The organism is Massilia aquatica (assembly GCF_011682045.1).
Lineage (GTDB): Bacteria > Pseudomonadota > Gammaproteobacteria > Burkholderiales > Burkholderiaceae_D > Telluria_A > Telluria_A aquatica.
In genome coordinates this window covers 1-56456 of record NZ_VVIW01000002.1, presented here as the reverse complement: position 1 = coordinate 56456, position 56456 = coordinate 1, and the positions used below count along the sequence as shown (strand labels likewise).

General features: G+C 64.2%; 54 protein-coding genes and 1 pseudogene (1 of these 55 running past the window's edge). 25 read left to right on the top strand and 30 right to left on the bottom strand.

Annotation, left to right across the window (positions count from 1 at the left end; genetic code table 11):
• The 3 genes from ppk1 to F1609_RS35005 all read left to right on the top strand — a co-directional run.
• Positions 1–2044: the 3' portion of a polyphosphate kinase 1 gene (gene ppk1, locus F1609_RS03280; protein ID WP_167074687.1), read on the top strand. Its footprint begins 62 nt before the window's first position; 2044 of the gene's 2106 nt are visible here — the last part of the coding sequence; the start codon falls outside the window, past its left edge; its stop codon occupies positions 2042–2044.
• A 12-nt stretch (positions 2045–2056) separates the two neighbouring features.
• Positions 2057–2524, top strand: a complete 468-nt coding sequence (gene sixA / locus F1609_RS03275; protein ID WP_167074685.1) for a phosphohistidine phosphatase SixA — start codon at positions 2057–2059, stop codon at positions 2522–2524.
• Positions 2525–2608: 84 nt separating this feature from the next.
• A complete protein-coding gene (locus F1609_RS35005; protein WP_267876767.1) occupies positions 2609–2731 on the top strand; it encodes a hypothetical protein in 123 nt (40 codons plus the stop codon).
• Between the two features lie 135 nt (positions 2732–2866).
• Here the strand turns inward: F1609_RS35005 and F1609_RS03270 are convergent, their stop codons facing one another.
• On the bottom strand, positions 2867–3985 hold the full coding sequence (locus F1609_RS03270) for a polyamine ABC transporter substrate-binding protein (RefSeq protein WP_229421623.1): 1119 nt from the start codon (positions 3983–3985) through the stop codon (positions 2867–2869).
• 210 nt (positions 3986–4195) lie between these two features.
• On the opposite strand from F1609_RS03270, the gene F1609_RS03265 reads away from it, so the two are divergent.
• A complete protein-coding gene (locus F1609_RS03265; protein WP_167074681.1) occupies positions 4196–4894 on the top strand; it encodes a FadR/GntR family transcriptional regulator in 699 nt (232 codons plus the stop codon).
• Positions 4887–5390: a type II secretion system protein gene (locus F1609_RS03260; protein ID WP_167074679.1), complete on the top strand. Its 504-nt coding sequence runs from the start codon at positions 4887–4889 to the stop codon at positions 5388–5390. The genes F1609_RS03265 and F1609_RS03260 overlap by 8 nt, the downstream gene beginning before the upstream one ends.
• A 100-nt stretch (positions 5391–5490) precedes the next feature.
• Here the strand turns inward: F1609_RS03260 and F1609_RS03255 are convergent, their stop codons facing one another.
• From F1609_RS03255 to F1609_RS03210, 11 genes and pseudogenes are all read right to left on the bottom strand, one after another.
• Positions 5491–6303 (bottom strand): pectate lyase, encoded by an 813-nt coding sequence (locus F1609_RS03255; RefSeq protein ID WP_167074677.1) that lies wholly within the window; start codon positions 6301–6303, stop codon positions 5491–5493.
• A gap of 77 nt (positions 6304–6380) precedes the next feature.
• Positions 6381–7436 carry a pectate lyase family protein gene (locus F1609_RS03250; RefSeq protein WP_167074675.1) on the bottom strand — a complete coding sequence of 352 codons (1056 nt, stop codon included), beginning with the start codon at positions 7434–7436 and terminating at the stop codon, positions 6381–6383.
• A 606-nt stretch (positions 7437–8042) separates the two neighbouring features.
• A complete protein-coding gene (locus F1609_RS03245; RefSeq protein WP_167074673.1) occupies positions 8043–8426 on the bottom strand; it encodes a prepilin-type N-terminal cleavage/methylation domain-containing protein in 384 nt (127 codons plus the stop codon).
• On the bottom strand, positions 8401–8874 hold the full coding sequence (locus tag F1609_RS03240; protein ID WP_229421621.1) for a type II secretion system protein: 474 nt from the start codon (positions 8872–8874) through the stop codon (positions 8401–8403). The genes F1609_RS03245 and F1609_RS03240 overlap by 26 nt, the downstream gene beginning before the upstream one ends.
• A 1-nt stretch (position 8875) precedes the next feature.
• Positions 8876–10750 (bottom strand): secretin GspD/PilQ domain-containing protein, encoded by a 1875-nt coding sequence (locus tag F1609_RS34420; RefSeq protein ID WP_229421619.1) that lies wholly within the window; start codon positions 10748–10750, stop codon positions 8876–8878.
• A complete protein-coding gene (locus F1609_RS03235; RefSeq protein ID WP_167074669.1) occupies positions 10747–11226 on the bottom strand; it encodes a hypothetical protein in 480 nt (159 codons plus the stop codon). The genes F1609_RS34420 and F1609_RS03235 overlap by 4 nt, the downstream gene beginning before the upstream one ends.
• Complete coding sequence (locus tag F1609_RS03230; RefSeq protein ID WP_167074667.1) at positions 11226–11735, bottom strand: type II secretion system protein GspM; 510 nt, start codon at positions 11733–11735, stop codon at positions 11226–11228. The genes F1609_RS03235 and F1609_RS03230 overlap by 1 nt, the downstream gene beginning before the upstream one ends.
• A complete protein-coding gene (locus F1609_RS03225; protein ID WP_167074665.1) occupies positions 11732–12301 on the bottom strand; it encodes a hypothetical protein in 570 nt (189 codons plus the stop codon). The genes F1609_RS03230 and F1609_RS03225 overlap by 4 nt, the downstream gene beginning before the upstream one ends.
• Positions 12298–12954 carry a hypothetical protein gene (locus tag F1609_RS03220; RefSeq protein ID WP_167074663.1) on the bottom strand — a complete coding sequence of 219 codons (657 nt, stop codon included), beginning with the start codon at positions 12952–12954 and terminating at the stop codon, positions 12298–12300. The genes F1609_RS03225 and F1609_RS03220 overlap by 4 nt, the downstream gene beginning before the upstream one ends.
• Complete coding sequence (locus tag F1609_RS03215; RefSeq protein ID WP_167074662.1) at positions 12935–14611, bottom strand: GspE/PulE family protein; 1677 nt, start codon at positions 14609–14611, stop codon at positions 12935–12937. Before F1609_RS03215 ends, F1609_RS03220 begins: the two co-directional genes overlap by 20 nt.
• A pseudogene (locus F1609_RS03210) lies at positions 14608–15744 on the bottom strand (type II secretion system F family protein). Before F1609_RS03210 ends, F1609_RS03215 begins: the two are co-directional and overlap by 4 nt.
• Positions 15745–16104: 360 nt before the next feature.
• Here F1609_RS03210 and F1609_RS03205 point away from each other — a divergent pair.
• A complete protein-coding gene (locus F1609_RS03205) occupies positions 16105–16656 on the top strand; it encodes a CPCC family cysteine-rich protein (RefSeq protein WP_167074660.1) in 552 nt (183 codons plus the stop codon).
• A gap of 168 nt (positions 16657–16824) precedes the next feature.
• Positions 16825–17811 (top strand): Rpn family recombination-promoting nuclease/putative transposase, encoded by a 987-nt coding sequence (locus F1609_RS03200; RefSeq protein ID WP_167074658.1) that lies wholly within the window; start codon positions 16825–16827, stop codon positions 17809–17811.
• Between the two features lie 128 nt (positions 17812–17939).
• On the opposite strand, the gene F1609_RS03195 is transcribed toward F1609_RS03200, so the two are convergent.
• The 5 genes from F1609_RS03195 to alr all read right to left on the bottom strand — a co-directional run bounded on the left by F1609_RS03195 (position 17940) and on the right by alr (position 23710).
• Positions 17940–19310 (bottom strand): glutamine synthetase family protein, encoded by a 1371-nt coding sequence (locus tag F1609_RS03195; RefSeq protein WP_167074656.1) that lies wholly within the window; start codon positions 19308–19310, stop codon positions 17940–17942.
• An 11-nt stretch (positions 19311–19321) separates the two neighbouring features.
• Positions 19322–20689, bottom strand: a complete 1368-nt coding sequence (gene fliD, locus F1609_RS03190) for a flagellar filament capping protein FliD (protein WP_167074654.1) — start codon at positions 20687–20689, stop codon at positions 19322–19324.
• Between the two features lie 164 nt (positions 20690–20853).
• Positions 20854–21174, bottom strand: coding sequence for a PilZ domain-containing protein (locus F1609_RS03185; RefSeq protein WP_370661591.1), 321 nt, complete (start codon positions 21172–21174; stop codon positions 20854–20856).
• A 60-nt stretch (positions 21175–21234) separates the two neighbouring features.
• Positions 21235–22611: a DNA repair protein RadA gene (gene radA / locus F1609_RS03180; RefSeq protein ID WP_167074650.1), complete on the bottom strand. Its 1377-nt coding sequence runs from the start codon at positions 22609–22611 to the stop codon at positions 21235–21237.
• Positions 22604–23710 carry an alanine racemase gene (gene alr / locus F1609_RS03175; RefSeq protein WP_167074648.1) on the bottom strand — a complete coding sequence of 369 codons (1107 nt, stop codon included), beginning with the start codon at positions 23708–23710 and terminating at the stop codon, positions 22604–22606. Before alr ends, radA begins: the two co-directional genes overlap by 8 nt.
• A 127-nt stretch (positions 23711–23837) precedes the next feature.
• Here alr and lplT point away from each other — a divergent pair, with 127 nt between their 5' ends.
• Positions 23838–25100 carry a lysophospholipid transporter LplT gene (lplT, locus tag F1609_RS03170; protein ID WP_167074646.1) on the top strand — a complete coding sequence of 421 codons (1263 nt, stop codon included), beginning with the start codon at positions 23838–23840 and terminating at the stop codon, positions 25098–25100.
• On the opposite strand, the gene F1609_RS03165 is transcribed toward lplT, so the two are convergent.
• The 4 genes from F1609_RS03165 to tsaB are packed head-to-tail and all read right to left on the bottom strand — an operon-like array spanning position 25101 to position 28135.
• Positions 25101–26081: a DUF1853 family protein gene (locus tag F1609_RS03165; protein WP_167074644.1), complete on the bottom strand. Its 981-nt coding sequence runs from the start codon at positions 26079–26081 to the stop codon at positions 25101–25103.
• Positions 26065–26955: a uracil-DNA glycosylase gene (locus tag F1609_RS03160; protein WP_167074642.1), complete on the bottom strand. Its 891-nt coding sequence runs from the start codon at positions 26953–26955 to the stop codon at positions 26065–26067. Before F1609_RS03160 ends, F1609_RS03165 begins: the two co-directional genes overlap by 17 nt.
• Complete coding sequence (gene rimI / locus F1609_RS03155; protein ID WP_167074640.1) at positions 26952–27422, bottom strand: ribosomal protein S18-alanine N-acetyltransferase; 471 nt, start codon at positions 27420–27422, stop codon at positions 26952–26954. Before rimI ends, F1609_RS03160 begins: the two co-directional genes overlap by 4 nt.
• Positions 27419–28135, bottom strand: coding sequence for a tRNA (adenosine(37)-N6)-threonylcarbamoyltransferase complex dimerization subunit type 1 TsaB (gene tsaB, locus F1609_RS03150; protein WP_167074638.1), 717 nt, complete (start codon positions 28133–28135; stop codon positions 27419–27421). Before tsaB ends, rimI begins: the two co-directional genes overlap by 4 nt.
• Positions 28136–28200: 65 nt before the next feature.
• Here tsaB and F1609_RS03145 point away from each other — a divergent pair, with 65 nt between their 5' ends.
• The 8 genes from F1609_RS03145 (at position 28201) to F1609_RS03110 (ending at position 34844) form a co-directional block, all read left to right on the top strand.
• A complete protein-coding gene (locus F1609_RS03145; RefSeq protein WP_167074636.1) occupies positions 28201–28623 on the top strand; it encodes a thioredoxin family protein in 423 nt (140 codons plus the stop codon).
• Between the two features lie 103 nt (positions 28624–28726).
• On the top strand, positions 28727–29146 hold the full coding sequence (locus tag F1609_RS03140; RefSeq protein WP_167074634.1) for a hypothetical protein: 420 nt from the start codon (positions 28727–28729) through the stop codon (positions 29144–29146).
• A gap of 258 nt (positions 29147–29404) precedes the next feature.
• Positions 29405–30157: a hypothetical protein gene (locus F1609_RS03135; protein WP_167074632.1), complete on the top strand. Its 753-nt coding sequence runs from the start codon at positions 29405–29407 to the stop codon at positions 30155–30157.
• 4 nt (positions 30158–30161) lie between these two features.
• A complete protein-coding gene (locus F1609_RS03130) occupies positions 30162–31226 on the top strand; it encodes a tetratricopeptide repeat protein (protein ID WP_167074630.1) in 1065 nt (354 codons plus the stop codon).
• A gap of 32 nt (positions 31227–31258) precedes the next feature.
• Positions 31259–32416, top strand: coding sequence for an SEL1-like repeat protein (locus tag F1609_RS03125; protein WP_167074628.1), 1158 nt, complete (start codon positions 31259–31261; stop codon positions 32414–32416).
• Between the two features lie 90 nt (positions 32417–32506).
• On the top strand, positions 32507–33568 hold the full coding sequence (locus F1609_RS03120; protein ID WP_167074626.1) for a hypothetical protein: 1062 nt from the start codon (positions 32507–32509) through the stop codon (positions 33566–33568).
• A 26-nt stretch (positions 33569–33594) separates the two neighbouring features.
• A complete protein-coding gene (locus tag F1609_RS03115; protein ID WP_167074624.1) occupies positions 33595–33864 on the top strand; it encodes a hypothetical protein in 270 nt (89 codons plus the stop codon).
• A 47-nt stretch (positions 33865–33911) separates the two neighbouring features.
• Positions 33912–34844 (top strand): DUF2059 domain-containing protein, encoded by a 933-nt coding sequence (locus F1609_RS03110; protein WP_167074622.1) that lies wholly within the window; start codon positions 33912–33914, stop codon positions 34842–34844.
• Between the two features lie 3 nt (positions 34845–34847).
• Here the strand turns inward: F1609_RS03110 and F1609_RS03105 are convergent, their stop codons facing one another.
• Together F1609_RS03105 and F1609_RS03100 are read right to left on the bottom strand one after the other, a co-directional pair.
• Entirely contained in the window at positions 34848–37142 is a 2295-nt protein-coding gene (locus F1609_RS03105) for a xanthine dehydrogenase family protein molybdopterin-binding subunit (protein WP_167074621.1), read from the bottom strand.
• A 66-nt stretch (positions 37143–37208) separates the two neighbouring features.
• A complete protein-coding gene (locus F1609_RS03100) occupies positions 37209–40337 on the bottom strand; it encodes a bifunctional diguanylate cyclase/phosphodiesterase (protein ID WP_167074619.1) in 3129 nt (1042 codons plus the stop codon).
• A gap of 415 nt (positions 40338–40752) precedes the next feature.
• Here F1609_RS03100 and F1609_RS03095 point away from each other — a divergent pair, with 415 nt between their 5' ends.
• From F1609_RS03095 to F1609_RS03085, 3 genes are all read left to right on the top strand, one after another.
• The gene (locus F1609_RS03095) at positions 40753–41226 is read left to right on the top strand and encodes a hypothetical protein (protein WP_167074617.1); all 474 of its coding nucleotides are present in this window, start codon (positions 40753–40755) and stop codon (positions 41224–41226) included.
• Entirely contained in the window at positions 41223–41429 is a 207-nt protein-coding gene (locus F1609_RS03090; RefSeq protein ID WP_167074615.1) for a hypothetical protein, read from the top strand. The genes F1609_RS03095 and F1609_RS03090 overlap by 4 nt, the downstream gene beginning before the upstream one ends.
• A 217-nt stretch (positions 41430–41646) precedes the next feature.
• Positions 41647–42153, top strand: coding sequence for a DUF1993 domain-containing protein (locus F1609_RS03085; RefSeq protein ID WP_167074613.1), 507 nt, complete (start codon positions 41647–41649; stop codon positions 42151–42153).
• Positions 42154–42217: 64 nt separating this feature from the next.
• On the opposite strand, the gene F1609_RS03080 is transcribed toward F1609_RS03085, so the two are convergent.
• Both F1609_RS03080 and F1609_RS03075 read right to left on the bottom strand, forming a co-directional pair.
• Positions 42218–42430, bottom strand: coding sequence for a DUF1289 domain-containing protein (locus F1609_RS03080; RefSeq protein WP_167074611.1), 213 nt, complete (start codon positions 42428–42430; stop codon positions 42218–42220).
• Entirely contained in the window at positions 42411–42980 is a 570-nt protein-coding gene (locus tag F1609_RS03075; protein WP_167074609.1) for a DUF1415 domain-containing protein, read from the bottom strand. Before F1609_RS03075 ends, F1609_RS03080 begins: the two co-directional genes overlap by 20 nt.
• A gap of 487 nt (positions 42981–43467) precedes the next feature.
• Between F1609_RS03075 and F1609_RS03070 the strand changes: the two genes are divergently transcribed.
• Together F1609_RS03070 and F1609_RS03065 are read left to right on the top strand one after the other, a co-directional pair.
• A complete protein-coding gene (locus tag F1609_RS03070) occupies positions 43468–44835 on the top strand; it encodes a transglycosylase SLT domain-containing protein (protein ID WP_167074607.1) in 1368 nt (455 codons plus the stop codon).
• Positions 44836–45254: 419 nt separating this feature from the next.
• Positions 45255–46658, top strand: a complete 1404-nt coding sequence (locus tag F1609_RS03065; RefSeq protein WP_167074605.1) for a DEAD/DEAH box helicase — start codon at positions 45255–45257, stop codon at positions 46656–46658.
• A gap of 65 nt (positions 46659–46723) precedes the next feature.
• On the opposite strand, the gene senA is transcribed toward F1609_RS03065, so the two are convergent.
• Positions 46724–47932: a selenoneine synthase SenA gene (gene senA, locus F1609_RS03060; RefSeq protein ID WP_187362914.1), complete on the bottom strand. Its 1209-nt coding sequence runs from the start codon at positions 47930–47932 to the stop codon at positions 46724–46726.
• A gap of 38 nt (positions 47933–47970) precedes the next feature.
• Here senA and senB point away from each other — a divergent pair, with 38 nt between their 5' ends.
• From senB to leuA, 4 genes are all read left to right on the top strand, one after another.
• The gene (gene senB, locus F1609_RS03055; protein WP_167074603.1) at positions 47971–48930 is read left to right on the top strand and encodes a selenoneine biosynthesis selenosugar synthase SenB; all 960 of its coding nucleotides are present in this window, start codon (positions 47971–47973) and stop codon (positions 48928–48930) included.
• A gap of 29 nt (positions 48931–48959) precedes the next feature.
• On the top strand, positions 48960–50018 hold the full coding sequence (gene selD / locus F1609_RS03050) for a selenide, water dikinase SelD (protein WP_167074601.1): 1059 nt from the start codon (positions 48960–48962) through the stop codon (positions 50016–50018).
• 360 nt (positions 50019–50378) lie between these two features.
• Positions 50379–50738: a DUF1428 domain-containing protein gene (locus F1609_RS03045; RefSeq protein WP_167075562.1), complete on the top strand. Its 360-nt coding sequence runs from the start codon at positions 50379–50381 to the stop codon at positions 50736–50738.
• Positions 50739–51118: 380 nt separating this feature from the next.
• Positions 51119–52804: a 2-isopropylmalate synthase gene (gene leuA / locus F1609_RS03040; protein WP_167074599.1), complete on the top strand. Its 1686-nt coding sequence runs from the start codon at positions 51119–51121 to the stop codon at positions 52802–52804.
• A 43-nt stretch (positions 52805–52847) separates the two neighbouring features.
• On the opposite strand, the gene F1609_RS03035 is transcribed toward leuA, so the two are convergent.
• The 4 genes from F1609_RS03035 to F1609_RS03020 form a co-directional block, all read right to left on the bottom strand.
• The gene (locus F1609_RS03035) at positions 52848–54080 is read right to left on the bottom strand and encodes an ATP-binding protein (protein ID WP_167074597.1); all 1233 of its coding nucleotides are present in this window, start codon (positions 54078–54080) and stop codon (positions 52848–52850) included.
• Complete coding sequence (locus tag F1609_RS03030) at positions 54080–54973, bottom strand: tetratricopeptide repeat protein (RefSeq protein ID WP_167074595.1); 894 nt, start codon at positions 54971–54973, stop codon at positions 54080–54082. Before F1609_RS03030 ends, F1609_RS03035 begins: the two co-directional genes overlap by 1 nt.
• Positions 54970–55434, bottom strand: a complete 465-nt coding sequence (locus F1609_RS03025) for a hypothetical protein (RefSeq protein ID WP_167074593.1) — start codon at positions 55432–55434, stop codon at positions 54970–54972. Before F1609_RS03025 ends, F1609_RS03030 begins: the two co-directional genes overlap by 4 nt.
• 100 nt (positions 55435–55534) lie before the next feature.
• Positions 55535–56215, bottom strand: coding sequence for a haloacid dehalogenase type II (locus tag F1609_RS03020; RefSeq protein WP_167074591.1), 681 nt, complete (start codon positions 56213–56215; stop codon positions 55535–55537).
• Between the last annotated feature and the right edge of the window lie 241 nt (positions 56216–56456).

Here is a 56456-nt window from a genome sequence, read left to right as displayed (position 1 = left end):
GCAATTGACGTTTAACCGCCGTGTGCTGGCCCAGGCTGAAGATACTTCCCTGCCCCTGCTGGAACGGCTGCGCTACCTTTGTATTGTCAGTAACAACCTGGACGAATTCTTCGAAGTGCGCGTGGCCAGCCTGCTGGCCCAGGGCAACCTGGCGGAAAATCCGGCGCTGGCCGCCAATCTGGCCCGCATCAGTAATGAATGTCACAATCTGGTCAAGGACCAGTACGCGGTACTCAATACCGAAGTGCTGCCGGAACTGAAGAAAAAAGGCGTGCACCTGGTGCGCCACACCGACCGCAACGAGGCGCAGCGCGCCTGGGTCAAGGACTATTTCGAGCGCGAAGTGCGTCCCCTGCTCACCCCGATCGGGCTCGATCCGGCCCATCCGTTTCCGCAGGTGGTTAACAAGAGCCTCAATTTCATCATCTCGCTGACCGGCAAGGACGCTTTCGGACGCGGCACCGGGATTGCCATCGTCAAGGCGCCGCGCGTGCTGCCGCGCGTAATCCGCATCCCCGACGAACTGTCGACCAATGGCGGCATGTCGTTCTGCCTGCTGTCCTCGATCATCCACTCGCATATAGAAGACTTGTTCACCGGGCGCGAAGTGATTGCCTATTCCCAGTTCCGGGTCACGCGCGACAGCGACCTGTGGGTCGACGAGGAAGAAGTCAAGAACCTGCGCCAGGCGCTCAAGGGCGAGTTGCAGGGCCGCCAGTTCGGCACCTCGGTGCGGCTGGAAGTGGCCAAGAATTGCGCGCCGGAACTATCGGAATTCTTGCTGGAACAGTTCGGGCTCGACAAGAGCCGCCTGTACGCGGTCGACGGTCCGGTTAACCTGGTGCGCCTGGCCGAGCTGATCGACCATGTCAAGCAGCCGAGCCTGCGCTTCGAGCCGTTTGTACCGGGCATGCCGCAAAAGACCGCGCACCACGATATTTTCGAGCAGCTGAAAAAGCACGACATCTTGCTGCACCACCCGTTCCAGTCATTCCAGACCGTGGTCGACTTCATCCAGGTGGCCGCGCACGATCCGTCGGTGGTCGCCATCAAGCAGACCATTTACCGCACCGGCATGCACTCGGACCTGATGGAAGCGCTGATGGCCGCCGCCCGCGCCGGCAAGGAAGTCACGGTCATCCTGGAGCTGATGGCGCGCTTCGACGAAGAAGCCAACATCAACTGGGCCGACAAGCTGGAACAGGCCGGGGCCCAGGTGGTGTACGGCGTGGTCGGCCTGAAAACCCACGCCAAGGTGGCGCTGGTGATCCGGCGCGAGGATGCCGACGCCGAGGGCAACCCGGGCGGGCTGCGTTTCTACGCCCACCTCGGCACCGGCAACTACCACCTGACCACCACCCGCCTGTACACCGACTTCGGCCTGTTGACCGCGCACCCCGAGATGGCGCAGGAAGTGAACGAAGTGTTCATCCACCTGACCAGCCTGACCAAGCCGCACAAGCTGACCCATTTGTGGCTGGCGCCGTTCGCGCTGCAGAGCGAAATCATCAAGGCGATCCGCAACGAGGCCAAGATCGCCCGTGCCGGCCGGCCGGGCCGCATCATCGTCAAGATCAACGCGCTGGTGGACGAATCGGTGATCCGCGCGCTGTACGCGGCCTCGCACGACGGCGTGAAGATCGACCTGATCGTGCGCGGCGCCTGCACCCTGAAACCTGGCGTGCCGGGGCTGTCCGAAAACATCAAGGTGCGTTCGATCATCGGGCGCTTTCTGGAGCACAGCCGGATTTACTACTTCCGCAACGACCTGGCGCACGATGTGTACCTGGCCAGCGCCGACTGGATGAGCCGCAACCTGTTCCGCCGCATCGAAGTGGCGTTCCCGATCCTGGACAAGGCGCTGAAACGGCGCGTGATCACGGAAGGATTGAACCCCTACCTGAAAGACAACTCGAACGCATGGGAGCTCGACCCGGGCGGGCATTACCAGCGCCGCAAGGTGCGCGGCAAGCAGGTGGAGTTTTCGGCGCAGCGGCATCTGATGGACTTGTTGGGCACGCACCCGGTCGATACTGGAGAGTGACAGGAGAACGGCATGGATCTGATTTTATGGCGGCACGCCGAAGCGCACGACGCCGACCCGGGCCAGGACGACATGGAGCGCGCGCTCACGCCCAAGGGCCAGAAGCAGGCGCGCCGCATGGCCGACTGGCTCACCTCGCAGCTGCCCGACAGCACCCGCATCCTGGTCAGCCCGGCGCTGCGCACCTTGCAGACGGTCGAACCGCTCAAGCGCAAGTTCAAGATCGTGCATGAGCTGGCGCCGGGCGCCGATCCGGAAGATATATTAATGGCGGCCAACTGGCCGAACGGGCGCGAGCCGGTGCTGGTGGTCGGGCACCAGCCGACCCTGGGCCAGGTGGCCGCGCTGCTGCTGTCGGGGCATCCGCAGGACTGGCAGATCAAGAAGGCCAATGCCTGGTGGCTGGTGCAGCGCGAGGCGCTCGATCCGTACAGCCTGTATTTGAAAGGCGTGATGGCGCCCGACCTGATTGTTAAATAAGTCGCGCGCCGGCCTTGAATTGTGGCATCCACCTGCTAAAGTTTAGGTGTATCAACTAAGGGAGACATCGCTCAACGGCGATTCATGATCATGTTCAGCATGCTCGTCATTGCCATGTTTGGAGGCATGGTTGGCCTGGTGCTGTATGAACTGGTGGAAGAGGTTCACGGCAGCAAGCTCGACCTGCAAGATCGCTATCACGAATAGCACCGGGCCTGATACAGGCCGATAAAAAAAGCGGCAAGGCCCAATGGGCGCTTGCCGCTTTTGCGCTGGTGCCGGCAGCGTCGCACCGATACCGTCGCTCCCGCGCCAAGGCGGCCCTCGGCGGGGGCGATGAAGTTACCGTCCGGTCTTGAACTTGGTGAAGGTGCGCGTCATCACCCGGCGAATATCCTGCGGCACCGCTTCCGGCGGAATCATCTTCTTCAAATCCTCGTCCCCCAGGAACACGCTCTTGTTCTCCGCCACATCCTTGCGCACGAACTTCATGCCGGCCTTGTTCGGATTGGCAAAGAACACCTTATTGGTCAGGCTGGCCTGCACTTCGGGACGCAGAATATAGTTAATCCACAGGTGGGCATTGTTCGGATGCGGCGCGTCGGCCGGAATGGCCATGGTGTCGAACACCAGCGGCGCGCCGTTTTTCGGCACCAGGGCCTCGATCTTGACGCCCTTTTTCGCATCGATGGCGCGCTGGCGGGCGATATTGATGTCCCCGGCCCAGCCGAACACCACGCAAATGGCGCCGTTGGCCATGTCGTTGATATACCCGGAAGAACTGAACAGGGTCACGCTCGGGCGCACCGCCTGCAGCATGGTGCCCGCCGCCGCGTAATCGGCCGCGTTCTTCGAGTAGGCTGGCTTACCCATGTAATGCAGCGCCGCCGGGAACACCTCGGACGGCGAATCGAGGAACGACACGCCGCACGACTTGAGCTTGGACGTGTAGACGGGATTGAAAATCAGTTCCCACACATTGGCCGGCATCGGCGTCGTGCCCAGCGCGGCCTTGACCTTGTCGACATTGATGCCGACCGTGGTGTAACCCCACATCCAGTCCACCAGATGTTCATTGTTCGGGTCCAGGGTGGCCAGCTTGGCCTGGATGCCCGGATCGAGGTTGGCCAGGTTCGGCAGCCTGGATTTATCGAGTTTGCGCAGCAGCCTGGCGTCGATCTGCTGGCGTGCCCACGGCGCGGTCGGCACCACGATGTCGTAGCCCGATTTACCGGCCACCAGCTTGGCGTTCAGGACTTCGTTACTGTCGAAGACATCGTAGCGCACCGTGATGCCGGTCTCTTTGGTGAAGTTCTTGATCGTGTCGTCGGCGATGTAGTCGGACCAGTTATAGATGTTGAGGACTTTTTCCTCGCTCTGCTGGGCCTGGGCCGGAACGCCCGACCACAGAACCGCCGCCAGCGCGGCCAGACCCAGGCCGAGCCGTCGTTTCGCGTGCATGTGCCGATTGACTGCCACCATTGATGCCTCCGAATATAGATGTAAGCAAGATTAAGCCCCGCGCGGGGTGCGTCTCCGGAATGATCCGGCATTGCGGCCCGGTTGGCAAGCGCCGCCGCGCTGCCGCCTTGCACGGGAGCGCATAGCTATCTACAATTGGTCCTCTTGCGGTATCCTTTCCACTTTCCCCTTCCCGGACAGCTCCACACGATGAAAACAACCCCTGCGGCGCCAGACGCGAGCACGCCGGAACCACGCATGTACCGGGTGGTGGCCGACAGTATCGTGCAATTGATCGCCGCCGAAAACATGCAGCCCGGCCAGCGCCTGCCGGCCGAGCGCGAGCTGTCGGCGCGCCTGGGCGTGAGCCGCGCCTCGCTGCGTGAAGCGCTGATCGCCCTGGAGCTGGGCGGCGTGGTCGAGGTGCGCAGCGGCTCGGGCGTGTACGTCAGCGCGCAGGCGTCCCAAGCAAGCCCGGCCCCCGAGGTCGGCCCCGGCCCGTTCGAGGTGCTGGCCGCGCGCCGCATGATCGAAACCGAGGTGGCCGGGCTGGCGGCCAAAAATGCCACCGATTCGGCCATCGACGCCATCCTCACCGCCGTACTGGAGATGGAACGCGACCACGAAGACCGCGCCAGCAACGAGCAGGCCGACCGCAATTTTCACCTGGCGCTGGCGCGCGCCACCGGCAACACGGCGCTGGTGGGCGCCATCGACTACCTGTGGAACCAGCGCGGCACGCTGTGGCACAAACTCAAGGAACACTTCCAGACCGAGGAACTGCGCAAGCAGACCTTGATCGACCACCGCAATATCCTGGCGGCGATCGCCGCGCACGACGTCGCCGGCGCGCGCCAGGCCATGCGCGCCCACCTCGAACGCGTAACGCGCACCTTCTCCCGTGCGTAAGCGCAGCGCCGCCGGCTTTACCTACGTGGGGCTGATGGTCTTGATCGCCGTGATCGGCGTGGCCACCGCCGCCACCGTCTCGGTGGGCGACCTGGCGCGCCGGCGCGACGCCGAAACCGAGCTTCTGTTCGTCGGCAAGCAGTACATTCGCGCGTTTCTCGAATACGAACTTAATACGCCGGAGGGCCATGCCAGCCATGCCCCGGCGCGCCTGGAAGACCTGCTGCAGGACCCGCGCCAGCCGGGCATGAAGCGCTACCTGCGCCAGCTTTATCCCGACCCGATCACCGGCAAGGCCGACTGGCAGCTGGTGCGCGCGCCTGGCGGTGGCGTGATGGGCGTACGCAGCGCCTCGTGCGCGCAGACCATCCGGCGCAGCTTCACCGACGGCGACTTCGTTTATCTGGATGGGCAAAAGCGCTACTGCGACTGGCAGTTTGCGTATGTGATGGCGTGCGGCGGCAACTGCAAGGACACCCTGCGCCCCGAGGACTGAGCGGCCGAACGAAAAAAAAACCACGCGGCCAGGGATCGCCTGTTCGCGTGGTCAAACCGGCTACATAGGCCGTCTTCTCACCTGAAACCTGTTCAGCGCATTATTTAAAAACGCATGCACGCGCGATGTTGCCGGCGTTGGTGTCCTTTTTCGGCTCATTGCCTTTCGAGGTACCGATGAAGGTGGCGCAACGCGCCGACGCCTTGTTCGACACGAAGTCGCTCATGGTCGCCACGTCGTAGGCCTTGGCCAGCGCCGGCAGTTTCGAGCCATCGAAGCTGCTGTTCACGCCCACGCCGGCACTGACGTTATAGATCGTCACGCCGCTGATGGTGACGGTGCGTGCCGACTGGCTCGAGCAATTGCCGCACGAACGATACAGCTTGCCGCCTTCTTCCGCGTAGAAGTTGGTGATGACGATCTTGCTGTTGGCGCCGTTATTCTGGAACATTTTGTCGGCCGCTTTGTACGCTGCGCCGCCGGTGACGGTCATGGTGCCGGCGCCTTTGAGGGTGGCGGCATCTTCGCCCACATCGCCCCAGTACACATTCTCGATCTTGCAGTTGCCGGCGCAATGGACGCCATCGGCGCCGCCGGCGGTCAGGTTGCGGCCGGTACCCTTGGCCGGATCGCCCAGCACCACGTTCTTGAGGGTGGCTCCCACGCCGAGGTTGAAGTGAGGGATCTGGCTTTCGGTCTGGCTGCCGTCCATCTTCTTGGTGTTACCGACCAGGCAAACCATCTTGCCGTATTTGACCAAGCCATCGAAAGTGGTATTGGCGGGGACCTCGGTGGTGCTGGTGACCAGCACCTTGGTGCACGATGGGATGGCGCGCTTGCCCGGGGCGGCCGCTGCGCTGGTGGCGATGCACAATCCGATGACGGCGAAAAGAAGGGCGTTGAAGCGTTTCATGATGACTCCTGTTGGATGAATTGAGTGACCACCCCCTTGCGGGGATGGCACGAGCGACAGCGACATGCGCGCTGAAATTACTGGGCCAGGCTGGTGCGCGCGCCGGCCGTGGCGATGGCCTTGGCTTTCACGCCAGCCGCAGCGGCGGCGGTGTAGTTGTAGCCGGTCGGGCCGTAGGCTTTGCTGGTCTTCCAGTCGGTGGCGTTGGCGTAGGTGCCGCTGTCCGGGGCGCCCCAGGTGATGCCGCCGCCGACGAAGTTGTCGCGCAGGTCCCAGTAACCAAGCTTGGTGCTGTCGCGCGAGGTGACAGGGTTCCTGACGTTCTCGAAGTAGTTCGCTTCGACCAGGGCCAGCGCGCCCATGCGCACGTTGATGCCCGAGGTATCGACGTTGCCGAAGTAGTTGTTGAAGAGATGAGCTTTACCGTAACGCAGCAGCGGCAGGCGCGACTTCACGTTCTCGAAGCGGTTGTTGTGGTAGGTGGTCAGCGAGCCGGCATTGAGCGTGTCTTTGTCACTGAATCCATTCAATGCCACTTTCTGGTAGTTGTACACGTAGTTGTACGACACCGTGATGTGGTTGGCGCCCTTCTTCATGTCGATGCCGCCGTCAAACGAGGCATCGCCCGCGCCAGGGCACGATTTGATCGAGGCGAAGATGGTGTTGTGGTCGACCCAGATCTTGCTTGGCTTGCCGCTCGAAGTGCCTTCGATCGAGATCGAATCGGCGTCTTCCCCGCCCTGCAGCAGGCCGATGGTCATGTTCTGCACGATCACATTGCTCGAATCGCCGACGATACGGATGCCGAAGTTGGCCGACGAATCGGCCGAGCCGCGAATCGTGATGTCGCTCTTGTTCTTGATTTCCAGCGTTTGCGCCGGTTTTTTCCACTGCGCGCAGACATCCTTGACGCTGGCGAAGTCGAACTTGCCGGTGTAGTTCAGCACCAGGCCGCCACTGCCCGAATACGCCTTGATCCTCGCCGCCATGTCGGCCAGCGTAGCTACATTGACTGCGGCCTTGCTGCCGCCGCCGGTGGTGGCGGCGCCATAGCCGATCGGCCCGGCCATGGCCTGGGTGCTTGCCAGAATGGCTGCGGCAGCCAGTGTCAGTTTCAAAGTCGATGCTTTCATGCGGGTTACTCCGTAAATATTGGTAGTTTTCGAGCCGCCAGCGTTACCCGGGAAAATCCCTTGCCAGCGATGTGGACCAAACGGAGCGCCGCTTTGTTGCCGTGTTACAAACGCAGAATTCATGCATCTGTGCGCTCTGCGGGTCGGCCATCATGCAAATAAATCAACGTTCGCCAGGTCTGCTGCGAGAATGCACGGTCTCGTGTTGTCTTGTAAATATCATGTTAAATGATCAAACGCATTATTAAGATACCAATTGTCGCCAATCGATCTGGCCGCCAGTCGGTTTGAATGTGCGATTGTCACAACCAACATCATTATTTCTCATTCAACGTCTTTTTATATGCATTCAATTCATGTCAACGTCGCCATGACACCGTTTTCAACGCAATCCGGGCATTACCGGGAAAATTTCAAGACCGTTAAGACCTCATGCTAATTAAAAATGTAAAATACAAGCTCAAAAAACAACGTTTGGCCTGACCAAAATCACATATTGATCGGCAAATTAGCAAATTTGGTCAGTCCAAAAATTGAGAATTGGGGATTTTATATGAGCAAATCGCTAATTCGGCCTGACCAAATCAGTACTATCGCCGCTGTGCATCAGAGCCGGCTGAAGGGCATGCCGTCGCGCGCGGTGCCGCTGGCGCCGCTGTAGAGGTTGTAGACCCCGGCACCGTTGTCCGGTGCGACGAGAATCCAGGTCGACGTACTTTCGGTCATCGGATCGAGCGGCAGGGAGCGCAGGTATTTGCGTTCGACCAGCTCGCCGAGCGACTGTGGATAGCGCCCATTGTCGCCATAGAATTTGTCGATCACGTCGCGGGTGATGTGCAGGTTCTCCTTGAGGACCGTCTCCTTCGACTGGTCGATACTGCCGAAGAAACGCGGCGCGGCGATCGTCAGCAGCAGCGCCAGGATCGCCAGCACCACCAGCAGTTCGATCAGCGTGAAACCGCGCTTACCAGCGCCGGTATGCAATGCCATTGAGGCCTACCTGTTCAGAATTGGAGTGCACGTCGTAGACATCCTCGCCCGGCGCTGGATCGGCCGGGTCGCTCTGGTAGGAGCGCAGGTTCCAGGTCTGCTCCGCCGGCAGGGCCGGATCGGTGTTGAACGGATCGCGTGGCAATGCGCGCAGGAAGAACACCTTGCGCGCCCTGGCGCTGCGCTGGTCCGGCACGCCGTTCACCAGCGCCAGCAGGTTGGTCGGATAGCCACTGCCATCGAGCACGCTGGCGATGCGGCCCTCACCCGCCGCACGCTTGTATTCGTCGAGCGCGGTGCGGATGTCGCGCAGGGCCATGCGCAGCTCCTGCTCCTTCTGGCGCTGCACCGCTACCTGCGCCAGCGGCAAGGCGATGGTCGACAGCAGCGCCACGATGGCCAGTGTCACCATCAGCTCGATGAGCGTGAATCCGCGCAAGCGCCGCATGTCAGCCGCCGCTCCGCTCGGACAGTGGCGCGCTGGCCGGCTGCGGGGCTGGCAGCGGTGGCGCCGACTCCTGTGGCGCGGTATGCTGCGGCTGGCCGGGCTGGCCCGCCTGCCCACGCAAGCTGGAATCGGTCCCCGCATCGAACTCCACCTCGCCGCCGGCGCCGCGCGCCTGGTTGCGCAGCACGCGCGGCGTGATCGACAGGACGATCTCGGTCTTGGTGCGCTCGCTGCCCTTGCTGCCGAACAGGCGGTCGAGCATCGGCAGCTCGCCCAGGCCGGGAATGGCGTTCGATGAACGCTTGTCGTTCTCGCTGATCAGCCCCGCCAGCACCTGGTTTTCGCCGTCGCGCAGGCGCAGCACGGTACTGGCGTTGCGCGTGCCGATCCGGTAGCCGTAGGGCTGGTCGTTACTGTCGAAGATCGTGCCGAGGATGCTGCTCACTTCCAGGCTGAGTTTGATCGACACTTCATCGTCCATGTACACCACAGGCTCGGCTTCGAGTTTGAGGCCCACGTCGAGGTAATTGACCGATTGCGAGGTCACGCCGGTCGAAGTGACATTGGCCGACACGCTCGGCACCCGCTCGCCCACCCGGATCAGCGCCTTTTCGCGACTCTTGATGCGGATGCGCGGATTGGCCAGCACGCTGACGTTATCGTGGTTGACCGACGCAGACAGGCGCATCGGGTCGACGCTGGCCAGCAGGCCCTTGGAATGGAGGTTCTTCAGGTCGCCCAGGGTAAACGGGCTGGTGGCCAGGGTGCCGTCATACAGCACGGTGGATGCGCCGAGCGGCGTCAGGCTCACGTTGCCCGGCCACTTCACACCCAGCGATTCGAGGTCGCTGCGCTGCACTTCCAGGATCTCCACTTCCAGCATGACTTCCGGTTCGGCCACGTCGTGCAGCGCCACCAGCTTGGCCGCCATGAGGATGGTTTCGGGCGTATCGCGCAGCACCAGCATGTTGAGCTTTTCGTCGACCACCAGGTCGCGCGTCTTGAGCAGGGTGCGCAGGCTGTTGGCCACGGTTTTCGCTTCGGCGTTAGCGATGCGGAAGCTGCGGATCGTCAGCTTCTGGTAGTCGCGCTGCTTGGCGGCGTCGTTCGGATACAGCAGCACGGTGCGCTCGTCGACGATGCGCTGTTCCATCTGCACGCTCATGAGCAGATTGCGCAGCGCCTGCTCGATGGTCGTGTCCTGCAGGTTGAGGGTGACGCGCAGGTCGGCCGGCACGTCCTTGTCGAGCGTGAAGCTGATGCCCGAGGTACGCGACATCGATTCGAGCACGGCGCGCAGCGGCGCATCCTGGAAGCGCAGGCTCAGTCGCTTCTGGAATGCCCTGCCCAGCACTGCGCCGCCGGGCGCCGCAGCGGCTTGATCTTGCAGCGCCTGCTGCATTTTCATTGCGCGCGCGTTCTTCGGATACCTGGCCAGCAGGGCGCGCACCGCTTCGCGGGCTTCATCGCGCTTGCCGGCAGCAAGCAACTGCTCGACGCCGGCCAGCGCCTGCGCCTGCGACTGCGCCGCAGCCAGGTTGCGCATGCCGATCATGGCCTGGTCGACGGCGCCGAGTGCGGCGGCGCGGCGATACCCCTCCTGCGCCACATCCCAGGCGCCGCGCGCCACATCCTGCGCGGCCTGGGCCAGCACCTGGTTGGTCAGCGCGATGCGCGTGTTGGCCAGCAGGACGCGCGCTTCGATGTGGCCTGGCGTGGCTGCCAGCATTTGCTCCAGGCGCGCCATGCCCTCTTCCAGCTTGCCGGCGTCGAGCAGGACGCGGATGTCGGGCGGGGTGGGCTGCGGACCGGCCGCGCATGCGGCCAGCACCGCCAGGCTGCATGCCAGCGCCAGGTTGCCTGCTATTTTTTTCATTCTTCTGTCCCGAAACTGATCCGGTGTTCCTTGCCGGTTTGTTGATCCTGAATGTGCACCGATTCCTGGCGCAGGGCCAGCACGCGATAGCGCTTTTCGAACACGCTACCGGCGCGCGCCAGCAGCACGGCGTCGTTGCGCAGCAAGTAGGCTTCGCGCACGCCGTCTTCCACCTTGAACCCGAGCAGCACGAACGGCGCCTGCGGCTTGTCGCTGGCGTCCGGGTCATCCGTCCTGGCCGGGGCTTCCTGCTGCGCCGCTGGCGCCGCGCCACCGGCGAACAAATCGGGCACCGGGCTGGCCGGATCGACCGCGCGGGGCGGCACCGGCACAGGGGCCGTTGCGGTTTGCCTTGCTTGTGGACGACGTGGGCGTTCGGCCACGCCCACCACCTCCGGCTCCGGCGCACTGTCGAACAGCATGAGCAGGCCGACGCCCAGCAGCACCGCCAGCATGATTTTCAGACGGGCCGGCATCAGGGCGCTTCCGGCGTAAACCAGACCGAAAACAGCAGCCGCGCTTCGACACCGGCGCCGACCGGGGCGCGGTGAATGCCGACGTCGTCGAGCGACAGGCCGGGAATGGCCTGCGCCGCGCGCAGGAAGCGGCGCACCTGCGGATAGGTGCCGGTGGCGGGCATCTGCACTTGCCAGCGGCCGACGCGCCCCGCTTCCTGGCGCCGGTAGTCGGCCTGCGCGATGGTCAGCCCGTGCTCCGCCGCCAGCGCGAACAGGCGCTGCACCGCCGCATCGGCGCGCGCCGCCGGCGGGAGAGCGCTGTGCGGCACACGCGTTTGCACGCTCGCCGGCGCGCGCGCACTGGCCTGTACAGCCAGGGAGTCGCGCAAGGCGGCTTCCTGCGATGGCAGCCACCAGCCCCATGCCAGCAGTGCGCACAGCAGCAAGGCCGCGCCGGGCAGTATCCACAAACCGTGGCGCACGGCCAGCACGTCGAGGCGCCAGCGCAGCGCGTTCCATTGCATCATGGGGCGCTCCGGGTATCGCTATCGGGCAGCCGGTACGGGGCAGCGAGCTGCGCTTCGTAATGGAAGTTGATGCCGCCTTCGGCCGCCGCTTCGTGGCGCATCAGGCTCAGACGCGCAAACACCGGGCTGCCTTTCAGGGACCGCAGGTACTCCTGCAGTCCTGCCACATCATCCATGTTGGCCTGGACCTTGACCACGCCGCGCGCCAGATCGGGCTCGAACGATTGCAGGCGCGCCTGCGGTACGCGCTCGAAAGCGCCAAAGATCTCTTCCCAGGGCTGCGCGCGCTGCAGCATGGCTTGGCGCAGCAGTTGCGCCTCTTCGGCCAGCGGTTGCGCGCGGCTACGTTCGGCGCGCTCCCGCTGCTCGCTCGCGGCCAGGCGCGCGGCCTGCGCCGCCCTCGCCTCTTGCAGCTCGTGCTGCACGCGTACGCCGCGCCCGGAGGCCAGGCCGCCCAGCAGTATGGCGAGCAAGGCGAATGCCACCGCCAATTGGGTGCCGCGCATGCGCCAGTCCCAGCGCCATACGCTGCGCCGGTTGGCAAAATCGATCATCACCGGCTTCATGCGGCCGCCTCCAGATGGGTCCAGCCAGCCGGCGCGGCGGGGCCGGACCAGAAGCGCGCAGCCGGCAAGCCCACGCCGAGACGCGCCAGTTCGAGCGCCAGCAAACCGTCGACATCGCTGCCGGGCTGCTGGCGTACCAGTTGCAGGCGCGCCTTGTGCCAGAGCAGCAGGTTGACCACGCCGTCGGCCGCCGCGCACCACACGCCGTCAAGCGGCAGCGCGGCGCAGTGGCGGTTCCAGTCGTCCAGCAGCGCCGGCAGCAGGCGCGCCAGCGACAAGCCGGCCAGGGCCTGGCGCAGGCTGCGCGGAATCGCGCATGCCAGCATTGGCGCGCCGGCCTGCCAGTCGGCTTGCACCAGCCAGTCGGCCGGTGGCTGGCCGTACAGGGTCTCGAAGCGGGCGTCGAGCAGCAGGCGGCAGTCGCGCAGGCCGGCAATCCCGGACGGCGCTTCGAGCAAGAAGATGCGGCTCCAGCAATCGGCCACGCGCACCGACAGGCGCGCACGCGCCGGCACGGCCTGCGCCAGTTCGCTGCCCAGCGCGGCCCAGTCGCCGCCCGCCGCCTTGAGCGTGGTGCGCTGCGCGCCGCGCCGCAGCACGATGCTGTGGGCGCCGATATCGACGCCGATGTTTTCAGCCTGCCAGCGTGACACGTCTGACCTCCTCCAGCGTGGTTTCTCCGGTGGCCACCAGCGCCAGCGCGTCGTCGAACAGGCTGCGCATGCCGGCGGCGCGGGCCAGCTCCTTGATCTGGCGCAGCGGGCGGCGTTCGATCACCAGTTCGGCCAGCGCGTCGTCGAGAATCAGGATTTCGGCCACGGCGCGCCGGCCCTTGTAGCCGGTGCCACGGCACTCGCCGCAGCCTACGCCGCGCCGGAAGTTGTAGTGCGAAACGGCGGCGCGCGCCAGGCTGCTGCGCACCAGTTCCTCGTCGTCCGGTGTGTAGGGGGCGCTGCACTGGCGGCACGACAGGCGCACCAGGCGCTGCGCGATCACGCCGTTCAGGGCCGAGACGAACGAATACGGGTCGATGCCCATATGGGCAAAGCGGCCGAACACGTCGAACACATTGTTGGCGTGGACGGTCGAGAGCACCAGGTGACCGGTCAGCGCCGACTGTACCGCGATTTCGCCGGTTTCCTTGTCGCGGATTTCGCCGACCATGATGATGTCCGGGTCGTGCCGCAGGATCGAGCGCAGGCCGCGCGCGAACGACAGGCCTTTCTTGTCGTTGACTGGAATTTGCAGGATGCCGGGCAGCTGGTACTCGACCGGGTCTTCGATGGTGATGATTTTTTCGTGGCCGCTGTTGATTTCGGTGATGGCGCCATACAGGGTGGTGGTCTTGCCCGAACCGGTCGGCCCGGTCACCAACACCATGCCGTACGGTTCCGACACCAGGCGCCGCATGGTAGCCAGATGATCGGACGCGAAGCCGGACGAATCGAGCGTGAGCGTGCCGTGGGCGCTGATCATCGACTGCTTGTCGAGAATGCGGATGACGGCGTCTTCGCCATGCACGCTCGGCATGATCGACACGCGCAGGTCGATTTCGCGCCCCTGCATCTCGACCCGGAAGCTGCCGTCCTGCGGCACGCGGCGCTCGGCGATATCGAGTTCGGCCAGCACCTTGATGCGCGAAATGGCCTGCTCCGCCAGCGCGCCGCCGGCCACCTGCGCGGCCTGGTCAAGCACGCCGTCGATGCGGTATTTGGTGAGCATGCCGCCGGGCGTGCTTTCGAAGTGGATGTCCGATACTCCCGATTTGAGCGCATCGTACAAGGTGGCGTTGACCAGCTTGACGGCCGGACTGCCGGCGTCGCCCAGCGAAGCGTAGGAAAGGCTTTCCATCAGGCGGGCGGAGTCGCCCTCGCCCGCTTCGCCGGTAACGAGCGCGTCGACCGAGCGCACCGACTCCTCCTGCTTGGACAGGTAGGCCTGCAGGTCGGCCGGCAGCGCCAGGCGCCAGCGCACCGGGGCGGCGGCCAGGGTTTCGACCCACACCTGCAGGTCTTGCGCATAGGGATCGCACAGCACCGCCCACAAGCCGTCGGGGGCGCGCAGCAGCACGCACTGGCGCTGCTGCGCGCGCGCCAGCGGCAAGCGCTCAAAGGCCGGGGTGCAGGCCAGCATGGCCGCCATGTCGATCGCGGGCAGGCGGAATACGTCGGCTGCCTGCGCCAGCAGCAGGCGCGGCTCGGACCCGGTCAGCGCTTCGAGTTCGGTAAAAAAGGCGCGTCCCGACTGGCGCGCGTTGCGCTGCGCCGCGCGCAGGGATTCCATCATGGGCGCCATCTCCAGCGGGTTCATTGCAAGGTCCCGGCGAGGTCGAAGATCGGCATGTACAGCAGCACCACGATGGCGCCGATGACGACGCCGATGGCCGCCATCAGCACCGGCTCGAAGGTCTTGCTGAATTTTTCAATCCAGAGCGTGGTTTCGGCGTCGTAGAACAGCGCGGCGCGGGTGAGCATCAGCCCCAGTTAGCCGGAGCGCTCGCCCACGCGCAGCATGCGCAGCGCGATCGGCGTGGTCAATCCATTCTGTTCGAGCGACCCGGAAAAGCTGCCGCCCTGCGCGATGGCGTGGCGCGCCGCCGCCAGTGCGCCACGGCGTGCCGGCGAAATGGCGCCGCTGACCATGTCGAGCGCGGAGACCACGGCGATACCGCCTTCGAGCAGCATGCCGAGGGTGAGGTACAGGCGCGCCAGCTCCAGGATATGCATGCGTTCGCGCACGCCCGGCAGGCGCGTAAACAGCTGCATCAGCTGGCCGGAGCGGTGCATGCGGCGCAGCCAGAAGAACAGCGCCGCGCCGATGCCGGCCATCGCCAGCATGATCGCCGTGCCATGATCGGCGACGGCGCCGCCCCATTTGATCAGCCATTGCGACAGCATCGGCAGTTCGCGCCCACTGCCCTGGTAGACGGCGGAGAACTTGGGCACCACGTACCCGAGCAGGAACATGCTGACCGCGCTGCCGACCGTGAGCAGGATCACCGGGTAGATCGAGGCGCTGACCAGGCGATTGCGCACGCCATCGACACGCACTTGGTATTCGATGTAGCGCGTGAGCGCCTGCGGCAGGTCGCTGGTGCGCTCGGCCGCCTTGACGATGCCGCCGAACAGGGGCGGAAACGATGCCGGTTCGGCCGCAATCGCCACCGAAAAGCGCAGTCCGTCGCGCATGCGCGCCAGCAGGCGGGCCAGCAGCGCCCCGGTGTCGGTGTGGGATTCTTTTTCGCTGAGCGCTTCCAGGCTTTCGACCAGGCCGAGGCCCGCTTCGAGCAGGGCCAGCAGCTCCTGGGTGAACAGCACGAGAGAAAAGGTCTTGCCGCGGCGCTGGGCGCTCACTGCGACCGGCCGCACTTCCAGCACGGTCAGGCGGCGTTCGACGGCGGCGCGCGATGCGGCGACGGCATCGTTGGCGTCCAGTTCCAGCATCTGGACCCGGTTGTCGGGTCCCACGGCACGAATCGCGAAGCGCACGGGCGGATCAGCGCGCGCCGCTGGCGACGAGGCCGCGCAACTGCCGGCGTGGAAATGGATTCATACTGCCCCTGCTTTCAAAAACATCTGGTCGAACGCATTGTGGTTTGCCACTGTAGAAATGTGCACGCCCACTTGCATATCATCGGTCCGGCCACTTAAACATCGGCCTGACCAATTCGCATTCTACTACTGTTGATGTCATTTGGATATGTGACTTTAAAGACACGAGTTTCGCAATTATTCATTGCAAAGACGTCCATTTTTGTGTCAGCCATGGCCGGTAGCCTGGCTCTGGCTGGGTTAAGATGCTTCATGAACAGAAAAGAAGCAATCAGCCTGCTGGCCCGGCGCGACCTTGGGACACTTTCTTTGGAGAAGCGCGAGAGCCTGTTGCTCGATTGGTGGTCTATCGATCCCGATGATCCTCAATACGCCAGCCTGCCCGATCCCTTGCGGCGGATGCTTGCTCATTCCGATCAGCCAGACGATCCCACCAGCGCGCTCTACAACCCTCTTTTGCAACTTGCGCTGGAATACTCCTACATCGGTGTCGTCAACAACTATCTGTCGACGCAGCTCGCACTTCCTGGCAAGGAAGTGACGGTCGAGGGCGATGTCGGCGACATGGAAGTTTGTCCGTGTTGCCGTTACCGCAGTTTGGAAACGGGCGCGTCATACGACATTTGCGGCGTGTGCTTCTGGGAAGATGACGGTACGACGGAGTTACATCGCCATAGCGGGCCGAATCACCAGACGCTGAGCGATGCGCAACGCAATTTCCGGCACCTCGGCGCCGTTACCGAGGCGAGCCGGCAATACGTTCTTGCCGACGGTAAAAACCGATATGCATTGATGATCCCTTAACCGGGCCACGGCGCCCGGCAGGGAGACCTCGGCAGGGTCGCGCTCGCCTGCCGTGCAAATCCTGCGGCGATGTCCGCACGCGGATGCGACCGTGAACAGCCGGTTTCGTGCCCTGCGCACGCCTGAGGCAGCGCAACGGACGAGCACTACCGCTCGCTACAATGCGCCATGACCGCCCACCACGACCTCGGCTACCGTGCGCTGTTCGCCCACCCGGAACTGGTGCGCGATCTGATCGCCGGCTTTACGCCATTCAAGCTGTTCGACAGCATCGCGCTGTCATCCTTCAGACGGGTCAATGCGACGTATGTGAGCGAACGCGCATCGGCGCGCGAGGCCGACATGGTGTGGCGCGTACAGGTCGGCGAACGTTGCCTGTATATTTACCTGCTACTCGAATTCCAGTCCAGCGTGGACCGCTGGATGGCCCTGCGCATGCAGACCTACATCGGCTTGCTGCACCAGGACTTGATCAAGCGCCACGAATTGCCGCGTGGCTCGCTCCTGCCCCCGGTGTTGCCGCTGGTCTTTTACAACGGCACGCGGCGCTGGAGCGCCAGCAAGGAGTTGGCTGAGCTGCTGATGGAAGTGCCCGCCGAGCTGGTGCCGTTCCAGCCATCGCAGCGCTACGTGCTGATCGACCAGAAGCGCCTGGACCAGGCAGCGCTCAAAGCAAATAAGAATGTGTTGTCACTGCTGTTCCTGTTCGAACTTTCATCGGCTCCCGATGTCTTAAAGGAGGTAGCGCCAGCGCTGATCACCTGGCTACGCGCAACGCCGCAACTCGCCCTGCGCCGATCGGTCGCAGCATGGGCGAACCGCGTGGCGGAGCGCCGGTCCGGACGACCGGGGCCGTTTTCATTGGAAAATATGGAGGAGTTTGATGACATGGGACGCAAATTTGCAACCTGGGCCGAAGAATTCGAATATATCGGTTTCAAAAAGGGACGTGCCGAAGGTAAAGCTGAAGGCAAGGCCGAAGGCAAACTTATCGCTCTGCGCGCAATGCTGCAAAGCCTGTTGCGCCGCCGCTTCGGCGACCTGCCGGCGCCGGCTGTCCAGCGCATCCAAAAGGCGGTGCAGCCTGAGCTGGAAAAATGGTTCGAGCGCAGCCTCGCCGCGTCGAGCCTGGACGCGGTGATGGGCGATGATTGACATGCCCGTGCTGGACATGGCTGTGCGAAACATACCCGTAGGGGGACCTGCCTGACTGAAGACTGCTCAATCTGCCATGCCCCTTGCGGCGATCAGGGCAGCGAGGAGTCGAACGGACCTGCACTGTCTTACACGTGCAATAACAAATGCTCGCGTTCCCACGGGCTGATGACGGTCATGAATTCCAGATGCTCCTGGTCCTTGATGGCGGCGTACACATCGACGAAGCGCTCGCCGAGCACGTCGCGCAGCTTGTCCTCGGCGCGCAGCAGGTTCAGCGCCTGTGGCAAGCCCCGCGGCAGCTCAAAGTCGAGCGCATGCGCGCTGCCAACGGTCATCGCGCTCGGCTCGATCTCTTCCGTCATGCCCAGATAGCCACATGCCAGCGTGACGGCAAATGCCAGGTAGGGATTGGCATCGGCGCCGATGACGCGGTTTTCCACCTTGCGCTCCTGCGCTGTCGACTCCGCCACCCGGAAGCCGACCGTGCGGTTATCCAGCCCCCACTGCACATTGATGGGCGCGGTGGTGTGGCGCACGATGCGCCGGTACGAATTGACATACGGCGCGGCCAGCGCCATCGCGGCCGGCATGTAGCGCTGCAAGCCGCCGATGTAGTGGTAAAACGCGGGCGACGGCGCCCCTTCGGGCGTACTGAACAGGTTCAGGCCGGTGCCGCTGTCGTTCACGCCCTGGTGTACATGCATCGCCGAGCCCGGCTCGTTGGCGAGCGGCTTGGCCATGAAGGTGGCGTACATATTGTGCTTGAGCGCCGCTTCGCGCAGGGTGCGCTTGAAGAAGAACACATTGTCGGCCATGGCCAGGGGCTCGCACGAGAGCAGGTCGATGCCGAACTGGCCGGCGCCGATCTCGTGGATCAGGGTGTCGACGTCGAGCTGCATGAGCTCGCAAAAGTCGTAGATATCCTCGAACAGGGGGTCGAATTCGTTGACGGCGTCGATGCTGTAGATCTGGCGGCTGGTTTCAGCGCGTCCGCTGCGGCCGATGGGCGAGCGCAACGGCAGGTCGGGATCGTTGTTGCGCGCGGTAAGGTAAAACTCCAGTTCCGGGCCCACGCTCGGCGCCCAGCCCTTGTCCGCATACAGCTTGAGCACGCGCCGCAACACGCTGCGCGGGGCAAAATCGACCAGGCTGCCGTCGGGAAAATAACAATCGTGGATGACCTGGGCGGTCGGATCGAGCGCCCACGGCACCACGGTGATGGTGGACGGATCGGGCCGCAGCACCATGTCGCGGTCGGTCTGGGAAATGGCGCGGAAGTAAGCGACGTCGTTGGCCGGATAATTGCCGGTGACGGTCATGCCGAGCACGGCTTCCGGCATGCGCATGCCGCGTTCGTTGGTGAACTTGGTGCGCGGCAGGATTTTGCCGCGCGCGACGCCGGTCAGGTCCGGTACCAGGCACTCAATTTCGGTGACCTGGCGCTGGTTGAGCCACAGGTCCATGTCGCTGAAAGTAAAGTTCTTGCGAACCGCCATTCCACATCTCCTCAAGCCATGAAATCGAACAGCGAGCGGGCCCCTCCTCCGGGCAGGCCGGGCAAGGCACTGTTGGCGCCGCCACCTTGGCTGATCTCGGTGTAGCGCGCAACCAGGTTGCTCGCCTGGGCGTTGAGCGCATTGGTGAGTGCGGTCTTCTGGCCGGTCAGGGTGCTTACGCTGCGCTCGGCTGTCAGTTTCTCCTTGCCGATGCCGCTGCCGGCACCGAGCAGCTGGCCCAGCTGCGCGTCCAGTTTGTCGGCAATGCCTTTGCCGCCGTCGGTAAACAATTTGCTGAGGGCGTTTGGATCGGCCTGTACTGCCGCTTCAAGCGCTTTCGCGTCGATCTTGAGCGTGCCGTTCTTCTCAAACGTGACGCCAGCTTTTTCCAGCGCTTCGCTGTTGCTGCGGACCATATTCGTCAGCTGGTCCTGCGCCTGGCGCAGGGCCGGATCGGATTGCAGCCCGCCCTGCTGCAAACCTTGCAAGGTCGACGACAGCTTGTTGAAGCCATCGACAAAATTGCCGATATTCCTGGCGATGGCGCCCGTTTCCTGCGCGACGACCACTTTGGTGGCGCCCTTGCCCGTCAGCGCCAGCGCGGTGCCGCCGATCTGGCCGGTGATCACGTTGCTGGAACTGGTGACGCGCTTGCCGTCGATGTTGAGGATGGCGTCCTGGGCGGCGCTGCCGGCAGTCAGGTTCTTGAGGCCGGCCGGATTGTAGGCCAGCAGTTTTTCGACCGCCGCATCGCCGCCGGCGCTGATGCGCATGCTGCCGGCCGCGCCTTCCGGCCCCTTGATTTGCAGCGCAAAGCCGGCGCTGCTCTTGACGATGGTGGCATCGATCCCGGCGGCCTTGAAGGCATCCGCCATGCCCTGCAGGGTATTGTTGCCGCTGTCGATGCTGATTGAACGCACGCTGCCGTTTGGCGTGAAGCCGCTGCCCGACTCGGTGCCGAATTCCACCTTGATGGCGCTGGGCAGACCGTTGCCGATCGGCGTGTCCTGGTCTTTTTGCGGGCGCGCCAGCAGGGTTTGCGACTGCGCCAGTTGCTGCACATCGATGGCGTAGGTGCCGGACTTGGCACCGCTCATGGTCACGGCGGTCAGCACCGTGGGGCTGGACGAGGTGGCGCCGGTTTGCAGGCCGGCGCCGGACAGCGACTGGGTCAGCGACTGGAAATTGGCCAGCGCGCTCTGCAATTGACCGAGGCCGGACAGGCGGGTCTGGTCGCGCGTCAGCTGGGCGCTGAGTTTCTGGACGCCGGCGTTTTGCGCAAACAGGCTCTTGTTGACCCGGCCGTACATCTCGGCGGAGGCGGCGTTGCCCGACTTGAGGCCACCCAGGACACTGTTGGAATTGATCGGCACGGCCATGATGTTTTACCTTTGATTCACGTTTGACGTAAAGGTAACACATTCGTTCACCGGGCCATGCTCAGATTACCGGGCAAAACCTGATCCAGATCAACGGCTTCGTGAACCCGGCTTGCGCGGCTCGCAGGCGGGTGGCTGCATCGCTCAAGTCTGGCCGTTCAGTCTTACTTCATGAACTTGGCCAACTGCGTCATCCCCGACAAGTTGAGGTTGAGGAAGTTAAAGCCGACCTTGAAGTCGCCATGGCTCAAAATACAATACGTAGCGCGGCAACGCACGTCGATCGTGGTCATGCCGCCGTCCACAAACAGGTCGAAGCGCAGCTGCGCGTTGGCCCCCACCTGGATCGGGTCGGCCGACATGATGCAGATGCCGCTCGAACTCACATCCACGGTCTTGACCATGGCCGGCGCGAAACCGTCCACCACCACGACCGCTTTTACTTTTAACAATTTTCGCTGCGTTAATCTTTGGTCGTTAAACACGTTGAGCCCATTGGCATGCCAGAGTCACACATTATAATTCCAATTTGCAACATGCGTTGGTTAATCGAGTTCGCGCAGTTTGTTAAATGCTTCGTCGATCCGTTCGACCGCCACGATGGTCATGCCCTCGATTTTCTGCTTCGGCACGTTGGCCTTGGGAATCATCGCAATCGAGAAACCCAGCTTGGCCGCTTCGCGCAGGCGTTCCTGTCCGCGCGGCGCCGGCCGGATTTCGCCCGCCAGCCCCACTTCGCCGAACACCACCAGTCCGCGCGGCAGCGGTTTGCTGCGCATCGAGGAGTTAATCGCCAGCAGCACCGCCAGATCGGCCGCCGGTTCGGTGATCTTGACCCCGCCGACCGCATTGATGAACACATCCTGGTCGAAGGCGGCGATGCCGGCGTGCCGGTGCAGCACCGCCAGCAGCATCGCCAGCCGGTTTTGCTCCAGCCCCACCGACAGGCGGCGCGCGTTGGGCAGGTGGCTGGTATCGACCAGCGCCTGGATTTCGACCAGCAAGGGGCGCGTGCCCTCCTGCGTTACCATCACGCACGAGCCCGGCACCTGGTTGTCGTGTTGCGACAGAAACAGCGCCGAGGGGTTGGACACCCCTTTCAGCCCTTTTTCGGTCATTGCGAACACGCCCAGTTCGTTGACCGCACCGAAACGGTTCTTGATCGCCCGCACCAGCCGGAAACTCGACTGGGTGTCGCCCTCGAAATACAGTACCGTGTCGACGATGTGTTCGAGTACGCGCGGCCCGGCCAGCGCGCCTTCTTTGGTCACGTGGCCGACCAGGATGATGGTCACGCCGGTCTGCTTGGCCACCCGGGTCAGTTGCGCGGCGCACTCGCGCACCTGCGCCACCGAACCGGGCGCCGAGGTCAGCGCGTCGGAATACACGGTCTGGATCGAGTCGATCACCGCCACTTCGGGCTTGAGGTCGGCCAGGGTGCCGAGGATCTTCTCAAGTTGGATCTCGGCCTGCAATTTAAGTTCCTTGCCATCGACGCCCAGGCGGCGCGCGCGCAGGGCGATCTGGGCGCCCGATTCCTCGCCGCTCACATATAAAGTACTCTTGATGTGCGAAATATTGGCCAGCGCCTGCAGCAGCAGGGTCGATTTGCCGATCCCGGGGTCGCCGCCGATCAGCACCACCCCGCCCGAGACCAGCCCGCCGCCCAGCACGCGGTCGAATTCTTCGATGCCGGTGCCGAAGCGCGGCACGTCGACCGCCTCGATGTCGGCCAGCGACAGCACCGGCGCGGTCTGCGCCAGGCTCCTGTGCTGGGTCTGCGACAGGCGGTTCACGCCGGGCGTGTCGAGCACCGTCTCGACCATGGTGTTCCACTGATGGCAGGCGGCGCACTGCCCGGTCCATTTGTTGCTGATCCCGCCGCAGTCGCTGCAGGTGTATTGCGTTTTAGCTTTAGCCATTGAGATCCAGATTGCCTTCCACGACGCGCACGCGGGGAGCCAGCGCGCACATTAATTCATAACCGATGGTGCCGGCGGCGTTCGCCACGGTGTCGATCGGCAAACCCGCGCCCCACAGGATCACCTTGCTGCCGACCCCGGCGCGCGGCACATGGGTCAGGTCGACCGCCATCATGTCCATCGAGACCCGGCCCACCAGCTTGGTCAGGATGCCGTCGACCATGACCGGCGTGCCGTGCGGGGCATGGCGCGGATAGCCGTCGGCGTAGCCGCAGGCCACCACGCCGACCGTCATTGGCCACTCGGCCTGGAAGCCGCTGCCGTAACCGACCGAGTCGCCGGCCACCAGGTCTTGCACGCCGATGATTTCGCTGGCCAGGGTCATGGTCGGGCGCAGGTCGAAGGCGGCCGCGCTGCGTCCGCCCGGGGTGCCGCCATACAACATGATGCCCGTGCGCACCCAGTCGTTCGACAATTCGTCCGCCAGCGCCGCCTGGTGCAGCACGCCGCCCGAATTGGACAGGCTGCGCTGGCCGGGCAAGCCGTCCGCCCCCAGGCAGAAGCGGCGCACCTGCTCGAGCACGGTCAGACGCGGGTGTTCGAGTTCGTCGGCGTTGGCGAAGTGGGTCATCAGGGTGATCTCGCGCACGGCGGGAATGGCGCGCAGGCGCGCATGCGCGGCCGCGAACGCTTCCGGCCGGAAGCCGAGCCGGTTCATGCCGGTATTCATCTTCAGGTGCACATCGATCGGGCCGGCCAGGCTGGCCTGCTCGAGCAGCTCGATCTGTTCGACCGTATGCACAGTGCTGTTGAGCTCGTGGCGCACCAGCAAATCGACATCGGTGGCGTCGAAAATGCCTTCCAGCAGCAGGATCGGGCGCGTCCAGCCCAGCTCGCGCAGGCGCAGCGCGTTCTCGGTTTCGATCAGGGCCAGGCCATCGGCGTCGGCAAAGCCGCGCATGCCGCGTTCCAGGCCATGGCCGTAGGCGTTGGCCTTGACCACCCCCCACACCTTGGCGTGCGGTGCGCAGTCGCGCACCCGCATCAGGTTATGCTTCATGGAATCAAGATGAATTGTGGCGATTAGCGGACGCGGCATAGTGCGAAATGAGGAAATTGGCAAGCCTGTATTTTACCGGACGCAGCCCGTTCCGACGTGCCGATTTCTTTGGCTTCCCAGCCATTCATGGTATAAAGCAACCCACACTAGCTTTTAGACTTCTCGAATGAATCGTGGTTTTTACACCATCATGGCGGCGCAGTTTTTTTCGTCGCTGGCAGACAACGCCTTGCTGTTCGTGGCGATCGACCTGCTGATCTCCATGCACGCGCCGGCGTCGCTGACGCCTTTGCTGAAGCTTTCCTTCGTCCTCTTCTACGTGCTCCTTGCGCCGTTTGTCGGCGCGTTCGCCGATTCCATGCCCAAGGGCAAAGTGATGTTCATCGCCAACCTGGTCAAGGTCTTCGGTTGCGCGCTCATCTTCTTCCACGTGCACCCGCTGCTCGCGTACGCGGTGGTCGGCTTCGGCGCGGCGGTGTATTCGCCGGCCAAGTACGGCATCCTCACTGAATTATTGCCACCAGAGAAACTGGTCGCCGCCAACGGCTGGATCGAGGGCCTGACGGTCATGTCGATCATTCTCGGCACCGTCATGGGCGGGGCGCTGGTCAGCGCCAAGGCGTCGGCCTTCATGCTCGGCCTGGACGTGCCGTTCATCGAGACCGGCATCAACACCACCACCGAAGCGGCCCTGTGCGTGGTGGCGGCGGTGTATATCCTGGCCACCCTGTTCAACCTGCGCATTCCCGATACCCTGGCCAAATATGCCCACCAGGAACGCAATCCGGCCAAGCTGATCGCCGACTTCGCCAATTGCTCCTCGCTGCTGTGGAAAGATAAACTGGGCCAGATTTCGCTGGCCGTGACCACCCTGTTCTGGGGCGCCGGCGCGACCTTGCAGTTCATCGTGCTCAAGTGGGCCGAAAAATCGCTGCACATGCCGCTCGACAAAGCCACCACCCTGATCGGCATCGTCGCGCTCGGCGTGGCCGTGGGCGCCGCCACCTCGGCCAAGATGATCCCTCTCAAGAAGTCGCTCACCGTCATTCCACTCGGCATTGCCATGGGCGTCGTCGTCATGGGCATGCCGCTGGTGCATTCGGTCTACCTCGCCTATCCGCTGCTGCTGCTGATCGGCGTGCTGTCGGGCTTCTTCGTGGTGCCGATGAATGCGCTGCTGCAGCACCGCGGCCACGTGCTGATGAGTGCCGGCCACTCGATCGCCGTGCAGAATTTCAATGAGAACCTGTCGATCCTGACCATGCTGGCCATTTACGCCATCCTGATCACCTTGAAAGTGGACTTGAATATCGTGATCGTCGGCTTCGGTCTGTCGGTGGCCGGCGTCATGTTCCTGATCATGCGCAAGCACAAGATGAACCAGGCCGAGCACGATTCGCTCGCCCTGATCGGCGAGCACAAACACTGATCAGGCTGGTTGGCCGCTCGCTTGCGCGCCGATCATTTTCTGGCGGAAGGCGGCGCGCACGCGCCAGTCGTTGGGCACGATGAAACCGCGCTGGGTTTCAAGCAGGCAGCCTTGCTCCACGCGCACGCCGGCCACCAGCACCGGCATCGGCACCGTGCCGAATTTCTCTTCCAAGGTGGCTTGCAACTGTTCGCGGGTGAGCAATCCGGCCTGGTCCGGCGCGCTGAACGGCGCCAGCCATTGCAGGCGCGGCAAGATCACCCAGGCGTCCGGCGCCAGCGCCGCCACTTCCTCGAGCGCGCACCAGAAGCCGCGGCAGTGCTGGCCGGAGATGCCGTCCATCGCCTGCCCTTGCCCTGCCCCACCCGGATAGAACAGCCATCCCTTGACCAGCGCGCGCGCCCGCGTGACCGGACGCGGCAGCACGGCCTGGGCCGCCGGATGTGCGCCCAGCGCCAGCTGCCGCTCGAAGATCTTGCGCATCTTGGCGCCCAGGCTGTCGGCCAGGTTGGGGCCGACAAAGGTGTCGAAGCGTAATGCCGCCGCCCCTTCCAGCAGATAGAACTTGGTGGCGAACTCGATGTGTTCCAGGCCGCCATCGCCATGGTCGAGCAGGAAATCGAACTCGCCGACCGTATCGTTGCGGCTGGCGCGCACCTGCAAGCCGTGCGCGACCAGCTGGCCATGTTCCTGGAAATAGAAGGCCATCAGCTTTTCGGCGTACAGGCCCAGGCGCGTGTAGTTGCGCGTGCCGAGTGCCTCGAGCAGGCGCGAAGGATCGGCATCGAGACGCATCAGCCACTCGTCCACCGCCGCCGGCAGCACGCCCAGGCTGGCGATGCGGCCTTCCCAGTGCGGGTCGGCCGGATCGAGCAGGTCGGGCGCGTGCAGCAGCCAGGCCAGCGCGCGCACGTGCGGCTGCGCCAGCTGTCCCCAGCGGCGCGCAAAGCCGGCCTGGTAATTGTCAGGCGCGCCGGTCATCGTGCTCGCGCGCAAGACACAGATCGGCCCAGGCCAGCGCCTTGTCGGCCCCGCGCCGCAGCAGTTCGCCCGGATGCAGGGTGGCCACCAGCCTGACGCCGGCGATCTCGTGCACCTGGCCGCGCGAACCGGCCAGCGCTTCCTGCAAGGGCTTGCCCTGCAGGGCGTTGGCGGCGATCTGGCCGAGCGTGAGCACCATCGAGGCGCCGGAAAGGGCCAGTTCGCGGTCCAGGTAGGGACGGCAGGCCAGCGCTTCCCCGGCGCTCGGGGCACGGTCGCCGCCGTTGGCGCTGGTCGGGCGGCATTTGATCAGGTTGGTCACGTAGACATTGCTCTCGCGCGCCAGATCGACCGCGGCCAGCATGTTGACCAGCAGCTTGCCCGGTTCGCCCGAGACCGGCTGGCGCTCCTTTTCATCGGATGCGGTGGAGGCGCCGGCGGCCACCAGCCAAGTTGCCTGCTGCGCGCCGTTGCCATAGACCGGCTTGCGTCCGCCCTTGCACAGGCCGCAGCGGGTGCAATTGGCGATGGCGTTCTTGAGCTGGACCCAGTCCATGGCCGCGATCTCGTCCTCGGTGGGCGGCGGCGCGGGCGGCTCCTCGCCCCAGGCCGAATCGGTGGCGGGGACGGGACCGGGACTGACAACCGGCGGCGCGGCTTTGGCCACGACAGCAGGCGGCGCCGTCATGACAACCGGGGCGGGGGTAGGCACGGCGGCCGGCGGCGGCACCGCCATGGCGGCAGGCTCCGGCGCGCCCTGCGCAAGGTCATCGGAATGCGCCTGCTCGCCCACGCCGGCGGCATTGCGCAAGGTCCACAGCGGGCCGATGCCCATTTCCTGCAAAAAGGCGCTGTCGCGCGCGCTGGTACTCATAAGACGAACCTCATCACGATGGCATCCTCGCGCTTGCCGTCATGGGCGGGATAGTAGCCGCGGCGGCGCCCGATTTCGGCGTAGCCATACTGCTGGTAGACAGCCAGGGCGCGCACGTTGGACGGGCGCACTTCGAGCAGGATCGAGTCCATCGACAGCCCGCGCGCGCAGGCGGCGACCTTGTCGAGCAGGTAGCGGCCCAGGCCCTCCCCCTGGCGTTCGGCGGCCACGGCCACGTTGAGCAGGTGCGCTTCGTCGACGATCGGCATCAGCAAAAAATAGCCGAGCAGCGCCCCGCCGCGCTCGCGCAGCACCCAGGCGTTGTAACCGCTGCCGAGCGAATCGGTGAAATTGCCGCGCGTCCAGGGATGCGGATAGACCTGCTGTTCCAGCGCGAACACGTCGTCGACATCGGCCGCCACCATCGGTGCGTACACCAGATGGTCATCGTCGCGCAGCGCGCTCATGCGGCAGCCTTGGCGGCGTTGATCACGCTGCGTTCCGCGCTGGTGTAGGCGATCTTGTTACGCAGGTAGAGCGGCTGGGCGTCGGCCGCGCCGACCGCCTTGCCCGCCGCCAGCGCGGCGCGCCCGAGCGGCGCCAGCTGGGCCGCGTGCGGCATGATCTCCGGGTACATGGCGCCGAATGCCTGCGCAATAAAGGCGTCGGGATAGGCCGCCAGGCCGTTGCCGCAGGCGGCCAGCGGGCCATCGACCGCCAGCGGCGCCACGGCGCCGGGGGCGCACAACACCGGCGCGACCAGTTCGCGCCACAGGGCGGCGGCGCTGTCGTAGCGGTACTGGGCCCAGTAGACTTCGCCCATGCGCGCGTCGAGTACGGCCACCACATCGGTGGCGCCGTGCTGCTGGCGGCAGGCCACGGCCATCGCTTCGAGCGTGCTCAGGGGCAGCACCGGCAAGCCGGCGCCGTAGGCCAGGCCCTGGGCGATGCCGCAGGCGGTGCGCACGCCGGTAAACGACCCGGGACCGGCGCCGAAGGCGATGGCGCCGCAGTCTTTCAGGGCGATGCCGGCCTCGGCCAGCAGTTGCTGGACCATCGGCAGGATCGATTGCGAGTGGGTGCGGACCCCGGACGATTCACGGGCGATGACGGTGTCGCCGCGCAGCAAGGCGCAGGACGCCATCTCGGACGAGGTTTCAATAGCGAGAATAATAGACATCCCGTATTTTAACCCGGCCGCGCTTTACCAAGCAGGGCTTCGTCGCCCGATGTAGAATGCCGCTCATGCACAGCCACACACTCGACTCCGACAACCGCGACAGCATTGCGCAAGCGCTGGAGGGCGAGCGCTGGATCGTCGCCTGCCTGTGCGCAGCCTGGTGCGGCACCTGCGCCTCCTACCGCGCCGCCTTCGACGGCCTGGCCGCGCGCCACCCCGACAAGCACTTCATCTGGATCGATATCGAAGACCAGGCCGAGGTGGTGGGCGACCTCGATGTCGACAACTTCCCCACCCTGCTGATCCAGCGCCATGACATGGTGACCTTCTTCGGCACCATGCTGCCCGACCCGGCGCTGGCCGAGCGGCTGATCCAGGCCCAGGTTGCGCAGTCGGACGAGGAACTGGCGATCCAGGCGCGCAGCAGCGAGGAGCGGCGCCTGTGGCAGCAGCAATGCAACCTGCGCGCGCTGCTGCGGCGCGCCTGAACCTGTTCAACAATGTGTTCGTTTGAGTCCGGTCAAACGTGCCAGGAGAGGGATCACCGACGATGGGAGATCGTGGTTGAACGTTTTTTGGGATGCGCAGATAATGGACATCATGGAAGCCCGTATTGTCAAACTTGAGTTGGCCTTGGAAAAGATCCTCGAGCGTCTTTCCGGGCTGGAGCGCAATGTCGGCGTCATCGGCTCCAATTACGCTACCAAAGACGACCTTGCGGCGCTGGAACGCAACGTTGCCGTCATCCGCTCTAATTATGCTACCAAAGACGACCTCGCGGCGGTGGAGCGCGATGTTGCCGTCATCCGCTCTAATTATGCCACCAAGGACGACCTCGCGACAGTGGAGCGCGATGTTGCCGTCATCCGTTCCAACTACGCCACCAAAGCGGACCTGCTGGCGCTGGAAGCGAGGCTGGCGGCCTTCGAGACAACCATCATCAAATGGTTTATCGGCACTGCCGTCACGCTCACCGGACTCTCCTTCGCCGCCGCCAAACTGATCGCCTGAGCAGCTGCCGCTGCCACCAGCCTGAGCGCTCCCCACCATGCGGGGATTTTTTACGCCCCAAGCCCCCATCCAGACCCTTCCAGCGCCCGCCGCAACCTTGCACTTGAACGAAGATTGTCCTTAGAGCACCATTTACTGGTATTCTGTCGACCCTCCGTGTAATTATTGAAACTCTTCTAAAACGACATCGGAAGCGACCCCGGCAACAGCCTGCCGGTGCGCACGACCGCTGCCGGATTGGATCACTTCCGCGCCCGAATGAACCTTAACCGACTCTTGAGCCTGATCCTGACCGCCACCCTGACCGGCCCCGCGCTGGCCGCCGGCGACGACAAATTCGACGACTATTTCGACACCCAGATGAAAGCGGCCCAGAAGGCCATGAGCGAGAAGCGCTACGCCAGCGTCAAGGAAAAGGTGCTGGAGCTGGAAAAGGCCCTGGCCAAAGCCGACCCCGGCTACGGCGAAAAATCGCAATGGGCCTACGTGCTCGACTTCAAGCGCTTCTCCCTGTACGAAATGGGCGAGCAGGAAGCGGCCGTCGAGAGCTGCCGCCGCACCGTCAAGGTGCTCGCCGACAACGACTGGCCTTACCTGGCCGAGTTCAACGTGGTGCGCGCCGCGCGCCGCGCCTGCCACAACATGCTGGCCTACGAACAGAGCGCGGTCGCCACCACGGTGGCCCAGCACGAACAAGCCATTGCCCAGATCGAGCAGTGTTTCGAAACCGTCTCGCCGATCGAAGACGACTCGGTGCTCGACAATTTCTATGAAACGCGCGCCACGGTCTACCTCAAGGCCAACGCCGCCACCAAAAACAAATACCAGCTGCAATTGTTCGACACCCTGGCCCGCGCCGACCTGCGCCAGCTGGCGCTGGACGAGGATCCCGAATTTGCCAGGATCATGAAAACGCCGGCTTACCTGAGTTTCAGGAAAGACTTCAAGCTTCCCAAGAAAAACACCAGGCCAGGCATCAACCTGTCTTTCCATTCCTCCGACGCCCGCTGACACCATGCTGCTTTCCGCCCGCACCGCCCTGTTGAAAACCTCGATCGCCGCCGCCTGCCTGGCCTTGTCGCTCGGCGCCCACGGCGCAGAACCCAAGCCGCCCGCCGACGCGACCGTCCGCGCCCAGATCGACAGCCTGGGCGACAGCACCATCGCCGCCCTGGTGGTCGAGCAGCGCTGGACCGACGTGCTGCCGCTGGCGCGCGCCTGGACGCGCAGCAATCCCGGCTCGGCACGCGCCTGGTACTACCTGGGCAAGGCCCAGCACCACCTCGACAAAACGGCCGAGGCCGAAGTCTCGCTCAAGCGTTCGCTGGGCCTGGCGCCGGACGATGCCCAGACCTTGAACGAACTGGGTAACATCGCCAGCAGCCGCGACAAGCGCGAGGCCGCCATCGGCTACTATGAGCGCGCCCACAAGGCCGATCCGACCCTGCCGGCGGTGTCGGAAAACCTCGGCGCGGTGCTGGCCGCAGCCGGCAAGTACCAGCCGGCCCGCAGCGCCCTGCTGAACGCGATCGAACTCGATCCATCGAGCAGCTTCGCCTGGCACACCCTGGGCACGGTGCACGAAAGACTGGGCCAGATGAGCGAAGCGGAGCAAGATTACCGCAAGGCGCTGGAACTGGCACCGGCGCGCGAAAACACCGCCGTCGCGCTGGCCACCCTGCTCCACGCGCAAGGCAAGTTCGCCTACGCGCTGCAGGTCTACCGCAACGCCGTGCGGCAGCGCGCCGACGATCCGGCGGTGTGGCACGGCATGAGCAATTCGATGGCCTCGATCGGGCGCATCGACGACGCCGTCAACGCCAGCCGGCGCGCGATCCGGCTCGACCCGGCCTATGCCGCCGCCTGGCACGGGCTGGGCGTGCGCTACCTGCAAAAGCGCAATTTCGCCAAGGCCCTGATCGCCCTGAACAAGGCGGTCGCGCTCGATCCCAAGTCGGCCAATGCCTGGACCAGCCTGGTCGTCCTACACAGCCTGCGCCAAGACCAGCCGGCGCGACGCACCGCCCTCGCCCGCCTGCGCAAGCTCGACCGCGCCGCCGCCGATAGCCTCGGCAAATAACTCCTTTACCCTTACAGCCAAGCATCCATCCCATGACCATCGCCCTCCGCCCTCTATTCGCCAGCGTGGCTGCCGCCCTCATCCTGTCCGGCTGCGGCGCCCTGCCGGTCACGGATCCCGCCGCCAAGGCGTCGGCCCAGCACGGCATCCTGGTATCGAACGGCAAGCTGACCGAAGAAGGCGAATTGCGGCGCGACCTCGGGCTCGAGCATTCGACCGCCAAGCGCTACCCGGCCGCCTACGCCCAGTGGCTGCCGCTGGCCGAACAAGGCCACGCCGAATCGCAATTTAACATCGGCCTGATGCTGCGCGACGGCCTCGGCGTGCCGGCCGACGCCGCCAGGTCGCTCGACTGGACGCGCAAGGCGGCCGCCGCCAATTATCCCGAGGCCTACCTGGCGCTGGGCGTGCGCTACGCCAACGGCAGCGGCGTGGCCAAAGACCCGGTCGAGGCCCTGCGCCTGTGGCGCCTGGGCGCCGCCCTGGGCGACGCCAACAGCGCGTTTTATGTCGGCCAGGCCCTGTTCTTCGGGCTGGACGTGCCGCGCGACGGTCCCGGCGGCCTGAAACTGCTGCTCCAGGCGGCCCAGGCCGATACCCCGAGCGTGCGCGCCCAGTCGATCCTCGGCATGATTTACCTGAACGGCGAAGATGGCGTGGCGCGCGACTACGCCAAGGCGCGCCAGTGGCTGACGCTGGCCGCGGCCGGCGAAGACAGCCAGGCCCAGCATCACCTGGGGGTGATGCACCAGTTCGGGCGCGGCGGCCCGGCCGACATGCGCCGCGCCATCGGCTGGTACGAACGCGCCGCGCGCCAGGGCAATCCGGCCTCGCTCAACAACCTGGCCACCTTCTACAAGACCGGCAAGAACCTGCCGAAAGACACGAAGAAGGCGCGCGAGTATCTTGAACGCGCCCATGAAGCCGGCAACGTCGACGCCAGCGTGAACCTGGGCGACATGCTGTTCATGAACCGCGGCGCCCCGGCCGAGCGCGAGAAGGCGGTCGCGCTCTACAAACAGGCGGCCGAGGCGGCGCACGCCGCCGGCCAGTGCCGCTACGCACGGGCGCTGCGCCACGGCGAAGGCGTGGCCGCCAATGCCGACGAATCGGCCGTGTGGCTGGCCAAGGCCAGGGCGGCCAAACTGGCGTGCGACACCACGTTGCCGCTGGCGACATTCCTGAAGTAATCCGGACCAGCAGCCTGGCCTCGCGCGCTCCCGCGCGTGCAGGCCAGCGCCGTCGCCCCCGGTTAACCATCCACGCTTGAAAAAAACCCCATGACGCCACTCTCCTCCCCAGACGCCACCCCTTCCGGCGGCTTCGTCCAGACCGCCGCCGCATACGGGGCCGCCGCGCCGCGTCCCGGCCTGCTGATGCTGGTGCTGCTCTTGATCGCCACCTGCATCGTGGTGCTGACCGCGATCGACCTGGCGACCATGTCGGCCCAGGTGGCTTACCTCTCCAGTTCGGCGGAAAAGGCCAACCTGCCGGTCGACAACCTGCGCGCCAACCAGCTCAACACCTCGCTGTTCATCACCGCCTTCATGGCCGGCATGCTGGCCCTGATCACCTTCGGGCGCAACTGGGCGCGCTGGGTCTGGCTAATCATGTGCATGCTGGTCGGTCTGCTGGTCGCGCTCGGCACGGTCGTGATGATGTTCGTCTACGCGCCGGGAGCGGCCATGGTCAAGTGCGTCGTGTACCTGGTGCTGTTCGTGCTCTCCTGCATGCTGTTCGCGCCGTCGTGCAATGCCTGGTTCCGCCAGCTCAAGGAGATCCGCAACAATCCGCGCCTGCGCAAGGGGGCGGGCGGCGCCAGCGCCGCGCCAGGCATGTACGGCGCCACTGCCCCGGGCCAGCCGCACGACCCTTACGCACCGCCGGGCGCCATGGCCGCCGCGCCCGCGGAGCCGGCCGTGATTCCAGCGCGCCCGCGCACCATCTCGCTGGCCCTGGCGCTGCTCGTTCTCAACTTGCTGATCGGCATTGGAGTGAACATCCGCTACCTGCCCGAGGCCATGGCCGGCTTGAGCGCTCTGCTGGGCGAAGGAATCATCAACGTGGTCTACGGCGTCGTTGCTGTGATCACCATCCTGATGGGTGTATTGTTCTACTTCATCTGGCACGGCTCGAATGTGGCGCGCTGGATCTGGACGGCGATCGCCGCGCTGAGCCTGTTGAGCACCTATTCGGTCGTGAAAATAGCGTTCGCCAACTCGACCCAGTATGGCGTGCTGATCTCGGTCAGCCAGCTGATCGCGTTGAGCGCGACGATCCTGCTGTTCGTTCCCGCCTCCAACGCGTGGATACGCCAGGTCACGCTGGCGCGCAACGTTTAATCGGCACCGGACACGTGAACCAGCCCATGCACACCGCTTGCGCGTTCTTCTGGCGCCTGCAGGCCCCGGCCTGTTTCGAGGCCGCCGGCATGGCGCGCAGCATGGCCGAGCTGAAAGCGCAGCTCTCGTTCGACAAGGTCACCCTGCTCAAGGCGCGCTTGCTGAGCGGCGTCCTGAGCGACGCTGAACTCGCGCTCCTGAGCGAGGACAACCGGCACCCGCAGCGCGCCGGGCAGCTGGCCAAGCTGCGCAAAGCCGAGCAGCAATTCCAGCGGCGCATGATGAACAGCATGTAAGCGCCGCCCCCAACATACCGATTTCAACCACTCTACCGAAAGCCACCATGCACGCATCGCTCATGAACGCCGGCCGCTACGCCGCCACCGCACTTGTCTTCACCATGGCCATGGCGCAAGCCCACGCCGCCCCCGCCACCAAGGAAACCGTGCGCAAGTATTTCGACGTCACCAAGGCCTCCAGCCTGACCGACAACGTGGTCGAAACCATCTCCGCAATGCAGGCCAAGGAGTGGAAGGAAGAAACCAACCCGAAGGAAAAGGCCAAAAAGAAGGCCATGTACGACCAGACCAACAAGGTGATCCGCAGATACGTCAAATGGTCCGCGCTCGAGCCGATCGCCATCGAGAGTTACCAGAAAGAGCTCGACGAAGCCGATGTGCAGGGCATGATCGTGCATGCGCAAAGCCCGGTCGGCCAGATCATCACCAACAAAATGACGCCCGCCATCATCAAGCAGTTGCCGGCGGTGGGCAAGCATCTTGAACAGCGTATTGAAACGCTGAGCGCGCAAAAGGCCGGCGCCAAGACGCCGGCACCCGTGCCGCCGGCGCCGCCAGCGAACCCGAAGGAAGCCATGGCGCGCACCTTGCTCAGCGAGATGCCTGGCGCGCGCGAGGAATTCGCCGCGATGACGGCAAGCATGGAAGCGCGCATGATACAAAACGTGAACATGGTCATGGGTGAAGGCGGCAGCAGCGGCATGGAACCCGAAATGAAGCGCATCGCCAAGCTGTTCAAGGAGCAGGTCACGTTCGACGAAATCGTCGCCCTGAAAGCGCGCATGCTCGCCAGCGACCTGAGCGAGGCGGACATGAGCGCCGTCATCGAAGACAACAAGAAACCGGCGCGCCGCGCCCAGCTGCTCAAGGCCAAGAAGGCCGAGGCCGCAATGCAGGCACGGATGAACACCTACTTGCAAGAAACCATCATGCCGGTGATGGTGCCGGAACTGATGAAAACCCTGGGGAAAAAATAAGCCTCAGGCCAGGCGCAGCGGCAAGCTGCGCAAGCGCTGGCCGGTCAGCTTGAACAGCGCGTTGGCCACGGCCGGCGCGATCGGCGGCGTGCCGGGCTCCCCGACTCCCTCGGGCGGCTCGGCGCTCTTGATGATCACCGTCTCCACCTCGGGCGCGCTGTCGATCCGCAGCACCGGATAGTCGCCAAAATTGCCCTGCTCGATGCGCCCGTTTTTCAGGGTGATCTCCCCTCCCAGCGCGGCCGACAGGCCGAACACCACCGCCGACTCCATCTGCTGCGCGATGATGTTCGGATTGACCGCCAGCCCGCAATCGATGGCGCACACCACACGGTGCACGCGCACCTGCTTGTCCGTCACCGACACCTCGGCCACCTGCGCCACGATGCTGCCGAACGACTGGTGCAGGGCCACGCCGTGCGCGCGGCCGGCCGGCGCCGTGCCGGCCTTGGCCAGCGCCGCGTCGAGCACCGCCAGGTGGCGCGGATGGCGCGCCAGCAGCGCGCGCCGGAACGGCGCCCCATCCTGCCCGGCCGCATGCGCCAGTTCGTCGATGAAGCTTTCCTTGAAAAAGGCATTGTGCGAGTGCCCGACCGAGCGCCAGTAACCGAGCGGCACGGCGCTGTCGACGATCACGTGCACCACGCGCTGATTGGCGATTTCATACTGCATGTCGTACTCGCCTTCGGCCGTGGTCTTGTCCGGACCGACGCCCGGCAAGCCCAGGTTGCGCGGAAAATACTGGTGGCCGATCGAGCCGCTGGCCGACTTGTTGTCGTAAGCGACGATGCGGCCCTGCGCGTCCACGCTGCCGCTAAAGCGCGCCAGCGCGGCCGGGCGGTAGACATCGTGCGTCATGTCGTCCTCGCGCGACCAGACCAGCTGCACCGGCTTGCCGCCGGCCGCCATGGCCAGCGCCACCGCCTGTCCCACCATGTCCACCTCGAGCCGGCGCCCGAAGCCGCCGCCGAGCAGCATCACCTCGACCGAGACGTCGGCGCGTTCCACGCCCGCCACCTTGGCCGCCATGTCGACGCACATGCTCGGCACCTGGGTCGAGGCCCACAGCCTGACCTTGCCGAGCGCGACCTGCGCGGTGCAGTTGACCGGCTCCATGGTGGCATGCGCCAGGAACGGCGCGCGGTATTCGGCGCTGACGGTCTTCACCCCGGCCTTGGCCGCCCCCGTGGCCGCGGCCAGGTCGCCCGTCTCGTAGTAGGTGAAGCCCGATTCGGTATCGAGCGCGCTGGCGAGCTGCTTGAAAATACCGGCGCTCGACAGGCTGGCGTTGGCGCCTTCGTCCCATTTGACGGCCAGCGCGCCAAGCGCCTGGCGCGCGCGCCAGTAAGTATCGGCGATCACCGCCACCCCGGCGCCGGCGCCGGTCTTGTGGCTGGCCGGCGGCGCCAGCCCGACCACCGCCACCACGCCCGGCATGGCTTTGGCGGCGCCGGCGTCGAATGAAGCGACCTTGCCGCCCACCACCGGCGACATCGTCAGCGCCGCATACAGCATGCCCGGCGGGCGCGCGTCGATCCCGAACATGGCGCTGCCATTGACCTTGGCCGGCGAATCGCGGCGCGCCTGCGGGGTGCCGATCAGGGTGAACTCGGCCGGCTCCTTGAGGCGCACGTCGCCGGGTCCGATCTCGAGTCCCGCCGCCGCCGCCCTGGCCGCCAGGCTGCCGTACGAGGCGCGTTTGCCGCTGGCGTGCACCACGAAGCCGGCCGTGCCCTTGCACTGCGCGGCCGGCACGCCCCACTCCTTGGCGGCGGCGGCAATGAGCATGGCGCGCGCCACGGCGCCGGCTTCGCGCATCGGCAGCCAGGCATCCTTCACGCTGCTTGAGCCGCCCGTCATCATGATGCCCATCTCGCGCGCTACCTTGGCCAGCATCCACTGCGCGCCTTCCTTGACGCTGCCACGGTCGTCCGGATGGAAGGGCAGCGTCTCGCGCAGCACTTCCAGGTTGCTGAAGATCTTGTCGAGCGGCGCCTGGCTGATGCGCACCTGCGCCAGCGGCACGTCGAGTTCCTCGGCCAGCAGCATCGGCAGCGCGGTGTTGACGCCCTGCCCCATCTCGCAGCGCGGCACCACCACCGACACGGTGCCGTCGGGCGCGATCGCGACCCAGCCGTTCAGGGCCACCGCGCCGCCGGCCAGCGCCAGCGGCTGCGCCGTGTGCAGGCGCTGGCGCGGCGGCTGCACGCCCCAGCCCACCACCAGCGCCCCGCCGGCAGCCAGGCCGCCCAGCAGGAAACGGCGGCGGCTTGTGTTCTTCGGTGCGTTCTGGCTCATTGCATTCTCATGGCGTGCGTGGGGAGTGGCACTGTAGCACGCGCGCGGCAGCGCGATCGTGCTCTCTTACACCGGTGCGAGCCGGTTCCAGCGCGCCAGGATCGCGTCCGGCAGCTCGGGGCGGCTGTACAGGTAGCCCTGCGCCTGGTTGCAGCCGTGGCGCAGCAGGAAGGCGGCCTGCTCGTCGGTCTCGACCCCTTCCGCGATGACCGCCAGGTTCATGCTCTTGCCAAGCTGGATGATGGCGATCGCGATCGCCTCGTCGTTGACGTCGGTCGAAATATCCTTGATGAAGCTGCGGTCGATCTTCAGGGTCTGCACCGGCAGCTGCTTGAGGTAGGCCAGCGACGAGTAACCGGTGCCGAAATCGTCGATCGCCAGGCCCACGCCGATCGAATGCAGGTCGTTGATGAAGACCAGCGCGTCGCCGGTATTCATGATCACCGACTCGGTCACTTCCAGCTGCAGGCGCTGCGGCGCCAGACCCGTCTCCTGCAGGATATCGGCCACCATGTTGACGATGCTGCCGCGCTCGAACTGCTTGACCGACAGGTTGACCGCGATCTTCGGCACGTGCAGGCCGGCCGCTTCCCAGCGGATCATCTGGCGGCAGGCTTCTTCCAGCACCCACTTGCCGAGCTGGTTGATGAAACCGGTGTCCTCGGCCAGCGGGATGAAGCGCACCGGGGTCACGTTACCCAGCTCCGGATTGTGCCAGCGCACCAATGCCTCGACCCCGATCAGGCGCCCGGTGTCGATTTCGACCTGCGGCTGGTAGTTCAGGAAAATCTCGTTCTTGTCGATCGAGCGGCGCAGCATCGCTTCCAGGCGCAGGCGCTCGACGCCTTCGCCGGTCATCGACGGCGCATAGAACTGGTAGCCGTTGCGCCCGCGCGCCTTGGCCTGGTACATGGCCACGTCGGCATTCCGGATCAGCATGGTCAGGTCGGCCGCGTCGTCCGGGAATACACTGATGCCGACGCTGCCGGTGACGAACAGCTCGTAATCGGCAATGATGAACGGCTGTTCGAACATGGCCATCAGTTTTTCGGCCACCAGGCCGGCGCCGACCTGGCCGGCCACGTTTTCGAGCAGGACGATGAATTCGTCGCCGCCCAGGCGCGCCAGCGTATCGCCTTCGCGCAGCTTGCCCTGCAGGGCCGCCGCCACCTGCTTGAGCAATTCGTCCCCTACATGGTGGCCGAGCGTGTCGTTGACGTTCTTGAAGCGATCGAGGTCGATGAACATCACCGCCAGTTGCTGGCCGTCGCGCGAGGCGCGCGCCAGCGCGTGCTGCAGGCGGTCGTGGAACAGCAGGCGGTTGGGCAGCGCGGTGAGCGAATCGTGGTGCGCCATGTGATCGAGCTGCTCCTGCGATTCCTTGACCTTGGTGATATCGCTGAACACCGCCACATAGTGCGTGGTCGCGCCCTGGTCGTCGCGCACCGCCGACACGGTCAGCCATTGCAGATAGGTTTCGCCGTTCTTGCGCGTGTCCCAGCGCTCGCCGCGCCAGAAGCCGTTTTCTTCCAGTTCGGCCCACATCTGCTGGTACATAGCGGCGTTTTCGTTGGGCGAGCGGGTCAGGCGCACATCCTTGCCGACCGCTTCGATTTCGGTGAAGCCGGTGATCTGGGTGAACGCCGGGTTGACCGCCACGATCTCGAGATCGACGTCGATCACCATCACGGCGTCGGCGATATGTTCGAGCACCGTGGCTGACAGGCGCAGCTTTTCCTCGGCTTCGCGCCGCTCGGTGACGTCGGCATACACCCAGATGCTGCCGCCGTTGGGGCGCGCCGGGTCGAGCGCGCAACCGCTCACGCGGCACCAGAACACGGTGCCGTCTTCCTTCATGTACTGGCGTTCCTCGTTGTAGTCCTTGCCGTCGGCCAGGGCCGCGTACTGGCGCTCGCCGGCGCGCAGGAATTCGTCGTAGCTCGGATACATGATGTCGGCCAGCTTGCCGGTCATCTCGCCGCTGGCGTAGCCGAACAGGTCTTCGCAGCGCCGGTTGACCGACACGATGTGCCGTTCGCGCACGAACATCACGCCAAACATGACATTGTCCAGAATCGCGCTTTGCTCGGTCAGCAGCGCCTCGATGCGCATTTCGTTGTGTTTGCGTTCGCTGATGTCGGAAATGATCCCGTCGACCCACGAATCCTCAAGCTTGTCGGCGGCCTGCGGCTGGCCGTTCTCGGACACCCAGCGCTCGGTGCCGGTGGCATCGATGATGCGGTATTCGATCTCGTACGACCGCCCGCCGCTCATCGCTTCGCGCACGGTGCGGCTTTGCATGCGCCGGTCTTCGGGGCAGATCAGGTCCGACCAGGCGTCGGTGGTGCTGCGCATGAAGAGCGCGGCGGCGTAGCCGGAAATGTCTTCAATGGCGTCGCTGACAAAATCGATGGAGCCGCCCGGACGCACGCGGAACACCGCGCCCGGCACCTGGGTGACGATGGTGCGAAAGCGCTCCTCGCGCCGGCCGATGTCTTCGAACAGGTGCTTGATGGCGACCCGCATTTGCTCCATCTGGTTGGCCAGGCGGCCCAGTTCATCGCTGCCTTCGAGCTCGAGGCGCGTTTCGAAGTCGCCGTGCGAGAGGCGGTCGGAAAACTTCATCAGCTGGCGCAGCGGCACCAGCAAGCGCTTGTTCAGGAACAGCACGATCAGCGCCAGCGACACGGTCAGCTGGAACGCCAGCACAAAAGCGTAGCTGGACTGCTTGCCGCGCAATTCCTGCTGGCTGCGGGCGTCGTCCATCTCGACCACGACCACGCCGATGCGCTCGCCGCGCACCAGGATGTCGCGTTCGGCGCGGTAGATTCTCCCGACCGGGCGCCGGGCCGAATGGATGTTGATGAACTGGGCGTCGGCTTGGCCGATCACCTGGACATGCAGCACCGACGGATCGCGCATCACCGACTCGACCAGCGACTGGGCCGATTCGGCGTTCATGTTCCACAGCGACTCCTGCATGCCGAGGGCCAGGATGTCGGCGTTGCGGCGCAACGACTCGTTCAGCACCGCCTTGGCCGCCTTCTGCTCCTGCACGCCGATCAGCACATAGCTGCCGATCATGGCGGGAATGACCAGGCCGCCGAAGACGACCAGCATCAGCGCGCCGTAGATCGACAGCCCGTACAGCCTGCCCAGCTTGGTACGGAAACGTTGGTAGGCCGTGCTAAGCATGCAGCGAGTCGGAAAGCATACGCGAGGATGTCGGAATGATAATTTGGACAATAAAAGTTTTCTATACGGAATTATGCACGGAAGGACCCGCCAAGTCATCAACGGCACGGGTGGATGAGGCGTTTTAGTGACGAATGGGAAAACAGTTGACGTTATTGCTTGCACTGGGGTGCAAGTTCGCGCTTCCCTTGTCAACGAGGCGCCGGCACAAGCGCGGACGGTTCTGGAGTCCTGACCCATACCTTGCGGGTTTGACCATCATTCTCGTTGCCGGCCGGGCCGGTACCTTCTGGAGTAACTTATGACGCCGGGCAACGACATACCCGAAACGACCTTGGCTGGCTGCCCGGCAGGTGGTGAGGTATTGGTCGCCCAGGACGATGTAGCGATTTAGCTGGAAAGCCGCCACGACAATTTGATTGTCAATGACTGGCGAAATGCGAATTACGTCGAGATTCGCAGTAAGCAAGAAGGAATCAGCCTGTATCTCGATTACATCCGGTTTGCCGAGACATGCCCCAAAAATTTCGGTGCGGTTGTTCTTCTCAGGATGGCACATGAGGCCCACAGTCTGGGCTTTTCGAACATTGAACTGCTTGCGGCTGGGGGAAGCGGCATCAAAGGCCACACCTGGAGCGAGGATTTCTGGGGATACGAAGCCTGGCCAAGGCTGGGCTTTGACACCATGCTTCATCCTGCGATGTTGAAGCTCATCGAGACAGTGCCACATCTGCATGGGATGACGCGCGTCTCTCAGATAATCCAGGCGGATCTACAATGGTGGAAGGAAAAAGGCGATGGCTGGGATATGACGTTCGACCTGACGCCCGGTAGCGCATCTTGGACTACACTACATCAATACTGCCTCACACGAGGGTTATTGCCATGAAACCAATTCTCAAAACTAAAGCAAGCAAGCGCGTGATACGCACCGGAGCTGCTCCCGATGTGCCAGCTGGACCTGCTGCAAACGCGACATTCGACAAACCGGTGTTTTCCGTTTCAAGCTTGAAAATCACCAAACCACGTACAGCGAAGGACATCGAACGGGCGATTGCTCAAGGTCGGGTTGCCGAGATCAAGCTCGACTGAGCGAGATGGCATGATCCGGGCGCGCCGCTGTGTGAAACAGGCGCACCAGCGGAATCGGTACCAGCGCTTGAAGACCCCAGGGTGGTGTGCGCAGCGCACACGGAGAAAGCGGTCGTGAGCGCAGCGATGAGGGGCGAAGGGAGGCAAACGGCAGGCGCCTCAGCGCGAATCGCGCCGGCTTGCTATCATCGCAGCACTTTTCTAACAGGGATTCCCCATGACTTTTTCCATGTACGACGCTTCGGTGCCCGTTTTCAAGCAAATCCTGACCAGCCTGTCGGCCGTCATCGACAAGGCCGAAGCCCACGCCACCGACAAGAAGATCGAGCCGGCGGCCCTGCTGCAGGCGCGCCTGTATCCGGACATGTTCCCGTTCCTGCGCCAGGTCCAGGTGGCGGCCGACTTCGCCAAGGGCTGCTGCGCCCGCCTGGCCGGCGTGGACGTGCCGCGCTATGACGATACCGAGCAAACCTTCGCCGACCTGAAGGACCGCATCGCCAAGACGCTCGATTTCATCAATGGCTTGCCGCAGGATGGCATCGAAGCGAGCGCCCAGCGCGACATCAGCACCAGCAGCGGCGCCAACGCCAAGCATTTCAAGGGACAGGTCTACCTGGCGCATTACGCGCTGCCGCACTTCTATTTCCATGCCACCACCGCGTACGCGATCCTGCGCCATAACGGCGTGGAAGTGGGCAAGAAAGACTTCATCGGTTCGTTTTAAGCCGTCTACATATATATAGTCAGGGGAGCCGTCCGGCTCCCCGCCCGCGCACCGGGATCGTGCGTCAGGTATTGCGGCGCGGGTAGCCTTGCGCCAGGATGCGCACCCACACCACTTCCTTCTCGGCGTCGCTCATCGAGACCCAGTGCGCCACTTCCACCACGCTGCGCCCGCAGCCGCGGCAGATCTCGTCGAAGGTGGTCGAGCAGACCGCGACACAGGGCGTGTCCGGCCGCTCGGGCGGCTTCACGCCACCCTCACTTGGCGGGGCCGACATCGAGCGCGTCCCAGCCGTCATGGCCAAGCTTTTGCATGGTCTCGATATTCTTGTCGAAAATCTCGGACGCTTCCGGGAAGGCCTCGACCGCGCGTTCGATGCTGTCTTCGCGCAGCAGGTGCAGGATCGGATACGGGGCGCGGTTGGTAAAATTGCTGATATCGTTGATATCGGTATCCGCGAACTGGTATTGCGGGTGAAAACTGGCCACCTGCAGTTCGCCGTCGAGCTGCATGTCTTCCAGCGCGGCATCGGCTACGTCGAGAAATTCGTTGTAGTCGAGGAAGTCATTCAAGACGAAGGGATGGATCAGCAAGGTGGTGTCGATCGTTTCCGGATCGGTATCGGACAGCAGTTGCAGCTCATTCATCAGGGTTTCGAGCAAGACTTCCGGCGTGGTGGCGCTGGAAACGACGTAGCGCACCTGCTTTTTCACATGAACCGCTTTGGCGAACGGACACAGATTGAGTCCGATGACAGCCTTTTCCAGCCATTGTTGGGTAGCAGCAATGATCTGCTCATCGTCGGCGTTCAGATTGGGGGTGCTCATGGTGATGCTTTCACTGATATAAGAGGAAATGCGCGGTACGCAAGCGCGCGACGCGAACCCAAATTGTACGCACTCTTTGCGCCACCTCATAGGCGCGCCCGCATTTCGGGGTACTTTAAAACCCGACCACCGATCCGCCCCGCCCCCGGCGGCGCCCCGGTTCTGGTATTGTTTCCCGGCGTACCGCGTGCAGCCCCGACGGCCCCGCGCAGCGCTCTCCGGCTCATCCGTGCCATAGGAGAAAATCATGCATACCCCCCCGGAGTATCCGAAGCGTCCCCGTCCATACACTGATAGCATCCTGGCATTTTTAAGGCATACTCCCGGCAATTGGTCTTTTCCGATGCAACAATATTGGTTGGAAGTGTTATCAAAATATTTGCCCCGCACACAGTTATTTGACTTGACTCAAACCAGAAGTGGTACGTACACTCCGACCTTATCTGTTCGTCTGTCCGGCTGTTTTCGGCCCCAACAATGGAACGCTATGCAAAAAACGACACGCAATACCACTTCACTTGCAGTCCTCGTTCTGATGCTCGCGCCTGCGCTCAGCCACGCGGTCGACTCTGTTTCGACCAACGTCGCGCCGCTCGCCCCGACTGCCAGGCCCGCACCAGCCCCGCTCCAGGCCTTTCCCGCCGTCAAGGCCGATGAATACAAGGAAGCCGATGTCTGGGGCCGTATCCGCACCGGTTACGCGATTCCCGATATCGAAAACGAGCTTGTTGCCAAGCACGTCAAGTGGTACAGCACCCGTCCCGACTATATCGCCCGCACCTCGGCGCGCGCCTCGCGCTACCTGTTCCACGTGGTCCAGGAACTCGAGAAGCGCAACATGCCGACCGAGCTGGCATTGCTGCCGATTATCGAATCGGCCTTCAATCCGCAAGCCTATTCCAAGGCCAACGCTGCCGGCATGTGGCAGTTCGTGCCCGGCACCGGCAAGGATTTCAATCTCAAGCAAGACATGTTCAAGGACGAGCGCCGCGGCGTGCTGGCCTCGACCGATGCCGCGCTGAGCTACCTGCAGCGCCTGTACGGCATGTTCGGCGACTGGCCGCTGGCCCTGGCCGCCTATAACTGGGGCGAAGGCAATGTCCAGCGCGCCATCAAGAAGAACCAGGCGCTCGGCAAGCCGACCGACTACGAAAGCCTGTACGAGCACATGCCGGCCGAAACGCGCGAATACGTGCCGAAGCTGCAGGCGGTCAAGAACATCATCGCCAACCCGGCCCAGTACCACGTGTCGCTGCCGGTGATCGACAATTCGCCGTATTTCACCGCGGTCGACAAGACCAGCGACATCGACCTGACCATCGCGGCCCAGCTGGCCGAATTGTCGGTCGAAGAGTTCAAGGCGCTCAATCCCCAGTTCAACCGTCCGGTCATCACCGGCGGCGAACAGACCAAGATTTTGCTGCCGCAGCAAAATGCGGAAAAGTTCCATCTGAACCTGGCGCAATGGGGCCGTTCGCTGTCGACCTGGACCACGCACAAGATTACCGGCGCCAAGGACAGCATCGCCTCGCTGGCGTCGCGCTTCGGCACTACCCCGGAAGTGATTCGCCAGGCTAACAATATTCCGGCAGCAACACGCCTGAAGGCCGGCTCGACCATCCTGGTGCCGAAAATCTCGACCTCGGTCCAGACCGATATTGCCGAACACGTGGTCGACAACGCGGTGATGGCCTTTGAAGCCGAACGCGCCGGCCGCCGTGGCGGCCGTGCTGAAAAGCAGACCAATGCCGAACGCATCAAGGGCAAGGTCGCCGAACTGAAAACGCGTGTTTCGGCACGCGGCGCCAAATCGGCGGCCAACGAGTCCTCGCGCTACAAGCGGCGCGGCGGCTAAGGCCTGATGGCGGGTGCAGCGACTGCACCCGCCCTGCCCCTCTTTATATCTACCAAGACTTCTTCAGTAAATCCAGTTCTTGCATACACACTATTCGGATTTACCTATACAAGCACAGTGAAACTACTGTATAGTGTTGTTTGTGCGCTGCAATACGTTTCTCGCAATCAGACTGAAGCGATGGCCCTTAGCAGTAACAAAGAAGTAAAACTAGCAGCTTCGCAAGCCTAGGCGTATCCCACGGATACCCTCAATAAAGCCCTCCCGCCTTGTGTGTCGCACCTGACACCGTCCCGGCGCAAAGCTTTTGTGCCGAAATTTCTTTCATCCTGAGTCATTTCGTTGTGTTGGTTGGCGTTGCTATTTTGCGCTCGGAGCATGTGCTCGGGCGCTGATCTATACCGAAAGAAAAAAACATAATGAGTTTTGAAGCATTAGGCCTCCACGCGTCTATCGTAAAAGCAGTAACCGATGCCGGTTACACCGTGCCGACCCCAGTCCAGGAGCAAGCTGTTCCCGCCGCCATCAGCGGCCGCGACCTGCTGGTATCGTCGCAGACCGGTTCCGGCAAGACCGCAGCATTCATGCTGCCAGCACTCCACAAATTCGCCGTTGCCGAGCAATCGCAGGCGTCCAAGAATGCAGCCCAGGAAGCGCAGAATGCGCGTGCCCGCGGTGAGCGTCCACGTTTCAAAGCTGCACAGCCTAAAATGCTGGTGCTGACCCCGACCCGCGAACTGGCCCTGCAAGTGACCAGCGCCACCGAAAAATACGGCACCCAGATCCGCCGTATCAAGGCGGTGTCGATCCTGGGCGGCATGCCTTATCCTAAACAGATGCAACTGCTGGCGCGCAACCCGGAAATCCTGGTCGCTACCCCTGGCCGTCTGATCGACCACATGGAATCGGGCAAGATCGATTTCTCGGAACTCGAAATCCTGGTGCTGGACGAAGCTGACCGCATGCTCGACATGGGTTTCATCGACGACATCGAAAAGATCATCGCCGCCACCCCTGCCAACCGCCAGACCATGCTGTTCTCGGCCACGCTCGACGGCATGGTTGGCAACATGGCGCGCCGCATCACGACCGACCCGATGATCATCCAGATCGCCGGTTCGGCTTCGAAGCACGAAAACATCGTGCAGCGCGTTCACTTCGTCGACGACCTGTCGCACAAGAACCGCCTGCTCGACCATCTGCTGCGCGACGAAACCTTGGATCAGGCAGTGGTCTTCACCGCCACCAAGCGTGACGCCGACACCATCGCCGACCGCCTGAACATCGCCGGTTTCTCGGCTGCCGCACTGCATGGCGACATGCACCAGGGCGCGCGTAACCGTACGCTCGACGGCCTGCGCCGCGGCCAGGTTCGCGTGCTGGTGGCGACCGACGTTGCAGCCCGTGGTATCGATGTCCCGAACATCACCCACGTGTTCAACTACGATCTGCCGAAGTTCCCTGAAGACTATGTGCACCGTATCGGCCGTACCGGCCGCGCCGGCCGCAATGGCCTGGCGATCTCGCTGGTGAACCATGCCGAAGGCATGAACGTCAAGCGCATCGAGCGCTTCACCAAGCAGCTCATTCCGGTCAACGTGATCGAAGGCTTCGAGCCGAAGAAAACCGCGTCGGCGCCACGTTCGGCTGCCCGTCCAGGCACCTGGAAACCAGGCGACAACCGCGGCGGCGCCAAGCCAGGCCAGCGTACGTTCAGCAAACCGGGCGCTCCGCGCAAGGAAGGCGCGACCGGCGGCGGCTACAAGGGTTCGAACCCGCGTCCGGCTTCCGAGCGCACCCGCACCTCGTACGGCGACCGTTAATTCGTCCGCTGTAACGACACACTAAAGAACGGCTGCTTCGGCGGCCGTTTTTTTTCGTCCCGCGCTTACAGGGCGCAGGTGCGGAAGCCGCAAAAGAGATCGTCGCGCTCCGGCTTGAAAAAATTGCGGAAGCGCGCCGACACAAAGCGCGCGGGCGTGGCGAACGACGCGCCGCGCAGCACCTGGTGCGTCATGAACCACGGCGCCGAATACTCGCGGTAGCGGTCCGCCACGAAGCCCGGATACGGCTCGAACGCGCTGCTGGTCCACTCCCACAGCTGGCCCCAACGGAATCCCGCCTGCCCCGAATTGGCCGCATACTCCCACTCCGCCTCGCCCGGCAAACGCCTGCCCGCCCACGCGCAATACGCCTGCGCCTCGAACAGGCACACATGGCGCACCGGTTCGGCCGGCGCCAGGGTAGACAGGCGCCCGAAGCGCATGGTGCGCCACTGGTCGCCGTCGCGCTGCCAGTAGCGCGGCGACGAGCGCTCCTGCCCCATCAGCCACGCGCTGCCGGCCGCGCTCCAGTACTGGCGGTTCTGGTAGCCGCCATCGGCGACGAAATCGGCAAACTGCGCGTTCGTCACCAGCGACGCATCGATGCGAAACGGCGCCACATACAGCGGGTGCGCCTGGCGCTCGTTGTCGAACACGAAGCCACCCTCCTGCACCCCGCCCTGCACCAGGGTGCCACCCGGATAGGCGACTTCGGACGACGGCCCGTACAGCGCGTCAGCGCGCAGCAGCCGGTCGGGCACCGGCACGCCGAGCGTCTGCAAGGTGTACAGATAGGCCTCGCCGTGCATGTCTTCGTGCGCCAGCGCCAGCCGGTACGGATACAATGCCTCATCGAGGCCGGCCTCGCGCGAGAGCTTGTCGAGCGTGCGGTCGAGCACTTCGTGGCAGTAGGTCTTGAGCGCGCCGGCGCTGGGCAAATCGAGCGTCCAGCGCGAGCGGTGCGGCACGGTGTTCGAATCGAACCAGTCGTCGCCGCGCGTGAGCAGCGAATGGCGCTGGGCGTCGGCCGGGTGGCTCGATGTGGCTTCGCGCAGGATGAACCACTCGGCAAACCACGCCGTGTGCCCCAGCTCCCACAGCGGCGGATTGATGGTGGCGATGTGCGGCACGCGCGCCAGGCTGTCGTAGCCCACGGCGGCGAAGCAGTCGAACAGGCCAAGCGTATAATTTCGGGCATCCTGGAGCGCCTCGGCCAGTTGCTGCCCCCTGGCGTAACGAAAGGATGCGGGGATCGATGCGGTGGTTGAGTTCATGGCGTCGATTGTAACGACTTTTTCAAAGGCAGCGCTGCGTGAAGAAACAGCTACTGATCGTCAGTCCCGCCTCGGCGAAGGAAAACAACGGCAACTGGCAGACCGCCAGCCGCTGGGCGCACTTCCTGCGCGCGCGCTACCGGGTCGCCATCGCCCCCGGATGGCAGCCGTCGGACGACGCGCCCGACCTGCTCATCGCCCTGCATGCGCGCCGCTCGGCCGCGGCGCTGGCCGCCTTTACCCGAGCCTGCCCCGAGCGGCCCTCGGTGCTGGTACTGACCGGGACCGACCTGTATCGCGATATCGCCACCTGCACCGAGGCCCAGGCTTCGCTGCATCATGCCAGCGCGCTGGTGCTGCTGCAAGGCGCCGGCCTGGCCCTGCTGCCGCCCGAGCTGCATGCGAAAACAAGCGTGATTTACCAGTCCGCCCACGCGCTGGCGCCGCACCGCCACGCACCCGCGCGGCGCCATGCCGACATTTGCATGATCGGCCATCTGCGCCCCGAAAAAGACCCGCTGACCTTCATGCGCGCCAGCGCCCTGGTCACCAGCCCCGGCGCGCGCCTGCTGCACATCGGCGGCGCGCTCGATGCCGCGCTGGGCGAGGCGGCGCGCGCCATGGCGGCGGCCAACCCGCGCTACCAGTGGCTCGGCAACCTGGCGCACGCACAGGCGCGCCAGCGCCTCAAGCGCTGCCACGCGATGGTGATCGCCTCGCACATGGAAGGCGGCGCCAACGTCATCATCGAAGCCGTCACCAGCGCGGTGCCGGTGCTGGCCAGCGATATCAGCGGCAACCGCGGCATGCTGGGCGAGGACTACGCCGGCTACTTTGCGCCGGGCGACGCCCCCGCGCTGGCGCGCCTGATAGAGCGCTGCATCGACGATGAAGCCTTCCACGCACTGCTGCGGCGCCAGTGCGACGCGCGCGCCCTCCTGTTCGCCCCGGAGCGCGAGCGTGCCTGCGTGCTCGACTTGGTGGATAATCTGGTCTGACCCGCCTTTTACCGAAATGGACACCGATCATGAGCAATGCCCCAGAGACCCCCATCAAACTCACCTCGTTTTCGCATGGCGGCGGCTGCGGCTGCAAGATCGCGCCGGGCGTGCTGTCCGAAATCCTGAAAAACTCGGGCGGCTTCCCGCTGCCGAAAGAACTGATGGTCGGGATCGAGACGGCCGACGACGCCGCCGTCTACAAGCTCAATGACGAGCAGGCGCTGATCGCCACCACCGATTTTTTCATGCCGATCGTCGACGACCCGTTCGATTTCGGCCGCATCGCCGCCACCAACGCGATTTCCGACGTGTACGCGATGGGCGGCACGCCGATCATGGCGCTGGCCTTGGTGGGCATGCCGATCAATAAGCTGCCGCTCGAGACCATCGGCGAGATCATTCGCGGCGGCCAGGTCATGTGCGCCGAAGCGGGCATTCCGATCGCCGGCGGCCACACCATCGACTCGGTCGAGCCGATCTACGGCCTGGTGGTGCTGGGCCTGGTGCATCCGTCCAAGGTCAAGCGCAACGCCGACGCGCGCGCCGGCGACGTGCTCATTCTCGGCAAACCGCTGGGCGTGGGCGTGCTCTCGGCGGCGCTCAAGAAAGACATGCTGGGGCCGGACGGCTACGCCGCCATGATCGCCAATACCACCAAACTGAATAAACCGGGCAAGGCGCTCTCGGAGATGGAAGGGGTGCATGCGCTGACCGATGTCACCGGCTTTGGCCTCTTGGGCCACCTGCTGGAACTGGCGCGCGGCGCGCAACTGACGGCGCAGCTGAGCATGGCGCAGATTCCGCTGCTGCCGGGCGTGGAACAGCTGGCGCACGATGGCTACTTTACCGGCGCCTCGGGACGCAACTGGGATGCCTACGGCAAGGACGTGACGCTCTCGCCGAGCATCAGCGCGGCGCAGCACAACCTGCTGACCGACCCGCAAACCTCGGGCGGACTGCTGGTGTCGTGCGATCCGGGCAGCGTGGACGAGGTGCTGGCGCTGTTCGCGCGCGAAGGCTTCGAGAGCGCGGCCGTGATCGGCGAGATGACGGCCGGCGCGCCACGGGTCCAGGTCGCGGCGTAAGGCTGCGCGGGGCGCGTAGCCCGGGGCGCGTAGCCCGGGGCGCGTAGCCCGGGGCGCGTAGCCCGGGGCGCGTAGCCCGGGGCGCGTAGCCCGGGGCGCGTAGCCCGGGGCGCGTCAGACGGAGTGGCGACGCTTGCGCGCGGCAAAGCCCGCACAGATATATATTCCCTCGACGAGGTATTTACTGCACCGCCGCCGACAAAAAGGCAACGCAATTCGCCAGACCTTGGCCTTGAAAGGCAAAACGCAACATTGGCAATTTAATTTGGGTATGGTGCGGGCCCCTGGACGCGGGAGGGGTATGATCGGCTGTACGTACCCACTGTACGTACCCATATTGTGCAGCGACAGGAGAACATGATGGCTTATGTCGATGGTTTCGTCCTTCCCCTCCCCACCAGCAATCTCGAAAGCTACCGCGCCATGGCGGCCACCTGCGGCGCCATCTGGCGCGAACATGGCGCCTTGCAGTACCGCGAATGCATCGCCGACGACGTCAAACCCGGCAAACTCACCTCCTTCCCCCAAAGCGTCAACCTGCAGCCGGGCGAAACCGTGGTGTTTTCCTGGATCGTGTACGCATCGCGCGCCCACCGCGACGAAGTCAACGACAAGGTCATGAAAGACCCGCGCATGGCCGACTTCATGAAAGGCACCGACATGCCCTTCGACGGCAAGCGCATGATCTACGGCGGCTTCGACATGTTTCTCGACCTGTAGCAGCGGCTGTCTGGCCTGGCGGCGGCGGTTGGCAAGCGTTGCACATCAGCGCTTGACAAGCCGGCGCGGCCTGACGTACAGTGAACTCATGTCATCTTCCCTGCATCTGTCGTCTTTCCCCCTGCTCGCTGGCGCGCTATCGCTAGCGACGCTACTAGCTGCACGCGCGTAATCACCGCAGTGCGCCGCCCGGCTCCCCGCCGGCGAGTTGTAAAACCCCAGGAAAGCTCGACCCATGTTCGCATCCGTCTCCATCACCCAGTTTCTACTGCTAAAGCTACCGATCGGTTGCCTGGCCTAGCGTTATTCGTGGCCGCCCGGCAGCCTCTCGCCACAGCGCCGCCCGGCCCCCATTCGCTTTCGCCAAACAGGAGTACCCCATGATGTTGCAGAATCCATCGTCCAAATACCGCGCTTTCCCTCCAGTCAATTTGTCCGCCCGCCAGTGGCCTGACAACGCCATCACCCGGCCGCCGATCTGGATGAGCACCGACCTGCGCGACGGCAACCAGGCCCTGATCGAGCCGATGAGCCCGGAGAAAAAGCTGCGTTTCTTCGAGATGCTGGTCAAGATCGGCCTCAAGGAAATCGAAGTCGGTTTTCCGTCCGCCTCCCAGACCGACTTCGATTTCGTACGCAAGCTGATCGATGAAGACCGCATTCCCGAGGACGTGACCATCATCGTGCTGACCCAGTCGCGCGAGGAACTGATCCGCCGCACGGTCGACTCCGCCGTGGGCGCGCGCCGTGCCATCGTGCACTTGTATAACTCGGTGGCGCCGGTGTTCCGCAAGGTCGTATTCGGCATGACGCGCGAGCAGATCACCGAGATCGCGGTCAGCGGCACCAAACTGGTCAAGGAACTGGTCAAGCAGCATCCGCAGACCGACTGGGGCTTCGAATATACGCCGGAATCGTTTTCGACCACGGAACTGGATTTCTCCAAGCACATCTGCGACGCCGTCAGCGATATCTGGCAGCCGACGCCGAACAACAAGATGATCGTCAACCTGCCTTCCACCGTGGAGTGCAGCACGCCCAACGTGTACGCGGACCAGATCGAGTGGATGTCGCGCAAGCTGGCGCGGCGCGATGCGCTGATCATCAGCGTCCATCCGCACAACGACCGCGGCACGGCCGTGGCATCGGCCGAGCTGGCCATCATGGCGGGCGCCGACCGGGTCGAAGGTTGTCTGTTCGGCAACGGCGAGCGCACCGGCAATGTCGACCTGGTCACCCTGGCGATGAATCTGTACACCCAGGGCGTGCATCCGGGGCTCGATTTCTCCGATATCGACGCCGTGCGCCAGGTGGTGGAAGAATGCAACCAGTTGCCGGTGCATCCGCGTCATCCGTATGCGGGCGACCTGGTATTTACCGCGTTTTCCGGTTCGCACCAGGATGCGATCAAGAAAGGCTTTGCCCAGCAAAAGCCGAATACCTTGTGGGAAGTGCCGTATTTGCCGATCGACCCGGCCGATCTGGGGCGCAGTTATGACGCGGTGATTCGCGTCAACAGCCAGTCCGGCAAGGGCGGGATGGCGTATCTGCTGGAACAGGAATTCGGCTTGAGCTTGCCGCGCCGCCTGCAGATCGAGTTCAGCCGGGCGGTACAGGCGGTGGCCGACGCCAGCGGACGCGAGATTGCGGCCAAGGAGATTCATGCGATCTTCTGCAGCGAGTATTTCGACCAGACCAGCCCGTACGCCTACAGCGCGCACAAGATGGTGGAAGACAGCAGCAGCGACGAGCCGGTGCAGATCGATATTACCCTGGCGCACCGCCAGGCCAGCCTGAGTTTGCAGGGTGGCGGCAACGGGCCGATCGACGCTTTCGTCAACGCGCTGGGACTCGATATCAAGCTGATGGACTACCACGAGCACGCGATCGGCTCGGGCGCCAACGCCAAGGCGGCATGTTATGTGGAATTGCGCCTGGAGAATGGTCCGACCATGTTCGGCGCGGGGATCGACAGCAATATCGTGACGGCCTCGTTCAAGGCGGTGCTGAGCGCGGTGAACCGGCAGCTGGTGCGGGCCGACAAAGCGCTGGCGGTAACGGAGTAAACGCGTCGCCGTCCCCGCACTACGGCGCGGGGACGGCGCAAGATCAGATAAACTTGGTCTTCTTCAAGTACTTTTCCACATCGCGATAACTGTCGTCGCTGCCCGCGTAGCGCACCAAGTTTCGCGCCGTTTTCAGCCATTCCACCGTGGACGGCTGCATCGCATCGAGCGCGTACGCAATATCGCCCGGCCCGATCGGCCGCTCCGGATTGCCCGCCAGAATATCGTGAATCGCGCTCTCCTTGGCCAGGTCGATCACGCCATCGATATCGGCGCCCGAAAAATGCGGCGTTGCTTCCACCAGCGCATCCACATCCACGCCTTCCACCGGCACCTCGCGCAGCTTGATGTTGATGATGTGCTTGCGCGCTTCGGCGTCCGGCGGCGGCACGAACAGCTGGCGCGCAAAGCGCCCGGTGCGTTTCATCGCCTGGTCCACATCCCACGGCATATTGGTGGCCGCCAGGAACAGCACGTCGCGGTTGTCGCGCTCGAAACCGTCGAGCTGCGACAGGAATTCATTGACGATCGTGCGGCTGTGTTCGCTCTGCGCCTTGGAACGCGAGAATGCCAGCGCATCGAGCTCGTCGAAGAACAGCACGCACGGCTTTTGCGCGCGCGCCTTTTCGAACAGTTGCGCCAGGTTGCGCTCGCTCTCGCCCATCCACATATTCAACACTTCGCTGATGCCGACCGACACGAACGAGGCATTGCACTCGTTGGCAATCGCGCGCGCGATCATGGTCTTGCCGCAGCCCGGCGGGCCGTACAGCAAAATCCCGCCGCCGCCCTGCTTCTTGAACTTGGCAAACAGCGACGGCCGCAAGAATGGCTCGATGATGTGCAGGCGCAGCATCTTCTTCAAGTCTTCCATCCCGCCCACATCGGCAAAGCGCACCGCGTCCGGCGCTTGCGGCTTGAGCGGCACCACGTTGGCGCTCTGCCCCACCAGCGACAGCGCCGGCCCCGAGGCCGGACGCGCACTCTGCTGCAACTGTTCCAGCGCCGGCACCGGCACGAAGCCATCCTGCTGGCGCGCGCGGCCGTAGGCGGCCAGCGCATCGCTGTTGCTGCCAAGCGCCAGCAGCGCCTGCGCCTTGCCGCTCGAGGCGGCCGCTCCGGGCGCCTGGCGTTCGGCCAGCTCGAACTGCACCAGCGCGGCGTTCGCATCGTTTTCGTCGAGCAGCAGACGGGCGTAGGCGAGCCGGTTGGCTGTGTTGAACGGATCGCTTACCAGCGACGCTTCGTATTGTTCACGCGACATAGTCATGGTCATCAAATTCCTGCGCGGCGTTTCAGCCAGCGCTTGAGCAAAGGAGGGAAAATCCAGGAGTACACACAATACCCGATCAGGAAGATATTGAGCGGTCCCAGAATGTGCGGGGCAACGTTGCCGGCGCCACTGAACACAGCCACCATCGCCACCCACAACACGACCGATGCCGCCCAGCCCCAGCGGTTGAACGGCCACAGCGGCAGCATGCTCCAGTGGCTCAGGGCATCGAGTTCGACCACCAGCCCGAGGATCTCGCGCGAGCCCGGATTCTGTTTCAGCAGTTCGATGGCAATCCGCTTGGCGGCCCGGTATTTGCCACGCCGCACCAGGTGGGTGATCAGCATATGCGCCGTGCCCGTACTTTCGGGATGGCGGGTCATCAAGGTGGCCAGGCGTTCCTGCTCGGCGCCTTTGCGGCCGTCGATCAGGTCGCCCATCATGCAGGCGATCAGGGCCAGTTCATCGTCCGGATCGAGGCGCAGCGCTTCGTGCGCCAGGGCCTTGGCCTTGTCGATGTGCATGGTGCGGTACATCAGCATGGCGTAGCGCGCGTACAGATGGCCCGACGCGGGATAGTCCCTGAGCAGGTCGATCAGCACCGTTTCGGCTGCGGGCAGTTCGCCGCTTTCCTGATACAGGGTGGCAAGCAGGGAGCGTCCCGCGGCATGGTCGGGTTCGCGGCTGAGCACGCGCAGCAAGGCCTCGCGCGCGTCGTCCGGCTTGCCGGTCAGGTAATCGACCAGCGCCGCGCCGTACAGCAGGTCGCTGTCGTCGGGATACTGGGCCAGCGCCTCGGCCAGTTCATCGCGCGCTTGCGCATAGCGGTTGCGTTCGATCAGGCCCTGCACGCGCCGGCTGTAATCGCGCGCCGATAACACACTGTGGTCGTTCATGGGATGGGTGCCAGAAGGTAAAACTCGAGCGCCTTTTTCATGCCGTACGCCAGCACGGCGCAGGCAATGGCCGGAATCCAGGGCGACGGCGTTTTACCGGCGAACAAGGCGGCGGAACGGTGCTGTTTGCGGTGCAGGAGATACACGACCCCCATCAGCGCCAGCGCCAGTGCGCGCCACAAGGCTTCCGCCGCGCTCCTGCCGATTACATTCACCAGTTGTACCAGCGGCGCATAGGCGGTCCAGACGGCGACCAGGTAGGACACCGCCAGCGCCATTCCCGCCAGATACACCAGCGCGTCGAGCGGGCGCCTGAGCTTCCAGGAATTGAGCGCGGAATACAGGATGATCGCAAACGGCCCGCCGAAAAACGCGAGCACGAAGGACGATTGCACCGAATACAGGTTGGCCGTTGGCGCCGCGGAGGGCGAGAGCGACGGAGTAAGCAAGCTTTCGCGCATGGCGTGTTGTCTGGAATAAGTAATAAATGGTGGCGCGAAACAGAATCCGCATCATACGCAAGTTTCGCGCCGCCTTCCAGTGATCTGGCCGATGCGCCTGTCAGCGCAGGGCCAGCAGCCAGTTGGCCATGCTGGCCAGGTCGGGCACGATGACGGCGGGCGTGGCGCCGAGCTCGTCGAGCGGGCCGCCATCGCGATTGACCCAGCATACCGGAAAGCCGAACAAACTGGCCGCACTCGCATCCCAGCCGTTGGCGGAGACATAGAGAATATTCTCGCGCGGATAGCCGGCGCGCTGCTCGGCCAGCAGGTAAATCTTGCGGTGCGGTTTGAATACTTCCACCTCGTCGACGCTGACGAACTGGTCGAAGGCCCATTTCATGCCCGAATTCGCCACGACTTGGCTGATGGTGTTGCGCGAACCGTTCGAGGCGATGATCATCGGCACGCCGGCGTCGCGCAGGCGGCGCAGGGTGGCCGGCATGTCGGGATGGGGGTCGAGGTGCAGATACTGGTCGCTGAGCTGGCGCACGGTGCCGGCCAGCAGCGGCAGGCCCAGCTTGGCGCAGGTAAAGCGCAGCGCGTCTTCGGTGACGGTCTCGAAATCGGCGTGGCGCTCCATCAGGCTGCGCAGCCAGGTGTAGTCCATCTGGGTCTGGCGCCACAGGCGGGCGATGGCGTCGCCGTGGCCGGGGTAGGCTTGCTCGCAGGCTTGGGACACCGAGTGCACGTCGTACAGGGTGCCGTACAGGTCGAAGATAATCGCGTGGATTTTTGGCATGGGCCTCTCCTCTGTCGTTACGGGCACTGTAGCATTTTCGAGGGGAATTCCTGCGTGATGGGGCGCGCGCTGTTGTATTCAGCAGAGTGAGCACTGGCGGCTGTTGCCTTTCCATGCTGTGGTCAAGTAATTTCGGACACCACGATAGGTTCGCGTACTGCCATTTTCCGTTCGTAGACGGCGGGCGACAGATTGCCCAATGCTGAATTGATGCGTTTGCAGTTGTAGAAGCCGACGATGT

What these genes read in the sequence shown, in the direction of transcription:
- F1609_RS03025 (WP_167074593.1), bottom strand. Translation starts at nt 55,434, where the DNA reads ATGCGCGAAAGCTTGCTTACTCCGTCGCTCTCGCCCTCCGCGGCGCCA.
- F1609_RS03125 (WP_167074628.1), top strand. Translation starts at nt 31,259, where the DNA reads ATGACCATCGCCCTCCGCCCTCTATTCGCCAGCGTGGCTGCCGCCCTC.
- F1609_RS03135 (WP_167074632.1), top strand. Translation starts at nt 29,405, where the DNA reads ATGAACCTTAACCGACTCTTGAGCCTGATCCTGACCGCCACCCTGACC.
- F1609_RS03215 (WP_167074662.1), bottom strand. Translation starts at nt 14,611, where the DNA reads ATGAACCCGCTGGAGATGGCGCCCATGATGGAATCCCTGCGCGCGGCG.
- F1609_RS03205 (WP_167074660.1), top strand. Translation starts at nt 16,105, where the DNA reads ATGAACAGAAAAGAAGCAATCAGCCTGCTGGCCCGGCGCGACCTTGGG.
- F1609_RS03085 (WP_167074613.1), top strand. Translation starts at nt 41,647, where the DNA reads ATGACTTTTTCCATGTACGACGCTTCGGTGCCCGTTTTCAAGCAAATC.
- F1609_RS03105 (WP_167074621.1), bottom strand. Translation starts at nt 37,142, where the DNA reads ATGAGCCAGAACGCACCGAAGAACACAAGCCGCCGCCGTTTCCTGCTG.
- F1609_RS03070 (WP_167074607.1), top strand. Translation starts at nt 43,468, where the DNA reads ATGCAAAAAACGACACGCAATACCACTTCACTTGCAGTCCTCGTTCTG.
- leuA (WP_167074599.1), top strand. Translation starts at nt 51,119, where the DNA reads ATGATGTTGCAGAATCCATCGTCCAAATACCGCGCTTTCCCTCCAGTC.
- F1609_RS03165 (WP_167074644.1), bottom strand. Translation starts at nt 26,081, where the DNA reads ATGACCGGCGCGCCTGACAATTACCAGGCCGGCTTTGCGCGCCGCTGG.
- F1609_RS03045 (WP_167075562.1), top strand. Translation starts at nt 50,379, where the DNA reads ATGGCTTATGTCGATGGTTTCGTCCTTCCCCTCCCCACCAGCAATCTC.
- fliD (WP_167074654.1), bottom strand. Translation starts at nt 20,689, where the DNA reads ATGGCCGTGCCGATCAATTCCAACAGTGTCCTGGGTGGCCTCAAGTCG.
- F1609_RS03090 (WP_167074615.1), top strand. Translation starts at nt 41,223, where the DNA reads ATGAAACCAATTCTCAAAACTAAAGCAAGCAAGCGCGTGATACGCACC.
- rimI (WP_167074640.1), bottom strand. Translation starts at nt 27,422, where the DNA reads ATGAGCGCGCTGCGCGACGATGACCATCTGGTGTACGCACCGATGGTG.
- F1609_RS03100 (WP_167074619.1), bottom strand. Translation starts at nt 40,337, where the DNA reads ATGCTTAGCACGGCCTACCAACGTTTCCGTACCAAGCTGGGCAGGCTG.
- F1609_RS03160 (WP_167074642.1), bottom strand. Translation starts at nt 26,955, where the DNA reads ATGAGTACCAGCGCGCGCGACAGCGCCTTTTTGCAGGAAATGGGCATC.
- F1609_RS03075 (WP_167074609.1), bottom strand. Translation starts at nt 42,980, where the DNA reads ATGAGCACCCCCAATCTGAACGCCGACGATGAGCAGATCATTGCTGCT.
- F1609_RS03255 (WP_167074677.1), bottom strand. Translation starts at nt 6,303, where the DNA reads ATGAAACGCTTCAACGCCCTTCTTTTCGCCGTCATCGGATTGTGCATC.
- F1609_RS03235 (WP_167074669.1), bottom strand. Translation starts at nt 11,226, where the DNA reads ATGCCGGCCCGTCTGAAAATCATGCTGGCGGTGCTGCTGGGCGTCGGC.
- F1609_RS03200 (WP_167074658.1), top strand. Translation starts at nt 16,825, where the DNA reads ATGACCGCCCACCACGACCTCGGCTACCGTGCGCTGTTCGCCCACCCG.
- F1609_RS35005 (WP_267876767.1), top strand. Translation starts at nt 2,609, where the DNA reads ATGATCATGTTCAGCATGCTCGTCATTGCCATGTTTGGAGGCATGGTT.
- radA (WP_167074650.1), bottom strand. Translation starts at nt 22,611, where the DNA reads ATGGCTAAAGCTAAAACGCAATACACCTGCAGCGACTGCGGCGGGATC.
- F1609_RS03030 (WP_167074595.1), bottom strand. Translation starts at nt 54,973, where the DNA reads ATGAACGACCACAGTGTGTTATCGGCGCGCGATTACAGCCGGCGCGTG.
- F1609_RS03270 (WP_229421623.1), bottom strand. Translation starts at nt 3,985, where the DNA reads ATGCACGCGAAACGACGGCTCGGCCTGGGTCTGGCCGCGCTGGCGGCG.
- F1609_RS03140 (WP_167074634.1), top strand. Translation starts at nt 28,727, where the DNA reads ATGGACATCATGGAAGCCCGTATTGTCAAACTTGAGTTGGCCTTGGAA.
- F1609_RS03065 (WP_167074605.1), top strand. Translation starts at nt 45,255, where the DNA reads ATGAGTTTTGAAGCATTAGGCCTCCACGCGTCTATCGTAAAAGCAGTA.
- F1609_RS03225 (WP_167074665.1), bottom strand. Translation starts at nt 12,301, where the DNA reads ATGAAGCCGGTGATGATCGATTTTGCCAACCGGCGCAGCGTATGGCGC.
- F1609_RS03145 (WP_167074636.1), top strand. Translation starts at nt 28,201, where the DNA reads ATGCACAGCCACACACTCGACTCCGACAACCGCGACAGCATTGCGCAA.
- F1609_RS03195 (WP_167074656.1), bottom strand. Translation starts at nt 19,310, where the DNA reads ATGGCGGTTCGCAAGAACTTTACTTTCAGCGACATGGACCTGTGGCTC.
- F1609_RS03230 (WP_167074667.1), bottom strand. Translation starts at nt 11,735, where the DNA reads ATGATGCAATGGAACGCGCTGCGCTGGCGCCTCGACGTGCTGGCCGTG.
- F1609_RS03020 (WP_167074591.1), bottom strand. Translation starts at nt 56,215, where the DNA reads ATGCCAAAAATCCACGCGATTATCTTCGACCTGTACGGCACCCTGTAC.
- sixA (WP_167074685.1), top strand. Translation starts at nt 2,057, where the DNA reads ATGGATCTGATTTTATGGCGGCACGCCGAAGCGCACGACGCCGACCCG.
- F1609_RS03265 (WP_167074681.1), top strand. Translation starts at nt 4,196, where the DNA reads ATGAAAACAACCCCTGCGGCGCCAGACGCGAGCACGCCGGAACCACGC.
- F1609_RS03130 (WP_167074630.1), top strand. Translation starts at nt 30,162, where the DNA reads ATGCTGCTTTCCGCCCGCACCGCCCTGTTGAAAACCTCGATCGCCGCC.
- selD (WP_167074601.1), top strand. Translation starts at nt 48,960, where the DNA reads ATGAGCAATGCCCCAGAGACCCCCATCAAACTCACCTCGTTTTCGCAT.
- alr (WP_167074648.1), bottom strand. Translation starts at nt 23,710, where the DNA reads ATGCCGCGTCCGCTAATCGCCACAATTCATCTTGATTCCATGAAGCAT.
- F1609_RS34420 (WP_229421619.1), bottom strand. Translation starts at nt 10,750, where the DNA reads ATGAAAAAAATAGCAGGCAACCTGGCGCTGGCATGCAGCCTGGCGGTG.
- F1609_RS03080 (WP_167074611.1), bottom strand. Translation starts at nt 42,430, where the DNA reads ATGTCGGCCCCGCCAAGTGAGGGTGGCGTGAAGCCGCCCGAGCGGCCG.
- tsaB (WP_167074638.1), bottom strand. Translation starts at nt 28,135, where the DNA reads ATGTCTATTATTCTCGCTATTGAAACCTCGTCCGAGATGGCGTCCTGC.
- senA (WP_187362914.1), bottom strand. Translation starts at nt 47,932, where the DNA reads ATGAACTCAACCACCGCATCGATCCCCGCATCCTTTCGTTACGCCAGG.
- F1609_RS03035 (WP_167074597.1), bottom strand. Translation starts at nt 54,080, where the DNA reads ATGACCATGACTATGTCGCGTGAACAATACGAAGCGTCGCTGGTAAGC.
- F1609_RS03115 (WP_167074624.1), top strand. Translation starts at nt 33,595, where the DNA reads ATGCACACCGCTTGCGCGTTCTTCTGGCGCCTGCAGGCCCCGGCCTGT.
- F1609_RS03250 (WP_167074675.1), bottom strand. Translation starts at nt 7,436, where the DNA reads ATGAAAGCATCGACTTTGAAACTGACACTGGCTGCCGCAGCCATTCTG.
- F1609_RS03245 (WP_167074673.1), bottom strand. Translation starts at nt 8,426, where the DNA reads ATGGCATTGCATACCGGCGCTGGTAAGCGCGGTTTCACGCTGATCGAA.
- F1609_RS03240 (WP_229421621.1), bottom strand. Translation starts at nt 8,874, where the DNA reads ATGCGGCGCTTGCGCGGATTCACGCTCATCGAGCTGATGGTGACACTG.
- F1609_RS03110 (WP_167074622.1), top strand. Translation starts at nt 33,912, where the DNA reads ATGCACGCATCGCTCATGAACGCCGGCCGCTACGCCGCCACCGCACTT.
- lplT (WP_167074646.1), top strand. Translation starts at nt 23,838, where the DNA reads ATGAATCGTGGTTTTTACACCATCATGGCGGCGCAGTTTTTTTCGTCG.
- F1609_RS03120 (WP_167074626.1), top strand. Translation starts at nt 32,507, where the DNA reads ATGACGCCACTCTCCTCCCCAGACGCCACCCCTTCCGGCGGCTTCGTC.